55 protein-coding genes (1 of these 55 cut by a window edge) are annotated in these 55681 nt (G+C 72.1%); 38 read left to right on the forward strand and 17 right to left on the reverse strand.

Going from position 1 to position 55681, the window contains the following annotated elements:
- Positions 1-296: SDR family NAD(P)-dependent oxidoreductase (locus tag E1J50_RS07850; RefSeq protein ID WP_132252198.1), on the reverse strand; the 296-nt coding region annotated here is incomplete at its 3' end.
- A gap of 210 nt (positions 297-506) precedes the next feature.
- Here E1J50_RS07850 and E1J50_RS07855 point away from each other — a divergent pair.
- From E1J50_RS07855 to E1J50_RS07870, 4 genes are all read left to right on the forward strand, one after another.
- Positions 507-995, forward strand: a complete 489-nt coding sequence (locus tag E1J50_RS07855) for a YciE/YciF ferroxidase family protein (RefSeq protein WP_132252200.1) — start codon at positions 507-509, stop codon at positions 993-995.
- Between the two features lie 7 nt (positions 996-1002).
- Positions 1003-4338: a helicase-related protein gene (locus E1J50_RS07860; protein WP_425374917.1), complete on the forward strand. Its 3336-nt coding sequence runs from the start codon at positions 1003-1005 to the stop codon at positions 4336-4338.
- Positions 4339-4850: 512 nt separating this feature from the next.
- A complete protein-coding gene (locus E1J50_RS07865; RefSeq protein ID WP_245516475.1) occupies positions 4851-7124 on the forward strand; it encodes a TonB-dependent siderophore receptor in 2274 nt (757 codons plus the stop codon).
- A gap of 10 nt (positions 7125-7134) precedes the next feature.
- Positions 7135-8724 (forward strand): PepSY-associated TM helix domain-containing protein, encoded by a 1590-nt coding sequence (locus E1J50_RS07870; protein WP_132252204.1) that lies wholly within the window; start codon positions 7135-7137, stop codon positions 8722-8724.
- Between the two features lie 10 nt (positions 8725-8734).
- Here the strand turns inward: E1J50_RS07870 and E1J50_RS07875 are convergent, their stop codons facing one another.
- On the reverse strand, positions 8735-9586 hold the full coding sequence (locus E1J50_RS07875) for a trypsin-like peptidase domain-containing protein (protein ID WP_132252206.1): 852 nt from the start codon (positions 9584-9586) through the stop codon (positions 8735-8737).
- A gap of 359 nt (positions 9587-9945) precedes the next feature.
- Between E1J50_RS07875 and E1J50_RS07880 the strand changes: the two genes are divergently transcribed.
- From E1J50_RS07880 to E1J50_RS07945, 14 genes are all read left to right on the forward strand, one after another.
- Positions 9946-11829 (forward strand): methanol/ethanol family PQQ-dependent dehydrogenase, encoded by a 1884-nt coding sequence (locus tag E1J50_RS07880; RefSeq protein ID WP_132252208.1) that lies wholly within the window; start codon positions 9946-9948, stop codon positions 11827-11829.
- 139 nt (positions 11830-11968) lie between these two features.
- Entirely contained in the window at positions 11969-12880 is a 912-nt protein-coding gene (gene moxJ / locus E1J50_RS07885) for a methanol oxidation system protein MoxJ (protein ID WP_132252210.1), read from the forward strand.
- Positions 12881-12945: 65 nt separating this feature from the next.
- Positions 12946-13536 (forward strand): cytochrome c(L), periplasmic, encoded by a 591-nt coding sequence (moxG, locus tag E1J50_RS07890; RefSeq protein WP_132252212.1) that lies wholly within the window; start codon positions 12946-12948, stop codon positions 13534-13536.
- A gap of 84 nt (positions 13537-13620) precedes the next feature.
- A complete protein-coding gene (locus E1J50_RS07895; RefSeq protein ID WP_132252214.1) occupies positions 13621-13911 on the forward strand; it encodes a methanol dehydrogenase [cytochrome c] subunit in 291 nt (96 codons plus the stop codon).
- Positions 13912-13973: 62 nt separating this feature from the next.
- Positions 13974-15008: an AAA family ATPase gene (locus E1J50_RS07900; RefSeq protein ID WP_132252216.1), complete on the forward strand. Its 1035-nt coding sequence runs from the start codon at positions 13974-13976 to the stop codon at positions 15006-15008.
- 10 nt (positions 15009-15018) lie between these two features.
- The gene (locus E1J50_RS07905; RefSeq protein ID WP_132252218.1) at positions 15019-15861 is read left to right on the forward strand and encodes a DUF58 domain-containing protein; all 843 of its coding nucleotides are present in this window, start codon (positions 15019-15021) and stop codon (positions 15859-15861) included.
- A 5-nt stretch (positions 15862-15866) separates the two neighbouring features.
- The gene (locus E1J50_RS28425; protein ID WP_342635893.1) at positions 15867-16427 is read left to right on the forward strand and encodes a hypothetical protein; all 561 of its coding nucleotides are present in this window, start codon (positions 15867-15869) and stop codon (positions 16425-16427) included.
- Positions 16428-16768: 341 nt separating this feature from the next.
- The gene (locus E1J50_RS07915) at positions 16769-17821 is read left to right on the forward strand and encodes a vWA domain-containing protein (RefSeq protein ID WP_207919168.1); all 1053 of its coding nucleotides are present in this window, start codon (positions 16769-16771) and stop codon (positions 17819-17821) included.
- On the forward strand, positions 17818-18408 hold the full coding sequence (locus E1J50_RS07920; RefSeq protein ID WP_245516476.1) for an MxaK protein: 591 nt from the start codon (positions 17818-17820) through the stop codon (positions 18406-18408). The genes E1J50_RS07915 and E1J50_RS07920 overlap by 4 nt, the downstream gene beginning before the upstream one ends.
- Positions 18405-19394 (forward strand): vWA domain-containing protein, encoded by a 990-nt coding sequence (locus E1J50_RS07925; RefSeq protein WP_132252220.1) that lies wholly within the window; start codon positions 18405-18407, stop codon positions 19392-19394. Before E1J50_RS07920 ends, E1J50_RS07925 begins: the two co-directional genes overlap by 4 nt.
- A gap of 6 nt (positions 19395-19400) precedes the next feature.
- Positions 19401-19934, forward strand: a complete 534-nt coding sequence (locus tag E1J50_RS07930; protein ID WP_132252222.1) for an SRPBCC family protein — start codon at positions 19401-19403, stop codon at positions 19932-19934.
- The gene (locus E1J50_RS07935) at positions 19931-20875 is read left to right on the forward strand and encodes a YncE family protein (protein WP_132252225.1); all 945 of its coding nucleotides are present in this window, start codon (positions 19931-19933) and stop codon (positions 20873-20875) included. The genes E1J50_RS07930 and E1J50_RS07935 overlap by 4 nt, the downstream gene beginning before the upstream one ends.
- Positions 20872-21384 (forward strand): MxaH protein, encoded by a 513-nt coding sequence (locus tag E1J50_RS07940; protein WP_132252227.1) that lies wholly within the window; start codon positions 20872-20874, stop codon positions 21382-21384. The genes E1J50_RS07935 and E1J50_RS07940 overlap by 4 nt, the downstream gene beginning before the upstream one ends.
- Complete coding sequence (locus tag E1J50_RS07945) at positions 21381-22073, forward strand: response regulator transcription factor (protein ID WP_132252229.1); 693 nt, start codon at positions 21381-21383, stop codon at positions 22071-22073. The genes E1J50_RS07940 and E1J50_RS07945 overlap by 4 nt, the downstream gene beginning before the upstream one ends.
- 13 nt (positions 22074-22086) lie before the next feature.
- Here the strand turns inward: E1J50_RS07945 and E1J50_RS07950 are convergent, their stop codons facing one another.
- The 3 genes from E1J50_RS07950 to E1J50_RS07960 all read right to left on the reverse strand — a co-directional run bounded on the left by E1J50_RS07950 (position 22087) and on the right by E1J50_RS07960 (position 25194).
- Positions 22087-23043 carry an aliphatic sulfonate ABC transporter substrate-binding protein gene (locus tag E1J50_RS07950; protein WP_132252232.1) on the reverse strand — a complete coding sequence of 319 codons (957 nt, stop codon included), beginning with the start codon at positions 23041-23043 and terminating at the stop codon, positions 22087-22089.
- A gap of 49 nt (positions 23044-23092) precedes the next feature.
- Positions 23093-24466, reverse strand: coding sequence for an FAD/NAD(P)-binding protein (locus tag E1J50_RS07955; RefSeq protein WP_132252234.1), 1374 nt, complete (start codon positions 24464-24466; stop codon positions 23093-23095).
- 452 nt (positions 24467-24918) lie between these two features.
- On the reverse strand, positions 24919-25194 hold the full coding sequence (locus E1J50_RS07960) for a DUF2312 domain-containing protein (protein ID WP_132252236.1): 276 nt from the start codon (positions 25192-25194) through the stop codon (positions 24919-24921).
- A 395-nt stretch (positions 25195-25589) separates the two neighbouring features.
- On the opposite strand from E1J50_RS07960, the gene E1J50_RS07965 reads away from it, so the two are divergent.
- The 3 genes from E1J50_RS07965 to E1J50_RS07975 all read left to right on the forward strand — a co-directional run bounded on the left by E1J50_RS07965 (position 25590) and on the right by E1J50_RS07975 (position 28731).
- The gene (locus tag E1J50_RS07965) at positions 25590-26576 is read left to right on the forward strand and encodes a Bug family tripartite tricarboxylate transporter substrate binding protein (RefSeq protein ID WP_132252238.1); all 987 of its coding nucleotides are present in this window, start codon (positions 25590-25592) and stop codon (positions 26574-26576) included.
- A gap of 78 nt (positions 26577-26654) precedes the next feature.
- Entirely contained in the window at positions 26655-27170 is a 516-nt protein-coding gene (locus E1J50_RS07970; RefSeq protein ID WP_132252240.1) for a tripartite tricarboxylate transporter TctB family protein, read from the forward strand.
- A gap of 34 nt (positions 27171-27204) precedes the next feature.
- Complete coding sequence (locus E1J50_RS07975; RefSeq protein WP_132252242.1) at positions 27205-28731, forward strand: tripartite tricarboxylate transporter permease; 1527 nt, start codon at positions 27205-27207, stop codon at positions 28729-28731.
- A 21-nt stretch (positions 28732-28752) separates the two neighbouring features.
- Here the strand turns inward: E1J50_RS07975 and E1J50_RS07980 are convergent, their stop codons facing one another.
- Entirely contained in the window at positions 28753-29505 is a 753-nt protein-coding gene (locus tag E1J50_RS07980) for a TerC family protein (RefSeq protein WP_245516477.1), read from the reverse strand.
- 490 nt (positions 29506-29995) lie between these two features.
- On the opposite strand from E1J50_RS07980, the gene E1J50_RS07985 reads away from it, so the two are divergent.
- Positions 29996-30367, forward strand: a complete 372-nt coding sequence (locus tag E1J50_RS07985) for a hypothetical protein (RefSeq protein WP_245516478.1) — start codon at positions 29996-29998, stop codon at positions 30365-30367.
- Between the two features lie 164 nt (positions 30368-30531).
- Here the strand turns inward: E1J50_RS07985 and E1J50_RS07990 are convergent, their stop codons facing one another.
- Positions 30532-30993 (reverse strand): phospholipase A2 family protein, encoded by a 462-nt coding sequence (locus tag E1J50_RS07990; protein ID WP_245516479.1) that lies wholly within the window; start codon positions 30991-30993, stop codon positions 30532-30534.
- 58 nt (positions 30994-31051) lie between these two features.
- Entirely contained in the window at positions 31052-31852 is an 801-nt protein-coding gene (locus E1J50_RS07995; protein WP_132252246.1) for an SDR family NAD(P)-dependent oxidoreductase, read from the reverse strand.
- Between the two features lie 401 nt (positions 31853-32253).
- On the opposite strand from E1J50_RS07995, the gene E1J50_RS08000 reads away from it, so the two are divergent.
- The 3 genes from E1J50_RS08000 (at position 32254) to E1J50_RS08010 (ending at position 33831) form a co-directional block, all read left to right on the forward strand.
- Positions 32254-32523 carry a catalase family protein gene (locus tag E1J50_RS08000; protein ID WP_132252248.1) on the forward strand — a complete coding sequence of 90 codons (270 nt, stop codon included), beginning with the start codon at positions 32254-32256 and terminating at the stop codon, positions 32521-32523.
- 32 nt (positions 32524-32555) lie between these two features.
- The gene (locus tag E1J50_RS08005) at positions 32556-33377 is read left to right on the forward strand and encodes an alpha/beta fold hydrolase (RefSeq protein WP_132252250.1); all 822 of its coding nucleotides are present in this window, start codon (positions 32556-32558) and stop codon (positions 33375-33377) included.
- 76 nt (positions 33378-33453) lie between these two features.
- Positions 33454-33831, forward strand: coding sequence for a response regulator (locus E1J50_RS08010; protein ID WP_132252252.1), 378 nt, complete (start codon positions 33454-33456; stop codon positions 33829-33831).
- Between the two features lie 105 nt (positions 33832-33936).
- On the opposite strand, the gene E1J50_RS27180 is transcribed toward E1J50_RS08010, so the two are convergent.
- The 3 genes from E1J50_RS27180 to E1J50_RS08020 form a co-directional block, all read right to left on the reverse strand.
- Complete coding sequence (locus E1J50_RS27180; RefSeq protein WP_165937816.1) at positions 33937-34104, reverse strand: hypothetical protein; 168 nt, start codon at positions 34102-34104, stop codon at positions 33937-33939.
- 114 nt (positions 34105-34218) lie between these two features.
- Positions 34219-35115 (reverse strand): NAD(P)H-hydrate dehydratase, encoded by an 897-nt coding sequence (locus E1J50_RS08015; protein ID WP_132252254.1) that lies wholly within the window; start codon positions 35113-35115, stop codon positions 34219-34221.
- Positions 35112-35876, reverse strand: coding sequence for a histidine phosphatase family protein (locus E1J50_RS08020; RefSeq protein WP_132252256.1), 765 nt, complete (start codon positions 35874-35876; stop codon positions 35112-35114). The genes E1J50_RS08015 and E1J50_RS08020 overlap by 4 nt, the downstream gene beginning before the upstream one ends.
- Positions 35877-36116: 240 nt before the next feature.
- Here E1J50_RS08020 and E1J50_RS08025 point away from each other — a divergent pair, with 240 nt between their 5' ends.
- The 6 genes from E1J50_RS08025 (at position 36117) to E1J50_RS27990 (ending at position 40931) form a co-directional block, all read left to right on the forward strand.
- Entirely contained in the window at positions 36117-36407 is a 291-nt protein-coding gene (locus E1J50_RS08025) for a DUF1330 domain-containing protein (RefSeq protein ID WP_132252258.1), read from the forward strand.
- 75 nt (positions 36408-36482) lie between these two features.
- Positions 36483-36965, forward strand: coding sequence for a VOC family protein (locus E1J50_RS08030; RefSeq protein ID WP_132252260.1), 483 nt, complete (start codon positions 36483-36485; stop codon positions 36963-36965).
- Between the two features lie 294 nt (positions 36966-37259).
- Complete coding sequence (locus tag E1J50_RS08035) at positions 37260-38402, forward strand: glycosyltransferase family 2 protein (RefSeq protein WP_245516480.1); 1143 nt, start codon at positions 37260-37262, stop codon at positions 38400-38402.
- 32 nt (positions 38403-38434) lie between these two features.
- Positions 38435-39580 carry an acyl-CoA dehydrogenase family protein gene (locus E1J50_RS08040; protein ID WP_132252265.1) on the forward strand — a complete coding sequence of 382 codons (1146 nt, stop codon included), beginning with the start codon at positions 38435-38437 and terminating at the stop codon, positions 39578-39580.
- Positions 39580-40317, forward strand: a complete 738-nt coding sequence (locus E1J50_RS27985) for a PIG-L deacetylase family protein (RefSeq protein WP_132252267.1) — start codon at positions 39580-39582, stop codon at positions 40315-40317. The genes E1J50_RS08040 and E1J50_RS27985 overlap by 1 nt, the downstream gene beginning before the upstream one ends.
- On the forward strand, positions 40314-40931 hold the full coding sequence (locus E1J50_RS27990; protein WP_245516481.1) for a class I SAM-dependent DNA methyltransferase: 618 nt from the start codon (positions 40314-40316) through the stop codon (positions 40929-40931). The genes E1J50_RS27985 and E1J50_RS27990 overlap by 4 nt, the downstream gene beginning before the upstream one ends.
- 109 nt (positions 40932-41040) lie before the next feature.
- On the opposite strand, the gene E1J50_RS08055 is transcribed toward E1J50_RS27990, so the two are convergent.
- Positions 41041-44052, reverse strand: coding sequence for a PAS domain S-box protein (locus E1J50_RS08055; RefSeq protein ID WP_132252312.1), 3012 nt, complete (start codon positions 44050-44052; stop codon positions 41041-41043).
- 323 nt (positions 44053-44375) lie between these two features.
- Here E1J50_RS08055 and E1J50_RS08060 point away from each other — a divergent pair, with 323 nt between their 5' ends.
- Together E1J50_RS08060 and E1J50_RS08065 are read left to right on the forward strand one after the other, a co-directional pair.
- Entirely contained in the window at positions 44376-44978 is a 603-nt protein-coding gene (locus tag E1J50_RS08060; protein WP_165937817.1) for a PAS domain-containing protein, read from the forward strand.
- 195 nt (positions 44979-45173) lie between these two features.
- The gene (locus E1J50_RS08065) at positions 45174-45485 is read left to right on the forward strand and encodes a hypothetical protein (protein WP_132252273.1); all 312 of its coding nucleotides are present in this window, start codon (positions 45174-45176) and stop codon (positions 45483-45485) included.
- Positions 45486-45546: 61 nt separating this feature from the next.
- On the opposite strand, the gene E1J50_RS08070 is transcribed toward E1J50_RS08065, so the two are convergent.
- Positions 45547-46506, reverse strand: coding sequence for a LysR family transcriptional regulator (locus E1J50_RS08070; protein WP_132252275.1), 960 nt, complete (start codon positions 46504-46506; stop codon positions 45547-45549).
- A gap of 455 nt (positions 46507-46961) precedes the next feature.
- Between E1J50_RS08070 and E1J50_RS08075 the strand changes: the two genes are divergently transcribed.
- Positions 46962-47303: a hypothetical protein gene (locus E1J50_RS08075; RefSeq protein ID WP_132252277.1), complete on the forward strand. Its 342-nt coding sequence runs from the start codon at positions 46962-46964 to the stop codon at positions 47301-47303.
- A 34-nt stretch (positions 47304-47337) separates the two neighbouring features.
- Here the strand turns inward: E1J50_RS08075 and E1J50_RS08080 are convergent, their stop codons facing one another.
- Genes E1J50_RS08080 through E1J50_RS08095 form a run of 4 tightly spaced genes read right to left on the reverse strand, consistent with a single transcriptional unit; the run spans position 47338 to position 51159 of the window.
- Complete coding sequence (locus tag E1J50_RS08080) at positions 47338-47874, reverse strand: cupin domain-containing protein (protein WP_132252279.1); 537 nt, start codon at positions 47872-47874, stop codon at positions 47338-47340.
- 33 nt (positions 47875-47907) lie between these two features.
- Positions 47908-48852, reverse strand: coding sequence for an ABC transporter substrate-binding protein (locus E1J50_RS08085; RefSeq protein ID WP_132252281.1), 945 nt, complete (start codon positions 48850-48852; stop codon positions 47908-47910).
- The gene (locus E1J50_RS08090; RefSeq protein WP_132252283.1) at positions 48852-49970 is read right to left on the reverse strand and encodes an LLM class flavin-dependent oxidoreductase; all 1119 of its coding nucleotides are present in this window, start codon (positions 49968-49970) and stop codon (positions 48852-48854) included. Before E1J50_RS08090 ends, E1J50_RS08085 begins: the two co-directional genes overlap by 1 nt.
- Positions 49971-50013: 43 nt before the next feature.
- Entirely contained in the window at positions 50014-51159 is a 1146-nt protein-coding gene (locus E1J50_RS08095) for an acyl-CoA dehydrogenase family protein (RefSeq protein WP_132252285.1), read from the reverse strand.
- A gap of 488 nt (positions 51160-51647) precedes the next feature.
- Here E1J50_RS08095 and E1J50_RS08100 point away from each other — a divergent pair, with 488 nt between their 5' ends.
- The 4 genes from E1J50_RS08100 to E1J50_RS08115 form a co-directional block, all read left to right on the forward strand.
- Positions 51648-52733 (forward strand): ABC transporter substrate-binding protein, encoded by a 1086-nt coding sequence (locus E1J50_RS08100; RefSeq protein ID WP_132252288.1) that lies wholly within the window; start codon positions 51648-51650, stop codon positions 52731-52733.
- Positions 52734-52742: 9 nt separating this feature from the next.
- Positions 52743-53759, forward strand: coding sequence for an ABC transporter permease (locus tag E1J50_RS08105; protein WP_132252290.1), 1017 nt, complete (start codon positions 52743-52745; stop codon positions 53757-53759).
- Positions 53753-54565 (forward strand): ABC transporter ATP-binding protein, encoded by an 813-nt coding sequence (locus tag E1J50_RS08110; RefSeq protein ID WP_132252292.1) that lies wholly within the window; start codon positions 53753-53755, stop codon positions 54563-54565. Before E1J50_RS08105 ends, E1J50_RS08110 begins: the two co-directional genes overlap by 7 nt.
- A 366-nt stretch (positions 54566-54931) precedes the next feature.
- Positions 54932-55681, forward strand: partial view of a sulfurtransferase gene (locus E1J50_RS08115; RefSeq protein ID WP_425374918.1) — the 5' portion only. Its footprint extends 228 nt past the window's final position; 750 of the gene's 978 nt are visible here — the first part of the coding sequence; its start codon is at positions 54932-54934; the stop codon falls past the right edge of the window.

Here is a 55681-nt window from a genome sequence, read left to right on the forward strand (position 1 = left end):
GCGCGGCGGCCCGCCTTCTCGATCCAGGCGCCGACCGCCTCCGCGTCCTTCTGCTCCTCGGGCAGGTAGGCGATGGCGACGTCCGCGCCCTCGCGGGCATAGGCGATCGCGACCGCGCGGCCGATGCCGCTGTCGCCGCCGGTGATGAGGGCGGCCTTGCCGGCGAGCTTGCCGGAGCCGCGGTAGCTCTCCTCGCCGTGGTCGGGCTCGGGCGCCATCCGGCCGGTCTGGCCGGGGAAGCTCTGCGGCTGGCTCTCGAAGGGCGGGCGGGGATATTTCTTCAGGGGATCGGTCATCGGGGGTCCCGTTCGGTCTCTCGGCTTGAGCCGCGTCAACCGAGGGATGCGTACGGTGTTCCGGCCCCGCGGCGCCTTGCTGCGGCCCCCGCGGCGGCGCGGGCGGGCGGCCCCTGACGGGGCGCGCCGGGGGCCTCGAAGCGCCCGGAACGAACGGGGCGGAGTCCGGTTTGCAGAGCGGTACAAGTTCTGGTTGAGGAAACGCCCACGATGGCCGGCACGGATCTGAACGCTCTCTTCCTGCACCAGCTCAAGGACACGTACTTCGCCGAGAACGCGATCCTCAAGGCGCTCCCGACGATGATGGAGGCGGCCCGGGCCGACGACCTCAAGGTCGCCTTCGGCGTCCACCTGAAGGAGACCGAGCAGCAGGTGAAGCGCCTCGACGCGGTGTTCAGGAGCCTCGGCGAGAAGCCCGAGGGCGTCACCTGCAAGGCCATCCAGGGCATCATCGCCGAGGGCCAGGAGATCATCGAGGAATTCGGCGGCAGCGACGCGGGCGATGCCGGGCTCATCGCCGCCGCGCAGGCGGTGGAGCATTACGAGATCACCCGCTACGGCACCCTGATCGCGTGGGCGAAGCAGCTCGGGCTCGCCGAGGCCGAGCCGCTCCTCAAGGAGACCCTGCTGGAGGAGGAGAACACCGACGGGGTGCTCTCGGACCTCGCCGAGGAGGCCATCAACCCGAAGGCGGCCTGACGCGGCTTTGGCACAGGCAGCTTCGCGCGCCCGGCGCTCCGCCTCCCCGGACGAGGAGGCGGAGGTTCCGCTGCGGCCCATCGGCGCCCTGGCGGTCGCCCTGCTCGGCCTCGCCGAGGGGGTGCGCCCCCTCGTTCACGTCGCCCGCGACGCACGGCGCCTCGAGGCGCTCGCCGCCGCGCTCCGTGCCCTCGCGCCCGGATGCGGCGTCGCCCTCTACCCCGAATGGGATTGCCTGCCCTTCGACCGCGCCTCGCCGTCGCGCGGCGCGATGGGCGCCCGCGCCGGCGTGCTGCGCTGGCTCACGGATGCGGCCCATCTCCCCGACATCGTCCTGACGACGGCGCCGGCGCTGATCCAGCGCGTGCCGCCGCCGCAGACCTGGGCCGGGGCGCGCCTGGAGATCCGGGTCGGGGACGAGGTCGCGCCCGAGCCGACGATCGAGGCCCTTCGGCGGCTCGGCTACATCCTCGACGACCGCGTCGACGAGCCGGGCGAGGTCGCCCTGCGCGGGCGCGTCCTCGACCTCTATCCGGCCGCCGCGCCGATGCCCTGCCGCGTCGAGATCGAGGAGGGTCGCGTCGCCGCCATCCGCTCCTACGATCCCGTCTCGCAGCGCTCCGTCGCGCAGGCCGAGGTGCTGGTGGTCGATCCCGCCACCGAGATCATCCTGGAGCCCGGCGCGGAGGAGACGCTCCGCCCCTTCACCGGCCAGGAGCACGAACTCGCCCGCTTCTACCCCGCCCTCGCGGGCGTGCTGGATTCGGTGCCCGGGGCGCGTCTCGTTCTGGAGGCCGGGGCGGAGGCGCGCGCCGAGGCCTTCTTCGAGCAGATCCGCGACGGGCTGGAGAGCGCGGGCCGGCTCGCCGGGGAGGCTTTCCGCGCCGGCCCGCGCGGGGCCGACCGGCTCTACCTGACGCCGCAGGAATGGTCGGACTGGCTCGCGCGCCGCCAAATCGCGCAGGCCGCCGAGGACGGCGACGCCGCCGGGCCGGCCTTCGTGCGCGAGCGGCGGCCGGGCGCCGCCTTCGCCCGGGCGCTCGGCGAGCGCCGGAAGGCCGGGGACCGCATCCTGCTCACGGGCACGGGACGGGGCCTGCGGCGCCTCGCGCGCGAGGCGGTCGCTGTCCTCGGGCACAAGCTGGCGCGGGCGTCCTCGTGGTCCGACGTGCTCCGGGCCGAGCCCGGCCGGGTGCTCGCCCTCGACGCGGCGATCGATGCGGGCTTTCGCGTGGCGGAGGCGGGCGTCACGGTCTTCGCGGCCGCCGACCTCCTCGGGCAGGCGGCCGGCCGGACCCCTGCGGCGGCCGCGGCGAGCCTGCCGCTCGGCGAGATCGAGCTGCGCGTCGGCGACGTCGCCATCCACGAGGATCACGGCCTGTGCCTCTTCGAGGGCGTGGAGCCCCTCGCCGGCCCCGAGGGCGAGGCGGAGGACGCGGTGCGTCTGCGCTTTGCCGACGAGGCGGTGCTGATGGTGCCGGCCCATCAGGCCGGCCGGATCTGGCGCTACGGGTCCGAGGCGGAGGCCGTCAGCCTGGACCGGCTGGAGGGCGGCACCTGGGAGCGGCGGCGCCGGGGCGTCGAGGAGGCGATCGCGCAGACCGCTCGGACGATGCTGTCGCTCGCCGAGGCGCGGGCCGAGGCCGAGGCGGAGGTGCTGATCCCGCCTCAGCGGCAGATGGAGCGCTTCGCGGCGGGATTCGGCTTCGCGCCCACCGCCGATCAGGCCGGCGCCATCGACGCCCTCCTCGCCGACCTCGCCTCGGGGCAACCGATGGACCGGCTCGTCTGCGGCGATGTCGGCTTCGGGAAGACCGAGGTGGCCCTGCGGGCGGCCGCCGGCGCCCTGTTCTCCGGCCGTCAGGTCGCGCTCGCGGCGCCCACAACCGTTCTGGTGCGCCAGCACGTCCAGACCTTCGCGCGCCGCTTCGCCCGCTTCGGAATCGAGGTGGCGCAGCTCTCGCGCCTCGTGCCCGCGTCCGAGGCGCGGCGCGTGCGGGCGGGCCTCGCCGACGGCTCCGTCCGCCTCGTGATCGGCACGCACGCGCTCGCCGCCCGCGGCGTCCGCTTCGCCGATCTCGGCCTCGTCGTCATCGACGAGGAGCAGCGCTTCGGCGCCGCGCAGAAGCGGCGCCTGCGCGACCTTGCCCCCGCGGCGCACGTCCTGACGCTCACCGCCACGCCGATCCCGCGGACGCTGCAGGCGGCCCTCGTCGGGATGCAGGATCTCAGCGTCATCGCGACGCCTCCCGCCGTGCGCCAGCCGATCCGCACCCTGATCGCGCCCTTCGCCCCCGATACGGTACGGGCGGCCCTGATGCGCGAGCGCCGCCGCGGCGGCCAGAGCTTCGTCGTCTGCCCGCGCATCGCCGATATCGGGCCGATGGAGGCGCGCCTGCGCGAGATCGCGCCCGAGCTCGAGATCCTCGTGGCGCATGGCGAGCTCGACCCGGCCGAGATGGACGCGGTGATGGTCCGCTTCGCGGATGGCGAGGGCGACGTCCTGCTCGCCACCAACATCATCGAGAGCGGCCTCGACGTGCCGAGGGCGAACACGATGCTGGTCTTCCGGCCCGACCGGTTCGGCCTCAGCCAACTCCACCAGCTGCGCGGGCGCGTCGGCCGCGGCCAGCGCCGGGCCGTGACCTACATGCTGAGCGACCCCGAGCGGCCGCTCACGGCGGCGAGCGAGAAGCGCCTGCGCACGCTGGAGGCCCTCGACCGGCTCGGCGCCGGCTTCGCGGTGAGCGCCCGCGACCTCGACTGGCGCGGGGCGGGCGACCTCGTCGGCGAGGACCAGGCCGGGCATGTCCGGCTGATCGGCCTCGGCCTGTACCAGCATCTCCTCGACGAGGCCCTGCGCGCGGCGCGCGGGGAGCCGCCCCTCGGGGAGCGGCCCGAGATCCGCCTCGGCCTCGCCGGGCATGTGCCGGAGGGCTACGTGCCGGAGCCGGAACTGCGCCTGAGCCTGCACACCCGGCTCGCCCGCTTGCGCACCCGCGAGGAGGCCGATTCCCTGCGCGACGAGATCGAGGACCGGTTCGGGCCGCTGCCGGAGCCCGTCGAGGCGCTGATCGCGCTCGCGAAGCTCCGGGTCTCCTGCGCGGATCTCGGGATCCTGCGCCTGACGGGCGGCCCGCAGGGACTGGCGGCGGATTTCCGGCCCGGCCTGGCGCAGGCCCTGGCCTCCGCCTGCGGGGACCTCGACCGGCGCGAGGACCGCCTCGTCGCGGGCGGCGGCGCCTCCGAGCCGGCGGAGCGTGCCGAGCGCGCCGCCCGGCTCCTCGAACGCCTTCAGGACGCGCGGGACGCGGCCGGACCCGCGCGCCGCCCCGCCGGCTGAGGCGCGGCCCCAGGCGGGGGCGCTACCTGAGACCGCAACCGCGGGTTGCTGAAGCCGCGGGGCCTCGGCGCAACACCCCGCGTCGAAATCGGCGCGGCGGCACCGGCCGCCAGCAGCCCGGCTTCCGGAGCGGGGCAGGCCCGCGGGGGCGGCATGAGGCGGCGCCTGCGCGACGCCCTCGCCCGCCCCTGCGCAGCGGAACAGGGGCGGCCGCTTTCACCCGCGCGCGAGGGGCGAGGACCTGCCGGTAGGGTTCGCGGCCTGCACGGACGAGCGGTGGTTTTAGTTCATCGTGGAACAACTCCAAAGTAACTTATAACAATTCCATAACATAGTTGTTGGAACTGGCCGGAACGACGCTATCAACGCAGTCATGCCGCCGACAAACATGACAAGAAGCGGCACGATCGTGCGATATTTCGTGGCGTTGAGGGTCTTGGGCAATGCGTCGGTGCCGGAATAACAGGGTCTCTTCGCCATTCGGCAGGGCGTTGTCCGGCCCGATCTGCACAATGTTGCTTTCGACGACGTGTGGGCTGCTCGCGTCGAGTGCGGCCTCGGCCCAGGCCGCGCCGACGACCGACATCGAATTGTCCGAGCTGAACGTCACCGGCGAGGGCGCGGGCCGCAGCCTCGGCGCCGGCCTCTACGGACCCGGCGGCCCGACCGGCCCGGTCCCCGGCTACGTGGCGAGCCGCAGCACGGTCGGCACCAAGACCGACACCCCGATCCTGGAGACGGCGCAATCGGTCTCGGTCATCGGGCGCAAGCAGATCGAGGATCAGAACGCCCTCAGCGTCAACCAGGCGTTGCGCTACACGCCGAGCGTCACCACGGAGCAGCGCGGCGGCGCCGGCTCGACCCGGCTGGAGCAGTTCTACATCCGCGGCTTCCAGGCCCCGCTCTTCCTCGACGGCCTCCTCCTGCCCGGAAACCGCGACGCCTTTCCCACCGTCGACCCGTTCCGCCTGGAGCGCGTCGACATCATCAAGGGGCCGGCCTCGGTCCTCTACGGCCAGTCCGGTCCGGGCGGCATCGTCAACCTCGTCTCCAAGGTCCCGCACTTCGTCCGCCACGGCGAGATCTTCATCCAGGGCGGCGGCTTCAACGAGGTGCGCGGCGGCTTCGACGTCGGCGGGCCGATCCCCGCGGAGGCCGGCCCGCTCGCCGACCAGTTCGCCTACCGGCTGATCGGCCTCGGCTGGAACGGCGACGGCCCGGCGCAGACGACCCGCGTGGAGCGCGCCTTCATCAACCCGAGCCTGACGTGGCGGCCTTCGACCGACACCTCGCTCACCGTCATCGGCAATTACCAGCGCGATCCGTTCTCGGGCTTCTACGGGGGCTTCCCCGCGGTCGGCACCGTGTTCCCGCGCAATTTCGGGAGCGGCGTCACCGGCCGCCTGCCGGTCGATTTCTACGACGGCGACCGCAACTTCGAGCGCTCGGACCGGACGCAGGGCTCGATCGGCTACCTGCTCGACCACCGCATCAGCGAAAACCTGCGCTTCCACTCGGCGGGCCGCTACCTCTATTCCGAGGGCGATTACCGCAGCGTCTTCACCGCCTTCAGCGACCTCAACGGCCCGTTCACGAGCGGCCCGGTGATCAGCCGCTCGCGGGGCGGCACCAAGGTCGAGATCGACGCCTTCACGATCGACAACAATGTCGTCGCGAATTTCGACACCGGCCCCTTCGCGCACACCGCGCTCCTCGGCGTCGACCACCGCACGATCAAGACGCGGACGCTCGCCGGCCCCTTCCCGGCGGCGCCCGCCCTCGACGCGCTGGCGCCGAACTACGACATGGCCATCCCGTTCCCGGCCTTCACCACGCAATCCCGGATCTCCGCCGAGCAGACCGGCGTCTATGTTCAGGATCAGGTGAAGTTCGACCGGCTCGTCCTCACCCTCGGCGGCCGCTACGACATCGCCCGGCAGAGCGGCCCGACGCGGACGCTCGCCACCGGCGTGACGGCGAACCAGGACGTGCCCGCGGACGCCTTCACCGGCCGGGCGAGCCTGCTCTACCTGTTCGACAGCGGCGTCGCGCCTTACGTCTCCTACAGCGAGGCGTTCGAGCCGATCACGGCCGGACGCATCTTCGATCCCGCCTTCGGCGCGACCGGGCGCATCCCGGACCCGATCTCCAGCAACCAGTACGAGGCGGGCATCAAGTACCAGCCGCCGGGCACCGACATCCTGCTCACCACCGCCTTCTTCGACATCCGCCGCTCGAACGCGACGAACACCGACCCCGCGAACCCGGGCTTCGTGCTGCAGACCGGCGAGGTCGGCGTGCAGGGCGTCGAGTTCGAGGCGCGGGCGAACCTCGCCGAGGGCCTGACCCTGATCGGCGGCTTCTCGCTGCTCGACATCCGCAACACGCAGGACATCGGCTTCACGCTGAATGACCTGACGCGCCAGCAGGTGCCCCTCGTCGGGCGCCGCCCCGTTCAGGTGCCCGACCAGACGGCGTCCCTCTTCGTCGACTACCGCTTCACCGAGGGGCCGCTTCTCGGGCTCGGCATCGGCGGCGGCGTGCGCTATCTCGGCCCCTCCTGGGGCGACCCGGCCAACACCTTCCAGGTGCCCGAGAGCGTCCTCGTCGACGCGGTCGTCTCCTACGACCTGAAGCACCTCAACGCGACGCTGCAGGGATTCACCATGCAGATCAATGCCCAGAACCTGCTCGACGAGCGCTACGTGACCGGCTGCTTCGCCTATTCGGGCTGCTATTACGGCCTGCCGCGGACGGTCTACGCCACGCTGCGCTACCGCTGGTAGGCGCCCGGGCATGCGCAAGGGGGTTCGCCAGTCGATGGCGTGGCTGCACGCGTGGTCGGGCCTCGTGGTCGGCTGGGTGCTGTTCGCCGTCTTCGTCACGGGCACCGCGAGCTACTACCGGGCCGAAATCTCCCACTGGATGCGGCCGGAACTCCGCCGCGAGGCGGCGCCGGGGCCGGAGGCGATGGCGGCGGCGGCCGAGCGCGCCGTCCTCCATCTCCAGGCCCATGCAGGCGGGGCGCGGACGTGGTTCATCGGCCTGCCGAGTGCCGAGAAGCCGCTGCTCGATCTGTTCTGGCGCACCGGCCCCGGCCGGCCGCCGGGGCACGTGCTCCTCGATCCCGAGACCGGCGCGCCGGCCGCCGTGCGCGACACGCGCGGCGGCGACTTCCTCTACCGGTTCCATTTCGAGCTCAACATGCCCCCGCTCTGGGGGCGCTGGATCGTCGGGATCTGCGCCCTGATCATGCTGGTGGCCCTCGTCTCCGGCATCGTCACGCACCGGCGCATCTTCGCGGATGCCTTCACCTTCCGCCGGGACAAGTCGGCCCAGCGCGGCTGGCTCGACGCGCACAACGTCACCGGGGTGCTCGCGCTGCCCTTCCACCTGATGATCACCTATACGGGCCTCGCCACCCTGATGCTGATGTACGTGCCCTGGGGCGTGAACACGGCCTACCGGGGCGACGCGCAGGCCTTCTTCGCCGAGTCGGGCCAGATCACCGCGCCGCGCCCGCCCGCAGGCCGGCCCGGGACCCTCGCCCCCCTCGGCCCGATGGTGCGGGAGGCGATGGCGACGATCCCCGAGCCCCTGGAGCGCCTCTCGATCGTCAACCCGCGGGACGCGAACGCCACGGTGGTGGCCGTCTTCGAGGAGCCGCACGGCCTCTCGCACGAGCATCCGCAGGTCGCCTTCGACGGGGCGACGGGGCGCGTGCTGGAGGTGCGGGCCGGGGGGCTGCAGCCGGCCTCGAAGACCGTCACCACGATGGTCGGCCTGCACGAGGCGCATTTCGCGGGAGCCGCCCTGCGGCTGCTGTTCTTCCTCTGCGGGTTCGCGGGCTCCGCCATGGTGGCGACCGGCCTCGTGCTCTGGTCGGTCGCGCGGCTGCCGAGGGGCGAGGCGCCGGGCGGCTTCGGGCTGCGGCTCGTCCAGACGCTCAACATCGCCACGGTGGCGGGGCTGCCGGCCGCGATCGCCGCCTATGTCCTGGCGAACCGCCTCCTGCCCCTCGGCCTGCCCGACAGGGCCGGCTGGGAAGTCGGCGCGTTCTTCGGGGCCTGGCTTCTCGTCGCGGCGCTCGCTCCGCTCCGGCCGCAGCGGCGCGCCTGGGCCGAGATGCTGGCGGCCGCCGCCGGGCTCTACGCGGCCGTCGCCGCCGCGGACGGCGTCCGCCTCCTGCGGGAGGCGATCACGGGCGGCGCCGCGCCCGAGGCGCTCTTCCTCGTCTTCGACGGGGCGATGCTCGGCCTCGCCGCCCTCCTGCTGCTGGCCGCCCGCAAGGCCGCCCGCACCGGCGCCTCGGCCCGCCGGGCGCCTCGGCCTGTCCGCCCGCCGCTGGAGCGGGCGCGAGCGGCCTATCCGGAAGCGGCGGAGTGAGCGGGCGGCCTCACGGCCCCGTGCGGCGCGCGCCGCTCTCCGGCTCGGTCGCGGCCCGGATCGCGGCGAGCAGGTCGCCCTCGAACAGGAGCGCCGAGCCGTAGTGGAACTCGGCGTCGAAGGCGCGGCGCGAGTTCATCGACAGCGAGGCGCTCTGGAGCGCGATGAGGCGCCCGGACGCGTCGAATAGGCCCGAGCCCGAGCCGCCGTAGCCGTTGTTGCAATCGTGCCGGACCCGGCGGATCGCGTCCTCCTCCGGCGGGTCGACCTGCCGGATCACGCAATCCTCGAGGCTGCTGCCGCCCCGGAAGTTCTCGTGCCCGGCGGGTGAGACCATGGTCACGGGCAGGCTCGCCGGGCCGACGGGCAGGTCCGGCACCTGCGGCACCGGCTGGGCGGGCGCCCCTAGGACGGGCTCCGCGAGGCGCAGGAGCGCCCAATCGTCGGTGATGTGGAGGCGCGTCGCGCCGGGCGCGGTGCCGAGCTTGAGCGAGCCGGCCACGAAGGCGTAGTTGCGCCCGGCGATCTGGAAGTGGCAATCGGCGACCTGCCGCGTCACGTCGAGGCGCCGGTCGCGGAAATTGTGCGCGTTGAGCACCACGAGGTCGGGCGCCCCGACGAGCCAGGCCGCCGCGGCCGTCTGGGGCACGCCGTCCGGCCGGCGGCAATACAGGATGCCGGCGCCGGGAAAGCGCGCGTGATCGGCCCCGCCCATCTCCCGGCGCGCGTCCTGCGGGTAGAGGGCCGCCTGCCGGGTCCGTTCCGCCGCGGCTGCGGGCGCCAGGGCGAGGAGGCCGAGGAGAAGCCCGGCCCCCTTTCGCCCGCTCCCGCCCATGCCCCGTCGCCCGCGACCCGTCCGCATCGGCCGATCCCCCTGGAGGCGCCGCCTCCGTCTTCGGGCGGGGCGGCATCCTGCGACGAGTTGTGGCGCGGGCGGACGGCCGGTCAAGTATCGACTTCGCCGCTGCTCAAATATCTCCGGGCGATTGCCGAATGGTCCCAGCCAGAAATGACCGACCGTCTAAAGACAAGGACCGCATTCCCTGCCTAGAAACGAAGGTGGCTGAAGCAGTAATAAGTCATTCATAAGAGATTATCTTTCATATTTTCTTATGAATGCTTTCGGGTCGGATCGAGACCGAGACCTGCTTCACGCCCCGAACGAGGTTCCGCGAGGCCGCAGGGCCGAGAGACGGAATGGCAAGGCTAGGAGACGCGAGGATGAGCAGGCTTCTGGGTTCGGTCTCGGTGCTCGCCGTGATGGCGCTGGCACCGATCGGTTTGGCGGGCGGCGCCGCCGCCAACGACAAGCTCGTCGACATGGCGAAGAGCGAAGACAACTGGGTGATGCCCGGGAAGAACTACGACTCGAACAATTACAGCGAGCTGACGCAGGTCAACAAGGAGAACGTCAAGAACCTCAAGCCGGCCTGGAGCTTCTCGACGGGGCTGCTCAACGGGCACGAGGGTGCGCCGCTGATCGTCGGCGGCAAGATGTACGTCCACACCTCCTTCCCGAACAACACCTTCGCCCTCGACCTCGACGATCCGGTCAAGATCCTCTGGCAGGACAAGCCGAAGCAGAACCCGGCCGCCCGCGCGGTCGCCTGCTGCGACCTCGTCAATCGCGGCCTCGCCTATTGGCCGGGTGACGGCAAGAGCCCGGCGCTCATCCTCAAGACGCAGCTCGACGGCAACGTCGCGGCCCTCAACGCCGAGACCGGCGAGACGGTCTGGAAGGTCGAGAATTCCGACATCAAGGTCGGCTCGACGCTCACGATCGCCCCCTACGTCGTGAAGGACAAGGTGATCATCGGCTCCTCGGGCGCCGAGCTCGGCGTGCGCGGCTACCTGACCGCCTACGACGTGAAGACCGGCGAGCAGAAGTGGCGCGCCTACGCCACGGGCCCGGATGCCGACCTGCTGCTGGCCTCCGACTTCAACATCAGGAACGCCCATTACGGCCAGAAGGGCCTCGGCACCTCCACCTGGGAGGGCGATGCCTGGAAGATCGGCGGCGGCACGAACTGGGGCTGGTACGCCTACGATCCGGGCACGAACCTGATCTACTTCGGCACCGGCAACCCGGCGCCGTGGAACGAGACCATGCGGCCCGGCGACAACAAGTGGACGATGACGATCTTCGGCCGCGACGTCGACACGGGCGAGGCCAAGTTCGGCTACCAGAAGACCCCCCACGACGAGTGGGACTATGCCGGCGTCAACGTGATGATGCTGTCCGAGCAGAAGGACAAGGACGGGAAGCTGAGGAAGCTCCTCACCCACCCCGACCGCAACGGTATCGTCTACACCCTCGACCGGACGGACGGCTCGCTCGTCTCGGCCAACAAGATCGACGACACCGTGAACGTCTTCAAGTCGGTCGATCTCAAGAGCGGCCAGCCGGTGCGCGACCCCGAATACGGCACCCGCATGGACCATCTCGCCAAGGACATCTGCCCCTCGGCGATGGGCTACCACAACCAGGGCCACGATTCGTACGACCCGAAGCGTCAGGCCTTCTTCATGGGCATCAACCACATCTGCATGGATTGGGAGCCCTTCATGCTGCCCTACCGTGCGGGTCAGTTCTTCGTGGGCGCCACGCTGAACATGTATCCGGGCCCGAAGGGTGACCGGCAGAACTACGAGGGACTTGGCCAGATCAAGAGCTACAACGCGATCACGGGCAAGTTCAACTGGGAGAAGATGGAGCGCTTCGCCGTGTGGGGCGGGACGACGGCGACCGCCGGCAACATCGTCCTCTACGGAACGCTCGACGGCTTCATCAAGGCCCGCGACTCGGACAACGGCGACCTGCTCTGGAAGCACAAGCTGCCGTCGGGCGCGATCGGCTACCCGATCACCTACACCCACAAGGGCACGCAATACGTCGCCATCTATTACGGCGTCGGCGGCTGGCCGGGCGTGGGCCTCGTCTTCGATCTCGCCGACCCGACCGCCGGCCTCGGCGCGGTGGGCGCGTTCAAGAAGCTCGCCAACTACACCCAGATGGGCGGCGGCGTGGTCGTGTTCTCCCTCGACGGCAAGGGTCCCTACGACGACCCGAATGTCGGCGAGTACGAGCGCCAAGCCTCGAAGTAAGGCCGCAAGGCCGTCAGGGGCGCTCCGCCGGTCGAACCGGCGGGGCGCCCGTCCCACCCCGCGCGAGACGAAGCCGCCAGACGGGCACGCCATGCCCCGGCCGCCGCGCCGCGACGAACCTCAGAGGAAACGAAGTCCCATGGCGCGCGTCACCCGACGTCTCCGCGCGGCCGCCCCGGCCGCTCTCCTCCTCGCCCTCGGTCTCGCGGGGCCGGCCGCCGCGCAGGAGCCCCAGGCCAAGGAACAGCAGGCGAAAGAGCAGCCGCAGCGGGACGGCGCCGCGCCGGCCGCGGATGCGGGCACCCTGCGCATCTGCGCGGCCGAGCAGCCGCCGCTCTCGATCAAGGACGGGTCGGGCCTGGAGAACCGCATCGCGACCGCCGTCGCCGAGGCGATGGGGCGCAAGGCCGTCTTCGTCTGGTCCGGCAAGCCGGCGATCTACCTCGTGCGCGACGGGCTCGACAAGAACACCTGCGACGTCGTCGTCGGCCTCGATGCCGACGATCCGCGGGTGCTGACCACCAAGCCCTATTACCGCTCGGGCTACGTCTTCCTGACCAAGGCCGAGGGCGGCCTCGACGTGACATCCTGGGCCGACCCGCGCCTCAGGGAGGTGGGCCACATGGTGGTCGGGTTCGGCACGCCCGGCGAGGCGATGCTCAAGGATATCGGCCGCTACGAGGAGGACATGGCCTATCTCTACTCGCTCGTGAACTTCCGCGCGCCGCGCAACCAGTACACCCAGATCGACCCGGCCCGGATGGTGGGCGAGGTGGCGAGCGGCAAGGCCGATGTGGGCGTCGCCTTCGCCCCCGACGTCGCCCGCTACGTGCGGGATTCCCAGACGCCGCTGCGGATGGTCCCCGTGCCCGACGACACCGTGCGCAGCGACGGCCAGCGCGTGCCCCAGAGCTTCGACCAGGCGATGGGCGTGCGCCGCGGCGACGAGGGCTTGCGCGACGCGCTCAACGCCGCGCTCGCCAAGGCCAAGCCCCGGATCGACGCCATCCTGAAGCAGGAGGGCGTGCCCGTGATGGCCGCCTCGAACTGACGCGCCCGCAGGCCGACCGCAGAGTTCCCGCACAGGACGAGTTCCCGCAGAGTTCGATGAGCATCATGACCAGCACACGGGGCGCCGCCGCCCTTCTCGGGCTCGCCCTCGCCACGGGCGGCCTCGCAGCCCTGGCGCAGCCGAGCGCCGGCCCGCAGACCGGCATCGTCTTCCGCAACACCGTCACCGGGGAGACCCTCGACATCGGCCAGGGCAAGGAGGGCGGGCGCGACACGGACGCCGTGAAGACCTTCCTGCAGACGGGCCGGAACCCCTACATCGACGACAAGTCGTGCCTGCGCAACGGCGAGAGCCTGTTCGCCACCTCCTGCTCGGGCTGCCACGGGCATCTTGCCGAGGGCAAGCTCGGTCCCGGCCTCAACGACAATTACTGGACCTATCCGGCCAACACCGAGGATACGGGCCTGTTCTCGACGATCTTCGGCGGCGCCAACGGAATGATGGGGCCGCACAACGAGAACCTCAATCCGGACGAGATCCTGCAAGTCGTCACCTGGATCCGGCACCTCTACACCGGGCCTGTGCGCGATGCCGCGTGGCTGAACGACGAGCAGAAGAAGGCTTACAAGCCCTACAAGGAAGGAGAGACCTTCCCCAAGGACGTGAAAGGCCAGTGCAAGCCGCTGGACAACTAGTCCGAGGGGGAGTTCGCGCCGCGCTCAACGGAACAGGGCGGCGCCAGCGCGGCGCGGGAGCGCCGCAAGACCGGAGGAAACATCATGCGGACATTCGTTTACGCGGCCCTTCTCGGCGCGGGTGCCCTCGTCGCCCTGCCGGCGCTGGCCTACGACGGCACCAAGTGCAAGGCGCCGGGCAATTGCTGGGAGCCCAAGCCCGGCTTCCCGGAGAAGATCGCCGGCTCGAAATACGATCCGAAGCACGACCCGAAGGAGCTGAGCAAGCAGGCCGAGGCGATCAAGGGCATGGAGGAGCGCAACAAGAAGCGCATCGAGAACGCCAGGAAGACCGGCAAGTTCGAGTACGACGTCACCAAGATCTCCGCGAACTGAGCGCGCCGCCCGGCGGCCCCCTCCCACCAGGGGAGGGGGCACGCGACACGAGTTCCCGAGCCATGAACGACATCCGCCGCGGCGACGCGATGCTCACCGACTGGCGCGCGGCGGCCACCCGCTTCGAGCGGGCCGTGGCCGGCGCGGTCCTCGGCCAGGACCGGGCGATCCGCCTCGTCACCATCGCGATCTTCGCCCGCGGGCACGTGCTGCTGGAGGGCGATGTCGGCGTCGGCAAGACGACGCTCCTGCGCGCGGTCGCCCGCGCCATGGGCGGCGCCTACGAGCGGATCGAGGGCACCGTCGACCTGATGCCGACGGACCTCGTCTACCACACCTACCTCGCCGAGGACGGGCGCCCGCGGGTCGAGCCGGGGCCTGTGCTGCGCGCCTCCGAAGACCTCGCGATCTTCTTCTTCAACGAGATCAACCGGGCGCGGCCCCAGGTCCACGCCCTGCTGCTCCGCCTGATGGCCGAGCGCAGCCTCACCGCCTTCACCCGGGAATACCGGTTCCCGCATCTCCAGGTCTTCGCCGACCGCAACCGGGTCGAGCGCGAGGAGACCTTCGAATTGCCGGCCGCCGCCCGCGACCGCTTCCTGATGGAGATCCCGGTCGAGGCGCCGCGCGATCCGCAGAGCCGCCGCGCCCTCGTCTTCGACCCGCGCTTCCACGACACCGACGCGCTGATCGCGGAGGTGGAGCCGAACCTGCTCGACCCCACCGCGCTCGCCGGCATCGCCTCCGCGATCCAGCACGGGGTGCGGGCGAGCGCGGCGATCGAGGCCTACGTCGTCGCCCTGTGGGAGGCGCTGCTGCGCCCGCAGGCGGCCGGGATCCGGCTCCCCGGCATCGACGACATGGCAGGCCTCGTCCAGGGCGGCGCCTCGCCGCGCGGCGTCGCCGCGCTCGTGCGCGCCGCCCGCGTCCGCGCGTGGCTCGAGGGGCGCGACTGGCTGGTGCCGGAGGACGTGCGCGCAATCTTCCCCGAGGTGATGGCCCACCGCGTCTTCCTGGAGCCGGTCCACGAGTTGCGCCGCTCCGCGATCGTCCCGGACCTCTGCCGGGCGGTGTTCGCGACGGTGCCGGCGCCGTGAGGCGGGACCCATGAGCGCCGACATCGTCTACCTGCCGCGCTGGCGCGCCCGCGGGCCCCGGGCCGGGGCGCACCGGGCCCGCGAGACCGGAGGGCTCGGCTCCTTCAAGGACCAGGTGTCCTTCCTGCGCCTGCCGGACGCCCGCCGCATCGACCTGCGCGCGACGCTGCGCGACCCCTTCGAGGGCGTGCACGTGCGCCGGTTCGAGGCGCGGATGGCCGTGGAGGTCTGGGCGCTCGTCGATCTCTCGGCCTCGATGCGCTTCTCCGGTGCGGCCGACCGGATGGCGCTCGTCGGAGCCCTCTGCCAGGGGCTCGCGGCCTCCGCCACCCGCATCGGAGACGGGTTCGGACTGATCGCCTGCGATGCCGGGATCCGCGAGGATCTGTCGCTCATCGCGACGCGGCGCCGGGCGAGCGCCGCGGAGGCTGCCGTGCGCATCGGGCAGGCGCGCCCTACGGGGCGCAGCGCCGCCGGGCTCCTCGCGGCGGCGGCCCGCATCGCCGGCCGGCCGAAGCTCGTCTTCCTGATCTCGGATTTCCGCTGGCCCGAGGCGCTCTTGGAGCAGGTCTTCGCGAGCCTCAGCTTCCACGACGTGGTGCCCGTGCTCCTCGCCGACAGCCGCGAGACCGAGGCCCTGCCGGAATGGGGCCTCTTGGAGCTCGAGGATCTCGAAGGGGCGGGAAGCCGCCTCGTCCTCATGCGCCCCGCGCTGCGCCGCCGCTGGCTGGCGCAGGAGGGCGAGCGCATGGCCCGCCTCGCCCGGCTCGCCCGCCGAAACGGGCGCGAGCCCTTCCGCCTCGCCGACCGGTTCGATCCGGAGGCGCTGAGCCGGCACCTCCTCGGAGCCTGAAGCGCGTGCGCCGCGTCCTCTGCCTGATCGCCTGCCTCGCCGCCGCCCCGGCCATCGCCCAGGTGCGGAGCGTCGAGGTGCGCACGCCGCGCCCCTTCGGCCACTTCCTCGGCGACCTCGTGCCCGTCACCGTGGAGATCGAGGCGGAGCCGGGCTTCGCCCTGCAGGCCGCCTCCCTGCCGAGCCCCGGCCCGGTGACCTACTGGCTCGACCTGCGGGCGGTCGAGGAGGAGACGGCGGGCACGCGCCACCGCCTGCGCCTGACCTACCAGACCTTCTACGCCGCCCTCGACGCCCGCAGCCTCGAGGTGCCGGGCTTCGCCCTGGTGCTCGCGAGCGAGCGCCCGCACGGCGCCACCACAGCGCGCGTCGAGGTGCCGGGCTGGAGCCTCGGCGTCTCGCCCCTGCGGGAAGTCCAGCCGCCGCGCCGCGCCGACCCGGCCGATGACCTGCGGCCGGACGGGCGCGGGCCGCGCCTCCGGCCCGAGCCGATGCGGGATGCGAGCCTCGCGCTCGCTTCCCTGGCGCTCGCGGCCCTCGGCCTGCTCGCCCGCGACCGGGCCTGATGGCCCTTCCGGGCCCGGCCCGCCCGCGCCTTCGCGCGGCCCGCGCGGCGCCTCGCGGCCCTGGCGCGGGGGCCGCAGACCGACGAGACCTACCGTGAGGGCCTCACCGCGCTGCATCGCGGCCTCGACGCGGCGGCCGGGCAGCGGCTGCTCGCCGACGACCTGCCGGCCTTCCTCGCCCGCCACGAAGCCTTCCGGGGGCAGGAAGAGGGGCTCGACCGCTTCTTCGCGGCGTCGCGCCTCGCCTTCTTCGGCGGCGCGACCGAGGCCGCCCGGGCGCGCCTGCCGCTCGCCGAGGTCTCGGCGACGGCGCGGCGCCTCGCGGCGGCGGAGCGGGCGGCGTGAGCGCGGTCCTCGACCTGATCGCGCGCTGCGGCGCGGAGCGGCCGGCGCTCCTCTGGCTGCTGCCGCTGGCGCTCCTGCCCCTCGTCGCGGCGCCCCGGCGGCGCACGCCCCTGCCGAGCCTTTCCGCCGTGCCCGCCGACCCGCTCTCGCGCGCGCTCGACGGGGCGTTGCGGGCGGCGGCCTGCCTCGCCCTCGCCGGCCTCGTCGTCGGCCTCGCCGGCCCCTACCGGAACGGTGCCGAAGTGACGCGCACCGGCATCGGCGCCGAGATCTCGATGCTGATCGACCGCTCGGGCAGCATGAACGAGACCTTCGCCGGGCGCCAACCCTCGGGCGCGGAGGAATCGAAGGCCGCCGCCTCCCGCCGGATCCTCGGCGATTTCGTGGGCAGCCGGGCGCACGACCTCTTCGCGGTGACGGGCTTCTCGACCGCGCCGATGCTCGTCCTGCCGATGACCGACCGCCACGAGGCGGTGCGCGCCGCGATCCGCGCCATCGACCGGCCCGGCCTCGACTACACGAATGTCGGCCGCGGCCTCGCCCTGGCGCTCGCGCAGTTCGGGAGCGGTCCGGGCACCGCTTCGAGGGTGCTGCTCCTCGTCTCGGACGGTGCGGCGGTGATCGATCCGCGGGTGCAGGACGCGCTGCGCGCCGCCTTCGCCAAGGTCCGCCCGAACCTCTACTGGCTGTTCCTGCGCACGAAGGGCTCGCCCGGCATCGCCGACCGGCCGGCGGGCGAGGACACGCCGCAGGCCGCGCCCGAGCGCCACCTCGACCTGTTCTTCAAGAGCCTCGGCGCGCCCTACCGCGCCTTCGAGGCGGAGGGGCCGGAGGCGGTCGCCGCCGCGATCCGCCAGATCGAGGGGCTGGAGCGCGACCCGATCCCCTACATCGAGCGTCGCCCGCGCCGCGACCTGACCGGCGCCGCCTACGCCGCCGCGCTCCTCGGCCTGGTTCTCCTGATCCTGGGCAAACTCGCGGAAGCGGATCTCGGCCGCGCCCCGGCTCCCGCCGCGACGCGCGCACCGGAGCGGAGGATCGCCGCATGACCCGACGCCTCGCCCCGGTGCTCGCGGCCGCAATGGCCCGCGCCAAATCCCCGATCCTCGCCGCCCTGCCGGTCCTGCTCCTCGCCGGCGCGCTCGCGGCCGGAATCGCGGCGTGGCGGATGGAGCGGGCGAATGCCGGCATTACCGCGATCGAGGCCGGGCGCGACCTGCCCGTCGCCGCCGACGCGCCCGCGCCGCTCCTCCTCGCCCGCATCCTGCTCCTCGCCCGCCGCGGCGGGACGGAGGAAGCCGAGGGCCTGATCGACGCGCTCGCGAGCGAGGCCGAGCCGGCCCTCGTCGCCCGGGCCCGCTACGCCCTCGCCAATGCCCGGCTGCGGCGCGCCTTCGCGCATATCGAGCGCGGCGAGCTCGACCCGGCAGGCCCCCTGATCAACCTCGCCCGCCAGGATTACCGGCGCGCCCTGCAAGTGCGGCCGGATTTCTGGGACGCGAAGTTCAACCTCGACGTGGCCTCGCGCCTGATCCGCGACTTCCCCGAATTCGACCGCCAGATCGGCGACGAGATGAAGGCGGAGCCGAAGAAGCTCTGGACCGACATTCCCGGCCAGCCGCGGGGGGCGCCATGAGGCTCGGCCTGCCCTGGCGCAGGAATCTCGGCGGGTGGCGCTTCCGGGCTCTCGCGGCCGCCGGCCTCCTCGTGCTCGCCACCTTCCTCGTGCCGCCGCTGCGGCTCTCCCGCGACGGGGTCCGGCTGCTCGCCGTCGTCGACATCACGGGCAGCATGAACGTGCGCGACTACGCGGCGGAGCGGCGGCCCCAGAGCCGGCTCGAGGCGGCGAAGGCCGCGCTTCGCCGCCTCGTCGCCGGGCTGCCCTGCGGCTCGCAGGTGGCGCTCGGCCTCTTCACGGAGAGGCGCCCCTTCCTCCTGTTCGAGCCCGTCGAGGTCTGCGCCGAGTTCGCGCCCCTCGACGGCGCGATCGCCGCCCTCGACTGGCGCATGGCCTGGGAGGCGGACAGCCGGGTGTCCGCCGGCCTCTACCGCGCCGTCGCGATGGCGGCCGAGCTCGACGCCGACCTCGTCTTCGTGACGGACGGGCAGGAGGCGCCGCCTCTCCCCGCCACGGGCACGCCGCCCTTCGACGGGCGCGTCGGTGCCGTGCGCGGCCTCATCGTCGGGGCCGGCGGCTACGCCCTCTCGCCGATCCCGAAATTCAACGATCGCGGCCGCGAGGTCGGCTTCTACGCCGAGACCGACGTGCAGCAGGAGAACCGGTTCGGCCCGGCCCCTGCCGACGCGGAATCGCGCGAGGGCTACAACCCGCGCAACGCGCCCTTCGGCAGCTCGGCGGCGCGGGGTACCGAGCACCTCTCCGCCCTGCGCGAGGCGCACCTGAAGGACCTCGCCGCGCGCACGGGCCTCGCCTACGCGCATCTTGACGGGCCGGATTCTCTCGCCGCGCCGCTCTCCGCCGCCGCAACGCCGCGCCCCGTACCCGGGCGGCTCGACCTGCGGCCCGTCCTCGGCGCGGCGGCCCTCCTCCTCGTGCTCGCGGCCCATGCGGCCGGACCGCTGCGCGCCCGCGGCGGGCGCCTCACCCTCCGAAAGGCTTGATCCCGCATGCGGATGTTCCTCGCCACGTTCCTCCTCGCCCTCGCCGCGAACGCGGCCCTCGCCCACGGCCCGACGCCCCAGAAGATCCAGCAATCCATCGCCGTCGCGGCGAGTCCCGCGGCCGTCTGGGCGGTGCTCGGCGATTTCGCCGGCATCGGCACCTGGCACCCGGACGTGGCCAGGGGCGAGGGCAGCGGCGGCAACGGGGAGGGCGCGACCCGCACGCTCACCCTCCGGAGCGGCGGCACGCTGCAGGAGAGCCTCGACGAGTGGAAGGCGGATGGGATGACCTATTCCTACCGCATGGGCGAGCCGGACCTGAAGGCGCTCCCCGTCTCGTCCTACTCAGCCACCGTGACGGTGGTACCGGACGGAGCGGGCGCGACGGTCTCGTGGATTGGCCGGTTCTACCGCGGCGATACCGGCAACGAGCCGCCGGATGCGCTGAGCGACGAGGCCGGCCGCACCGCGATGAACCGCTATTTCGCGGACGGGCTCAAGGGCCTGAAGGCGAAGGTCGAGGGGAAACCTGCTCCGTGATCAGAGCCCTCGCAGCGGCGGCGATCCTCGCGCTCGGCCTCGGGCAGGGGGGCCGCGCCGAGCCCGCGATCTACGTGGCGAGCCAGGAGGCGGGCGCCCTGACGCGGCTCGACGGACCGGCAGTGGTGGGGCTGCGCCTCGGCTCCGGCCCCGCCGGGCTCGCGGCGACGGCGGACGGCACGCTCTTCCTCACGCATCCGGAGGCGGGCAGGATCACCGTCGTGGTGCCGGGCGGAGGGGACCGGCGCGCCCTGCCGTTCCGCGGCCAGCCCTTCGGCATCGCGGCCTCCGCCGATGGGCGCCGCCTCTTCGTGGGCGACTGGCAGGCGGGCACGGTGAGCCGGATCGACGCCCGCACCGGCAGCGTCGAGGCCGCCGCCCCCGTCGGGCGCGAGCCCGCGGGGATCGTGCTCGACGGCGAGGCCCGCGTCTTCGTGGCCGAGCGCGGCGGCGATTCGGTCTCCATCCTCGACGCCGACACGATGGCGCTGCGGGCGCGCCTGCCCGTCGGCCGCGCGCCCTTCGCCCTCGCGCTGTCGCCGGACGGGGACCGGCTCTATGTCGGCAACGTCCGCAGCAACGACCTCACGGTGATCGATGCGCGCGGGCTCCTCGTGCTCGCCACGGTGCCGTCCGGCCGCAGCCCCTACGGCGTCGCGACGAGCCGCGACGGCGGCCTGATCCTCGTCACGAACCAGGAATCGGGCAGCGTCTCCGTGCTCGGCCGCGATCTCGTCCCGCGTGCGCAGATCCCGGTCGGGCGCTATCCCGAAGGCGTGGCGCTGGCGGGGGACCGCGCCTACGTGGCAAACTGGTTCTCGAACGACGTCTCGATCATCGACCTCGCAGGGCTCCGGGAGATCGAGCGCCGCCCGGTGCCGGACGGGCCGCGCGCCGTCGTCGCCGTGCCCCTCCGGGGCCGCGGGGAGGCGGACCGTTGAGGCGGCGCGCCGCAGGGCTTATCGGGGTTGTCGCGCTGCTGGCCGCCTGCGGCAGGGGCGAGGATCCCGAGCGGGAGCCCGATGCCGTGGTGGCGACGCCGGAGGAGTCCGGCCGGCCGGAGACGGCGTGGCTCGCGCCGACCGACCGGACCGAGCCGGCCCTCTGGCTCGCCCGGCGCGCCGCGGGGGGCGAGGGACGGCCCGACGCGTCCGAGCTGGCGGGCCTGCGGAAGGCCCTCGACGAGGCGAAGCCGCATTTCGTGGAGGACCGCCGCATGATCGCCAACCGCACGGCGCAGCTCGAGACGATGCTCGCCGAGATCGGCGAGACCGAGGAGCCCGCGAGCCTCGTCGCCGGGCTCACCGGTGTCGCGGCGGCGAGCGGCCGGCGGCGGCTCTACGGCGAGATGTGCCAGCACTACGTCACCGTGCGGCGGGCCGGGCTCGGCCGGGAGGCGGCGCTGGCGCGGCTCGCCGAGCGCTACGCCGCGCAGGACGGGACCCGATGACCGGGGTCCTGATCGTCGACGACCACCCGATCGTGCTCCAGGGCTTCCGGCGCATGGTCGAGGATGCCGGCGTCGAGATGATCTTCGAGGCGAGCGACCCCGTCTCCGGATACCGGCTGTTCCACCGGATCCGGCCGCAGGTCTCGGTGGTGGATCTCGCCTTCCGCGGCAGCGGGCTCGCCGGCCTCTCGCTCATCCGCCGGATGCGGGCGCTGGAGCCGCAGGCCCGCATCCTCGCCTTCAGCGCGAGCCGCGACCCCGTCATCGTCTCGCGGACCCTGCAGAGCGGCGCCACCGGCTACGCCCTCAAGGACATGCCGGCCCCCGCCTTCATCGAGGCGTTCGAGGCGGTTCTCGGCGGCCGCAACTACCTGCCCCACGCGCTCGCGCGGGACCTCGCGCTGCTCGACGCCTCCCGCTGCCGGGCGCCCCTGTCCGACCTCACGGCGCGCGAGATCCAGATCCTGATCCTGCTCGGCGAGGGCAAGACCTACCAGGGCATCGCCGACATCCTGACCATCGGCTACCGCAGCGTCGTCAGTGCCTGCGCGACCCTGCGGGGCAAGTTCCGGGTCTCGAGCCAGGCCGAGCTGATCGGGATCGCCCTCGAGACCATCCTCGATCTGAGGCGGGTCGGCGCCCAGATGATGGGCGACGAGGGGCGCCGGACGGCACGATCGCTCCGCTGAGCGACGCTCGGCCTCAGCGGGCCGGCGGCTCCCACAACCCGAGCGCCGAGGTGTCGACGGCGCGCGGCAGAAGCCCTTCCGCCCGGAAGGCGTCGGCGATCTTCTGCTGCTCGGCCAATCCCTCGCGGGTCACGCGCTCCACCCGGTAGGAGCGCCGGTCGTTGGCCTGCCGCACGATCTCGGGCTCGATCTTCCAGAGCTTCGAGAGCTCGGCAGCGGCCGCATCCGGGTTCGCCTTCACCCAGGCTCCGGTCTCGCGCAGCTTCTCGAAGACGACGGACAGCACGTCCGGATGTGCGCCCGCATAGGCGTCGGAGGCGAGGTAGTAGCGCTTGTAGAGGGACAGGCCGGTCCCGTCGCGCAGGATCCGGGCTCCGGTCTGCGCCTGCGCCGCCGAGAGGAAGGGGTCCCAGGCCACCCAGGCATCGACGCTGCCGGAGGCGAGCGCGCTGCGCCCGTCCGCGGGCGTGAGGTAGGCCGGCGCGATGCTCTTGAAGGGCAGGCTCTCGCTGCCGAGGGCCGCCAGCAGGAGGTAGTGGCTGCCCGCCCCCTTGGTGACGGCCACCTTCCGACCCTTCAGGTCGGCGACGCTGCGCAGCGGCGAATCCGCGGGCACGAGGATCGCCTGGGCGGTGGGCGAGGGCGTCTCCTCGGCGAGATAGGTGATGCGGGCCTGCGCCGCCTGCGCGAAGACGGGGACCGTGTCGGCCACGTCCGCCGAGACGTCGATGCTGCCGGCGTTCAGCGCCTCCATGATCGGCAGGCCGCTCGTGAATTCGTGCCACGAGACGGTGACCTTGAGCGGCTCCAGCGCCTTCTCGAGGTCGCCGTTCCGGCGCAGCAGGGCGATCAGCGTGGACGATTTCTGATAGCCGATCCGGAGGGCGGAGGGCTCCGCCGCGGCGGCCGCCCCGGCGAGGCTGAGGCAGCCGAGGAGGCAGGCGAGGAATCGGGTGATGCGGTGGCTCATCGTGTCGTTGTCTCGTCGTTGGCCGAGCGGCCGGCTCGGTGGAGGGGGTTCAGGCGGCTTCGGCCCGCTCGAGGTCCATGGCCACGAGGTCCGCGACCTCGGCGGCTTGGTTGCGGATGTCGGGCACCGCGATGCACTCCCACAACACGCCGCGGAGCAGCGGCCCGAGCGTCCAGAGGCGCCCGCCGCCCCGCGTGCCGAGGGCGCGGTAATCGGGCCCGGCATCGAGCCCGAGACCGAACGGGCCCGGCCGGACGAGGCCACGGGCCATCAGACGGCGCAGCAACGGGTCCTGGGTCTCGGAGACGCGGCCGATGCCGGTCGCGTCGAGGATGCACTGGACCTCGAGGTCGCGCGGCTGCTCCTCGCCGCGGGGCAGCAGCGTCACGACGGCGTGCGCCTCCTCGTCGGCGATCGCGCGGATCCGCCCGGCGAGCACCGTGAGGCTGCCCCGGGCGATCTCCTCGTCGATCGCCTGCGCGGCGGGGGGCGCCGTGCGGTGCCGGTGCACGTCCCAGAAAGGCCGCAGGTGGCGCAGGAAGCGGTCGCGCTCCGGCGCCGGCAGGCTGCGCCAGATGAAGTCGGTGACGGGGCGCAGCCCGTCGACGACGCCGCGCCAGTCAACGCCCGCCGCGCGGGCAGAGGCGACCTCGCGCCGGATCCGGCCGACGAGCGCCGAGAGGGAGGCGAGGTCCCCGGTCGTCAGGTTCGGTGCCGGCCACGCCTCGGCCGGCTCGTGCACGTTCGGCAGGAGGCCCCGGCGCGAGACCGCCACGATGTGCCCCGAGAATCCCTGGCCGCGCAGCGTCGCCACGGTATCGACCATGGTGAGGCCCGTCCCGACGATGAGGACGGGCAGGTGCGGATGCAGCCGGCCGAAGCGCTCCGGCTGCCAGGGATCGACCCGGTGGCGGCTTGCCGGCTCGCCGGGGCCCGCGAGGTTGCCGGCAGCGAGCACGGCTCCGGCGACGGGGTGCGCCTGCCCGCCCTCGGTGCGCAGGACGAAGCCGCCACCCGACGGCTCGAGATCGGTGACCGCGTCGTTGACGAGGCGCAGGCGCGGCAGACCGTCGGCCGTCAACGCTTGGCGCAGCAACTCGGAGAGATAGCGCCCGTAGACCCCGCGCGGCGCGAAGGTGCCGGCCGGCGTGCGCCGCACGCCCTCGGCTCCTTCTTCGGCGAGCCAAGCCTCGAAATGGTGCGGCCTGTCGGAGAAGGCGCTCATGTTGGCGGCGCGCAGGTTGAGGAGGTGGGCCGGCGCCCGCGTCGCGTAGGCGAGACCGCGCCCGAACGCGTCCGCTCGCTCGCAGAGCAGCACCGGCCGGCTCCTCGGCAGCGTGGCGAGAAGCTGGATCGCCGCCATCGTGCCGCTGAATCCGGCACCGATCACGGCGATGGGAAGGGCGTGGTCGATCGCGGTCATCGTGGCTCGTCCCTCGCGGGCCGGCCCACAGGCGCGATGGTTCGGGGAGAGCGGGCCTCGACCCGCCCGCGGCCCCGGGCCACCACGAGAGCCGTGGCCGGCAAACTCGTGGCGGCACGCTAACGACGTTCGTTTAAAAGAACAAGGCTCGGTGGTTTCGGGGGAGGGCGTGCGCGCCAACCACTCGTGTCGTCGCGAGAGCGGAGCAATGGTTTATGAGACCGCTACGGCCGCGCACCCGAAGCTGCCGCGAAGGAAATTCTCTTCGGCAGCCGTTCGTTGAAAAGAACATCTTGGCCTGATAGGGCTGGCGCGGAGGAGCCACCCGCTCCGCGCGCGCCGGGCGCTGATGCGCAGGCGGCGCACGCGGAGGTCTCACGTCGATCGTTCATGCATCCCGAGCGAGCAGCGCCGCCCGGCGCGCGGACGGGGCCGCCGATCCGGCCCCCGCCTCAGGCCGCCTGCGCCACCGGGGCGGGGGAGGGCGCATCCATCGCGCGGAGGTAGACCTCGAGCAGGGTCTCGTGCTCGTCGCGCTCGTCCTTGTCCTGCTTGCGCAGCTTGATGATCTCCTTGAGGATCTTCACGTCGAGACCCTCGCTCTTGGCCTCCAGGAAGATCTCCTTCTTGGCCTCCATGAGATCCTTGATCTCCTCCTCGACCTTCTCGATCCGCTCCACGATGGAGCGGATGCGGTCGCCCGCGATGCCGATCGTGTCGTCCGCCATGGTGGCTCCTTCCTCGGTTCAGGACGGGCAACCTCGGCCAAGAGGGTAAGCGCGGGGTTAAGGCGGCGCGATGTCGGCCCGCCGGCTTCCCCTCGGTCCGCGACCGTGCCCTGGCTGCGCTCTCGGGGCGGGAAAAGCGCCCGCCCGCGGCGCGGGAGCGTGACGGGGCGCTTGCGTGTCTACTGCATATAATTCAGAGTTCAGAAGTCCGGCGGGCAAACGCCTCGGCAGCACCCGATGAAGGTCTGACGATTGCCTGTTCACGCGACGGGATGGCCGCTCGAAGTGCCGTCTGCGCAGACAGCTCGATTGAAGGGGCGCTGGGTGGGCCGGGACGATCGTCGAGCATCCAGGACGGTTACGGTGCCGCCAAGAGCACTTCGAGAGGAAATGCCATGAGACTCGCCGTGAAGGTCGCGATCGCGGCCGCGATGCTGCCTGTTGCCTCGGCCCATGCCTGGGAGCCGACCAAGCCGATCGAGATCATCGTGCCCTTCCCGCCCGGCGGCTCGTCCGACCAGATGGCGCGGACGATCCAGGGCGCGATCCAGAAGAACAACCTCGTCAAGCAGCCGATCATCATCGTGAACAAGCCCGCCGCGGCCGGCGGCGAGGCGATGCTCGACATCCAGAAATCGGCCGGCGACCCGCACAAGCTCATCACCACGTCGAGCGGCATCTACATGACGCCGCTGGCCACCAAGCTTCCCGTGAGCTGGAAGGACTTCACCCCCGTCGCGATGATGGCGCAGGACGAGTTCGTGCTCTGGGTCAATTCGGCGAAGCCCTACAAGACCGCCAAGGACTTCCTCGACGCCGCCAAGGCGGCGGCCCCGCCCCTCAAGACGGGGGGCAACGGCTCCAAGCGCGAGGACCATCTCATCTCCGTGACGATGGAGCAGACGGCGGGGGTCAAGATCACCTACGTGCCCTACCAGGGGGGCGGCCCGGCCTCGGTGCAGCTCGCCGGCGGCCACATCGACGCGAACGTGAACAACCCGGCCGAGGAGGTCGCCAACTGGCGCTCCGGCGCCGTGAAGCCCCTCTGCGCCTTCTCGCCGAAGCCGATGGAGTACACCCAGAAGGTGACGGCCGACATGGCGTGGTCCGATATCCCGACCTGTCCGTCCCAGGGCCTCAACGTCACCTACCAGATGCTGCGCGGCATGTTCATGCCGGGCAAGGTCACGCCCGAGCAGCAGGCCTACTACGTCGACCTGTTCCGCAAGGTCGCCGAGACGCCCGACTGGAAGGCGTATCTTGAGCGCAACGCCCTGGTGCCCGATTTCCGCTCGGGCCAGGCCTTCGTCGACTTCCTCACGGAGGACGAGCGCAAGCACAAGGAGCTGATGACCAAGGCGGGCTTCATCGCGACGAACTAGCGACGCTCCCGGCGGGGCCTGTCCGGCGACGGGCCCGCCGCTCCCTTGCGCGGACGATCGATCAGCGGAAGAGCTCTCATGGCGGACGTTTCCCACCCGGCGGACGATTCTCCTCCGGCCTCCGAGCGCGGCATCTCGCGACGGCTCGTCGAGACCCTGGTCTCCCTCCTCCTGCTCGGCGTGTCGGCGCTCGCCCTCTGGGATTCCTACGGCCGCGGCGCCGGCTGGGACAACGGCCCGGAGAACGGCTTCTTCCCCGCCCGCGTGGCCTGGATCCTGGCGATCGCCGCCGTCGCGACCCTGTGGAGCGCCCTGCGCCGCGAGGAGAGCGTCTTCGTCACCTACGGGCAGCTGCGCCTCGTGGCGCAGGTCTTCGTGCCGCTCTTCCTCTACGTGCTCGCGATCGCCTTCGTCGGCATCTACGTCGCCTCGGCCCTGTTCCTGGTGCTGTTCATGGTGATGCTGGGCTCGTTCCGGTGGTGGCAGACGGTGCTCGCGGCCGTGCTCACGCCGCTCATCATCTTCTGGGTGTTCGAGCTGCAATTCCGGGTCCCCCTGCCGAAGGGGCCGATCGAGGCCATGCTCGGCTACTGAGCGCCACGTCGGCGGCATCCACGAAGGATCAGCGATGGACGACCTCAACCAGCTCCTCCTGGGCTTCCAGGTCGCACTGACGTGGCAGAACGTGCTGTTCATGGTGGTCGGCGTGCTGCTCGGCATCGTGGTCGGCGTGCTGCCCGGCCTCGGCGGACCGAACGGCGTCGCCATCCTCCTGCCGCTCACCTTCGGGATGGACCCGACCTCGGCGATCATCCTGCTCTCGTCGATCTACTGGGGCGCGCTGTTCGGCGGCGCCATCACGTCGATCCTGTTCAACATCCCCGGGGAGGCGTGGTCGGTGGCCACGACCTTCGACGGCTATCCGATGGCCCAGCAGGGCCGGGCCGGAGAGGCGCTGACGGCGGCCTTCACCGCCTCCTTCATCGGCGCGCTCTCGGGCGTGGTGCTCATCACCTTCGTGGCGCCGCTCGTCGCCAAGTTCGCCCTGCGCTTCGGGCCGGCCGAGTTCTTCGGCGTGTTCTTCCTCACCTTCTGCTCGTTCATCGGGATGGGGCGGGAGAACAAGGCCAAGATCGTCGCCTCCCTCGCCCTCGGATTCCTCCTCGCGGCGGTGGGGCTCGACACCATCTCGGGCGACCTGCGCCTGACCTTCGGCTCGCCCGAACTGATGAAGGGCTTCGACTTCCTCGTCGTGGTGATCGGCCTGTTCGGCGTGTCGGAGATCCTGCTCACCATCGAGGAGGGGCTGCATTTCAAGGGCAAGCGCGCCGCCATCGATCTCGCCGTCGTCCTGCGGACCTGGGCCACGCTGCCGCGCTACTGGGCGACGCTGATCCGCTCCTCGGTCGTGGGCATGTGGATGGGGGTGACGCCGGGCGGGGCGATCGCGGCCTCGTTCATGGGCTACGGGCTCGCCAAGCGCTTCTCGCGCAGGCCCGACGCCTTCGGTCGCGGCGAGGTCGAGGGCGTCCTCGCCCCCGAGACCGCCGCCCACGCGGCCGGCACCTCCGCCCTCCTGCCGATGCTGGCGCTCGGGATACCGGGCTCGGCCACCGCAGCGGTCCTGCTCGGGGGCCTGATGATCTGGGGCCTCCAGCCCGGACCCCTGCTGTTCGTCGAGAAGAAGGAGTTCGTCTGGGGTCTGATCGCCTCGATGTATCTCGGCAACGTCGCGGGCCTGCTGATCGTGCTCGCCACGGTGCCCGTCTTCGCCGCGATCATGCGCATCCCGTTCGCCCTCGTCGCGCCGATCATCCTCGTCGTCTGCGCCATCGGCGCCTTCACGGTCGAGTCGTCACGCTTCGACATCTGGCTGATGCTGGCCTTCGGCATCGTCGGCTACGTGTTCAAGAAGCTCGACTATCCGCTCGCGCCGCTCGTCCTCGCGCTCGTGCTCGGGGACCGCGCCGAGGATGCCTTCCGTCAGGCCCTGCTCGGGTCCGGCGGCGACCTGTCGGTGTTCTTCTCGAACGGCCTCGTCTCGACGCTGATGATCCTCGCCCTGCTGCTCCTGTTCTGGGGGCCGCTGGGCGATATCCGCAGGCTCGTCGCGCGCAAGATCGGCCTGGGACGGGAGGCGCCGCTGGCGCCCTGAGGGTGGGGCGCCGACGGCCCCTCAACCCCCCAGCACGTCGGCCTCGGCCTTGCCGACCGCCTCGGCCTGCTCCTGCGCGATCTCCCGGTCGCTCCGGCTCTTGAGGAGCGCACCGACACAGACGACGAAGGCGGCCCCGAGCGCGGCGACCGCGTAATGGACCCCGCCCTGCAGCGAGGCGGGCAGCGCCTCGACGAGGTGCTCCTGGACGAGCCGGTCCGAGGCGATCATCTCGCCGGCCACCCAGCCGAGCAGGCCGCCGCCGAACCAGATCAGGACCGGGAAACGGTCGATCAGCCGGGTGATCAGGCTCGCGCCGACGACGAGGAGGGGGACCGAGAGGGCGAGGCCGATGATGAAGAGTTCGTCGTGGCCCTTCGCGGCGCCCGCGACGGCGACGACGTTGTCGAAGCTCATCACGGCGTCGGCCACGACGATGGTCCAGATCGCCTTCGGCAGGCTCGAATGCTCCTTGATCGCACCCTCGCCCTCCTCCTCGCCGCGCACGAGCTTGACCGCGATGTGCAGGAGGATGAGCGCGCCGACGACCTTGAGGAGCGGGACGGCGAGCAGGTACGAGATGATCACGGCGAAGACGATGCGCAGCAGCGCCGCCGCCAGCGCGCCCAGGAACACGCCGATCCGCCGCTGCCGCTCCGGCAGGCCGCGGCAGGCGAGGGCGATCACCACCGCGTTGTCGCCGGACAGGATGATGTCGATCCAGACGATCTGGAGCAGGGACAGCAGGAAGGAGGATGACAGGTAGTGATCCACGATGGACGTCCCTCGGGTCCGCGCCTGGCTGACGCAACGGCGTGATCGGCGCGCGGCGCCGCTCCGGTTCTGTATGCCAAGAGACCGAGCTGCGAAATCGCGCATGACGCCGCTCGCGCGACACTCCCGCCCTTCGGTCACGGGCGACAGCGGCCCGATCGGCGATAGGCGCGGGGTTCCCGACGCGCCGCGCTCGCCCATGTGCGATGGTGCACCGCACGCACAGGTGTCGCCTCGCGGCAGGAAACCCACTGACGCACAAGAGAGAAATCGCCTCGCGCAGGTGTCGCGGCATGAAAGTGCTGCCAATTCGGCAAAATCTGGCATTATTATTATACTGCACTGCGACAAAGGCGGTATTGTCGATGCCGAGATCCTCACCAGATCGATACCCATCGCAGTCGAGCGGCCGACCTACAAGGCGACGACACGGGCAGCACGGTGCTGCCGGGATCGTCCGAGGCCCGCTCACACAGAATGAGGATCGATCATGACCCATCGCATCAAGATCGCCGCTGCCGCCCTGGCTCTCGGCCTCGCCGCGTCGCCGAGCTTCGCCCAGACCTTCAACCCGGACAGCGCCAGCTACAACCGTGACGGCACGCTGAACGTGTGGGGCGCCCATATCGACCCGGTCGGCCCGCGCGGCGGCCTCATCGGCGGCGTCGGCAACGTAGTCGGCGGCGTGACCGGCGCCGTGGGTGGCGTCGTCGGCGGCACCGTGGGCGCGGCCGGCGACATCGTGACGGGCTCGGTCGCTCCGCGCCGTGTCGACACCTCCGCCCGCTACGGCGCCGCCGACGCGTTCGACCGTCCGGCGCAGTACGGCCGCAACGGCACCCCGGCCTACACCGCCTATTGAGACGGACCGCAGCACCGGTTCGATGAAGCGGCGGGGCGCGAGCCCCGCCGTTTTTGTGTGTGCCGTCTGCGGAGCGGCGATCCGGATCGTTCATGCGAAAGGCCCGGAGCGGGATGTCCGCTCCGGGCCTTCCTGCAGAGCCGGCTTGCCGGAACCGGCCGAGCCTACTCGTCGTCCGCCTCGTCCTGATCGTCGGTCGCGTCGGGCACCGGCACGAGCCGGCGCGGAGCGAGCGTGTCCTGCTCGATCCCGCCCGTCACGGGCGTGACGGCCGGCCCGGCCGCGAGCCGTTGCTCCGCCGGCATGAGACCGGCGCCGAGGGCCGCGAGGCCGGCCAGGGTGCGGAGATCCTCGGGCTCGCGCGGGTCGCGCGAGATCGCCTCGGCCTCGTGCTGGAGCCGCGCGTTGCAGGCGCGCGACGGCAGTCCCTGATCGGGCGTGCAGGCGTCGTGGCGCGCGCAGGCCGCGTCGAGGGCGTCGATCGGCGGGAGCGGCCCGTTATTGCCGGGGCCGCAGTAATTCCCGTGCAGGAGGAGAGCCGGTGCCCGGCCCGCCGGCGCGGCTTGGGCCAGGGTCGGCGCCGCAGCGCCGAGGGCCAGCAGGAGGGAGATCGCGTATCGGTTCATGGGGCCTCGCGTCAGGTGCGTTGCGGGAGTCGTTCGATCGGGCTCGGGCGCCCGCGGCTCAGCCGGCGGAGCCCGGCTCGGCCATCTTGCGGTGGAGCCGCGCCGCCACCGTGTCGGGCAGCGCGCCGGTCACGGCGCTGAGCACCCTGTTCGTCAGGGTGGGCACGACCTTGTCCCGGCCGGCCTGGAGCGCCGCGAAGGCCGCCCTGGCGACCTCGGCCGGGTCGTCCTTGCTCCGCGAGGCGCCGACCTTCGTGTCGAGCATCTCGGCCCGGTTGAAGAAGTTCGTCTCGGTCGGGCCGGGCATCAGGACGGTCACGTCGATGCCGGTGTCCCGCAATTCGTCGCGCAGCGCCTCGCCGAACCAGCGCAGGAAGACCTTGGTGGCGCCGTAGACCGCCTCGTACGGGTCCGGCATCGCCGCCGAGATCGAGGAGGTGAAGAGCAGCTTGCCGCTGTCGCGCGCGACCATATCCGCGAGCACGAGCTTGGTGAGCTGGACGGCGCCGCGGACGTTGAGATCGATCATTCGCAATTCGCGCCGCAGGTCGGTCTCGGAGAAGGGGCCGCCGAGGCCGGTGCCCGCATTCACGCAGAGCACGTCGACGGGCCGGCCGCTCTCGCGGATCGCCCGATAGAGCTCGTCGACACCCTCCTCGCGCGAGAGGTCGGCGGCGTGCGTGAGCACGGCGGCCCCTCCGCGCGACAGGCGACCCGCGGCTTCGGCGAGGTGGCCGGCCGTCTCGGCGGCGATGAGCACGTCGTAGCCGTTCTCGACGAAGGTGCGGGCGAGCTCGAAGCCGATGCCGTTCGAACCGCCGGTGACGACGGAGAACGGGCGGGCGGAATTCTCGGGCATCACGGTCTCCGGTTGCTGCGGCCAACCGATCGCACCCCCCGAGGTTCCCGCTCCCAGGGGCTGGTGGGTGCAGGGGAGCGCGCCGCTGCACGCAGGGCTAGCGATCCAGCGGGCAGTCCCGGCCGGTCGCAGGGGAACGCAACCGGCCTCGGAGAATTGCCCGGAGCGCGCTTCGCGACCGATCCCGGGCGGCCGCCCGACGACCGCCCGGGATCCGCCCGGCCTTCGGGCCAAACCCTCGGCAACCCGGTTCCGAATTCCATTCCCCTCGAGAAGCCTGTGGGCCGAGGCTGCCTGTTCAGGGAAGTGCCCGATGACCGGCGCCCGAAGCTCGAAGACCCATCCGGCATTACGGCGGCACCGAGACGGCCGCACCCGACGAGGCCGAGACCATCGAGGAGATGATCGCGTCGATGACGCGGGAGAGGGTGACGCCCGCGAACCGCGATCACCACGCTGTCCGGGCCTTGCGCGCCAGGGTCAGCGGTGTCGCCGTGGGGCAAGGGCAGGTCCTTCCGGATCTGCGCCAGGGGCTGATTGCCGCGCCGGGCAACCATCCGGTGGTCGTCCGCTTTGCGCAGGGGCCGGGCGAGTCCCTCAAGGACAGCGTGTCCCCGTATCGCGGGATGGCGATCAGGTCCCGGCCTGAACCTCTCCCCGCCACCGGCTGATGCCGTCTCAACCTCCAGGACCAGGACCGGACATGCCCTTCATCGAGACCTCGGATGCCACGCGCCTGTTCTACAAGGATTGGGGCAGCGGGCGGCCGGTCGTGTTCCTTCACGGCTGGCCCCTCGATGCGGACATGTGGGAGTACCAGCAGCCCGCCGTGACGCAGGCGGGCTTCCGCACGATCGCCTACGACCGGCGCGGCTTCGGACGCTCCGACCAGCCCTGGACCGGGTACGATTACGACACTTTCGCCGACGACCTGAAGGCGGTCCTCGACGGGCTCGATCTCCGGGATGCGACCCTCGTCGGCTTCTCCATGGGCGGTGGCGAGATCGCCCGCTACCTGTCGCGCCACGGCGGCGCACGGGTCTCGCGGGTGGTGCTCGTCTCCGCCGTGACCCCGATGTTGGCGAGAACCCCCGACCATCCCGACGGCATCGACCCGGGCGTGTTCGAGGGCATGATCGCCGGCCTCGAGAAGGACCGGCCGAACTTCCTGGCGAATTTCGCCAAGACCTTCTTCGGGGTCGGCATGTTCAGCTCGCCCGCCTCCACCGAGTTGATCGCCTGGACCGGCAACCTCGCCATGCTGGCCTCGCCCAAGGCCACGGTCGATTGCGTGCGGGCCTTCGGCTGGACGGATTTCCGCCGCGACCTGGCGGCTTTCCGCGTGCCCACCCTCGTGATTCACGGCGACGCGGATCAGACCGTGCCGTTCGAGGTCAGCGGCAAGGCCGCGGCCGCCGCGATCCCGGGTGCGCAGCTCGTGGTCTACGAGGGCGCACCGCACGCCGTTCCCTTCACCCACAAGGACCGGCTGAACGCGGATCTCCTCGCCTTCCTGAGGGCCTGAACCGGGCTTAAGGGCTGAACCGGACGGCCGGTCGCGCGGTTCACGTCATCTGACACGTGCACGGGAGGCGAACGCGGTGAACGCAGCGGCTGAGCAGGACGGCGCGACGGTGATCCTGGTCGAGGAAGAGCCCGACGAGCGGGCAGCGATGTCGGGATTGCTGCGCGAGGCCGGCTTCTCGGTCGTGGAGGCGGAGACGACCGATCAGGCGTTGCACCTGCTCGAATCCGTCGCGGCGTCGGCGCTCGTCACGGATGCCCATGTTCCGGGTGGGATCGACGGCTGGGAACTGGCGCAGAGGGCACGCGGCCTCCGGCCGGATCTCCCCGTCGTGCTGATGTCGGGACATTCCGATCCGACATCCGGCCCCCTCCCGGAGGGCGCCGAGTTCATCCTCAAGCCGAATGTGGTGGCAAACCTCGTGCCGACGCTGCGGCGCCTCACAGGTCGCTGATCGGGGCCGTCTCGCGCGGGCAGGCCGAGCCGCCGAGGTGCCCCGGACCGGCGGGACCGTGCCGGCTCGGGCCCGAAGCGTCGTCGGGAACGGGGGCGTCGGCGATCAGCCTCCGCCGATGCCGGTGACGACCTTTCCGGTGCCGTTGCAATCCGGGCAGGTCTTCGCCTCGAACTGGCCCGACCCCGCGCAGCGCGGGCACAGATTCTCGCCCGTGCCCGGTGTTCCGGGTTGAGCCTCGTCTCCGGGTTTCGTGGGCTCTGCGCTCGTCATGCTGCGCTCCCTCGTTCAGGGTTGGGAGAACCGCCCACATCCTGGCGATGTTCCCCGGCGCCTACCGAGAACGCGCGCCGCGGCTCTCCTCCGCAGGCCGCGCCGGGATCGGGTTCAGGGCAAGGAACCCTGTGTCGCGTCCCGCAGGAGGGCTGGAACCTCCTCCGCGATCTCGCGGGCCAGGAAGCCGATCGGCCCGACGCGGGCAGCCAGCCGACGCCCCGCCTCGCCATGCAGGCAGACACCCCAGAGCGCGGCCGTCATCGCGTCGACGCCCCGCGCCAGGAGGCCCGCGAGGATGCCGGACAGCGCGTCACCGGAACCCGACGTCGCCAGCCCGACGCCGCCGCCCTCGTAGAGCCATCGCTCGCCGGCCGGGTTCACGATCCAGCTCTTCGCGCCCTTCATGATCACGACGCATCCGAGCAGATCGACCGCCTTCAGCGCTGCCGCGAGCGGATCCGCCTCGACCGCGTCCCGGTCGATCCGCAGGAGTTTCGCCATCTCGCCCGCATGGGGCGTGATCACCACGCGGCTGCCGCAGGGCCGAACCGAATCGGCGGCGGCACCGAGACCGCAGACGGCCCCCGCATCGAGCACGAAAGATGGCGAAGGCCGTCCCTGCAGGAGCGAGAGGGTGAGCGCGTCCGTGGCCTCGCCGGCGCTCAGGCCGGGGCCGATCAGAACCGCATCGCAAGCCTCCGCCAGCGCCGGAACGCGCCGTCCCGCCTCGGCCGGGTCCACCTCTCCGTTCTCGGTCTCGGCGAGCCCGATGAGCCGGGCCTCGGGCACCGCGAGGGCCATGGCCATCGCCACGCTTCGGACGGTCGCGATCCGCAATCGTCCGGCTCCCGCCCGCAGGGCCGCGACGCCGGCGAGGAGCGCGGCTCCGGGAACTTCGACGGATCCGCCGAGCACGAGGACGGTGCCGCGCTGCTCCTTGCTGCCGTCCTGCGGCATCGGGAGCGGCCGGGCCCGGAGCCCGTCGAGGGTCAGGTGCTGCTCCGTCATCGCACGGCGGCCTCCGCGTCCGGCTCGACCGTCACGGGGGCACCGCCCCGCGCGACCGGCGCGACGAAATTGTAGCGCACGAGGCTCAACCCGCCGGTGGTGCCCTCCCGCGGCGTGAACGCGTATTCCGTCACGGAGCAATTCGCGACTTCGGCCTGCGCGTCGATGCCCAGGATCTCCGCCTCGGTCATGGTCTCGAGGAGGTAGCGCAGGCACAGCACCACGACCTGATGGGCGACCACCAGCACCCGCTGCCCGCCATGATGCAGGGAGACGGTGTCGAGGGCGCTCCTGAGGCGCAGGATGACGTCGCACCAACTCTCGCCGGAGGGCGGGCGGTGATAGAACTTGCCGAGGCGGGCGCGCATCTCGGCCTGATCGGGATGCAGTTCCGCCACGCCCGCATGCGTGAGGCGGTCGAGGATCCCCAGTTCCTTCTCGCGAAGGCGCTCGTCGATGATGGGTTCGCCCGCGCCGTCGGCGAGGCCGCCCGCCCGCCGGATGAGAGCCGCCGTGCCCTGTGCGCGCCGGTAGGGCGAGGTCAGCACGACCTCAGGGCGCTCGCCGGAGGGCATGGCGGCGAACCAGCGCCCGAGCGCCAGGGCCTGCTGCTCGCCGCGCGAACTGAGAGCGACGTCGACATCGCGTTCGGCGATCTCGATCCGCGAGAGGCCCGCCCCGTGCGCCGCGTTGCGGGCGACGTTGCCGGCACTCTCGCCGTGGCGGACGATCCAGATCCGGCTCGGCCAGCGTTGCTGCATCCAAGGTGTCCTCTCCCGGTGCAGGCGCTAACGTTCGCGGCGCGCGCGGGTTCGCCGCCGTCGACGAAGTCGGCGCGGCGGAGGTGATCGAGGTTCCCCCTTGCCGCAGGGCGGCCACGCGGAGACCTTGCGTGATCGCGCCCGGAAGCCGAGGTTGGCCCCCGCGCCGAGCGGCGCGAGGCCGAACCCTCCGGTTCGCCCTGCCTGCGACGTCGGATCCGACACGAGGAGACAGTCACGTTGGCCAAAGCCTATTGGGTCGCCACCTACCGGTCCGTCAGCAACCCCGATGCCTTGGCCGCCTACGCCCAGCGGAGCGGCCCGGCGATCGCCGCTGCCGGTGGCCGCATCCTCGCGCGCGGGTTGCCGGCCCAGGTCTACGAATCCGGCCAGCAGCAGCGCGTCGTCCTCATCGAGTTCGACAGCGTGGAGCAGGCGCGCGCCGCGCACGATAGTCCGGCCTATCAGGATGCGCTGGCCTTGCTCGCCGGCGGAGCCGAGCGCGACATCCGCATCGTCGAGGCCGCGTGAGACGGCGCGCGAGGCTGCGGAAGAGCCCGCGCCTCGCGCGGCTTCCGTTTCGGCCGATCAGGATGGAGACCTTCGATGCCGAATGTGAGCACCTGCCTCTGGTTCGCGCGTGATGCTGAGGCGGCCGTTCAGTTCTACGTCTCGCTCGTGCCCGATTCTCGTCTCGAACGGACGCTGCACGCGCCGGGACCCTGGCCGGGCGGAGAGCCGGGCGACGCGATCCTGCTCACCTTCACGCTCGGTGGGCAGAGCTTCCAGGCGCTGAACGGCGGCGTGCCGGCGGATTACGGCACGGCAGCCTCGATCGCCGTCTCGTGCTCGGATCAGGCGGAGATCGACCGCCTCTGGGCGGCGCTGACCTCGGACGGCGGCGCGGAGATCATGTGCGGCTGGTTGCGTGACCGCTGGGGCGTGCCCTGGCAGATCTTTCCCGAAGCCCTGCCGCGTCTTCTGGCCGACCCGGATCCCGCCGTTGCCGCCCGGGTCTTCGAGGCCATGCAGGGGATGGTGAAGCTCGACCTCGCAGCCCTGGAGCGCGCGGCCGCCGGCGCGTCCTGATCCCTCGACGTGCGGCGCCCGGGAAGCCGCCACGCGGCGCGAAGGAAGCGTCGCCGCCGAAGATCCCGCGATCGGATCCGGGCCGTCCGACACGGCGAGGCCATGGCGCGTCCCATCCGCTGCGCCACGTTGGCGCATCAACTAGCAATTGCAGAACTTAATTGTCGGCAACTTGTTGTCGCCGCGCTTGCCGGCAATCGCCTTCCGGCTCGTGCGGGGGGGCTGATGTCGCTGGGAGTAGACCGAACCGCATCCTGGTGCGAGGCCGACGCGGAACGCCGTAGGCTCCGGGCCGTGGTGGCCATCCCGGTGCGCAACGAGGCCGAGCGGATCGGAGCCTGCCTCGGGGCGCTCGCCGCCCAGGAGGGGATCGGGGCGGGCGGCCTCGGCGTGGTGCTGTGCCTCAACAATTGCAGCGACGGCACGGCTTGGGTGGTCGCCTCCCTGCGGCCCTCCCTGCGCATGCCCGTCCGCGTGGTCGAGCGCGCATTCGCGCAGGCGAATGCAGGCTGGGCCCGGCGCGAGGCGATGGAGGCCGCGGCATTGTGGCTCGAGGAGGGCGACGCACCGGACGGGGTGATCCTGACCACCGACGCGGACAGCCGGGTGCCCGCCGACTGGGTCGCCAGGAACCTCGCCGCCATCACCGACGGGGTCGACGCCGTGGCGGGCCGGATCGCCCTCGACGCGGACGAGGCGGCGCGGCTGCCGGCGGCGCTGCACGCACGGGGACGGCTGGAGGGCACCTATGAGGCCCTCCTCACCGAGATCGAGGCGCGGATCGACCCTCTCCCGCACGATCCCTGGCCGCGGCACTGGACCACCTCGGGCGCCTCGCTCGCCGTTCGCCTCGCGGCCTACCGGCAGGTCGGGGGCATGCCGCCCCTGGCGATCGGCGAGGACCGGGCCTTCGTCTCCTCGCTCCTGACGAGCGACGCGCGGGTCCGCCACGATCCGCAGGTGACCGTCGTCACCTCCGGCCGGCTCGACGGGCGCGCGCCGGGCGGGGCCGCCGACACGATGAAGCTGCGGTGCGAGGTGCCGGAGAGCCCGTGCGATGTCCGCCTGGAGCCGTTGCCACGAGCCCTTTTCCGCTTCGCCTGGCGACGCCGCCTGCGGCGGCTGAACGCGGCCGGGCGCTTCGACCGCACCCGTCTGTGGGCACCGTGGCTGGGCATCCCGGACGATCTCGCGCACAGCATCGCCTGCCTGCCCGGCCCCGGCGCCCGGCTCGCGGCCGTCGAGGCGGCAAGTCCCTCCCTGGCCTACAGGCCGCTGCTGCCGGCCGAGCTTCCCGCGCAGATCCGGTCGGCGCGCGCGGCGCTGAGCCTGCTTCGCGCCCTTGCCCGTCGCCGCGTCCGTCCCAGGGTGCCTCGGCTCGCCGCACCGGTGGCAGCACACGGCCAGCCGCCGATGGAGCGTCCCGGCAATGCCTGACACGGCGCAGGCGGCCTGACGGAGGCAGGGAAATGGACCGGAGGACACCCCTCGACCTCGCCTACGACGCGCTCGCGGCCGCGCGAGCGGTCGCGGAGACGGCCGCGGCGCGCGCGGATGCCGAGGATCGCGACGACGGCTTCCCGGCCGCCGACGTCTCGGACCTCGCGCGTCTCGGGCTGCTGGCAGCGCCGGTTCCCGCCGCGGAGGGCGGCGCCGGCCTCGGCGAGGAGCCGGGCTCGTCCAAGCTCGCGCAGGTGCTGCGGCTCGTCGGCTACGGCAGCCTCGCGCTCGGGCGGCTCTACGAGGGCCACGTCAACGCGATCCAGCTCGTCGCCCGGTACGGCCATGCAAGCCAGCGCGCGCGCCTGTTCGCCGATGCGAGCGGCGGCCACCTGTTCGGCGTCTGGAACACCGAGCCGCCGGAAGGCGGTCTCACCCTCGACGAGGCGGCCGGTCCCACCCTTCGCGGTGTGAAGACCTTCGCCTCCGGCGCCGGCTTCGTCACGCGTGCGCTGGTGACGGCGCGGCGGGCCGGGCAGGGCGATCCCCTGATGCTCGTCCTCCCGCTCGCACCGGGCGAGCGGGCGGATCTGTCGGCATGGCGGGCGCAGGGCATGCGGGCCTCGGCCACGGGCACCGTCGACTTCACCGGCCTCCCGGTCGCGGGCGACGATCTCCTCGGCGGCCCCGACGATTATCACCGGCAACCCGCCTTCTCGGGCGGTGCGTGGCGGTTCGCGGCGGTGCAATCGGGTGGCATCGAGGCGGTGTTCGACGCTTGGCGCGCGCATCTCGCGGCGTCGGGGCGCGGGAGCGACCCGCATCAGCTCGCGCGGCTCGGCGACGGCGCCATCGCCGTCGAGAGCGCGCGGCTATGGGTCATGCGGGCGGCGGAAATCGCCACCGGCGCGACGCTCGAGCCGGAGCGCGTCGTCGCCTACGTGAATCTCGCCCGGCTCGCCGTCGAACGGGCCGGTCTCGATGTGCTGCAGCTCGCCCAGCGATCGGTCGGCCTGCAGGGCTTCCTCCGCGGCCACCCACTGGAGCGGCTCTCCCGCGACCTCGCCACCTACCTGCGCCAGCCCGCGCCGGACCGCGCGCTCACCACGGCCGCCAGCGAGATCCTCGCGGCAGGCGGACGGGCCGGCGACCTCTGGGAGAGGAGCGCCGAGTGATGCGGGCCGACGCGCTCCTCTCCGCGGCGGAGGCGCTTCCCTATGCCGAATTGAGCGAGATCACCGCGGGACGCGGCCTCGTCGTGGTCGCCCCCCACCCGGACGACGAGAGCCTCGGCTGCGGCGGCTTGATCGCGCAATCGCGTGCCCGAGGATGGCCGGTGCGGCTGGTCGTCGTGAGCGACGGGGTCGGCTCGCACCCGAATTCGGCGAGCTATCCGCCCGCGCGCTTGCGTGCCCTGCGCGAGGCGGAGACGCTCGCTGCGGCGCGCGCCCTGGGGCTCGGCGCGGAACACGTTCGCTTCCTGCGCCTTCCGGACCGGTCCGTGCCGTCGACGGGTCCGGAGGCGGAGGCTGCCGCAGGTGCGATCGCCGCGGCCGCGCGCGAATGCGGGGCTGGGGCGCTGTTCGTGACCTGGGCGCACGACCCGCACTGCGACCATCAAGCCTGCGCCGCCCTGGCGGGCCTCGCCCTGCGGCACCTCGAAGGCGTCCGCCTGTTCGCCTACCCGGTCTGGGGTTGGTCGTTGCCGGCGGAGACCGAGGTCGGCCCCGGCCCGGACGGCGTCCGCCTCGACGTGACCGGGCAGCTCGCGGCGAAGGCTGCCGCCATCGCGGCCCACCGCTCGCAGACCACCGACCTGATCGTCGACGATCCCAACGGCTTCCGCCTCGACGCGGCCATGCTGGCGCGCTTCGCCCGTCCCTTCGAGATCTTCCTGAAAGTGCATCCGTGACCCGGCACGAAGCCTCTCTGCCGCCGAGCTATTTCGACGAGCGATACGCGCGCGATCCCGACCCCTGGCAATTCGCCACGAGCGCGTATGAGCGGGCGAAGTACGCGGCCACGCTCGATGCCCTGCCGCGGCAGCGCTACGGGTCCGCTCTGGAAGTGGGCTGCTCGATCGGCGTGCTCACCGAGGCGCTGGCCGGGCGATGCGACGCGCTCGTCGGCATCGACGTGGCAGAGCGTGCCCTGGCGCAGGCCCGGGAGCGGTGCCGCGCGCTCCCGCATGTCCGCTTCGCGTGTGTTCAGGTGCCCGGACGCTGGCCCGAGGGCCGGTTCGATCTGATCCTCCTGTCCGAGGTCGTCTACTATCTCGATGCGGACGACGTGGCGCGCTTGGCCGGCCGGATCGCGGACTGCCTCCGGCCGGGCGGCGACGTCCTCCTGGTGCATTGGACGGGTCGGACGCATTACCCGCTCACGGGGGACGAGGCAGCCGAGACCTTCATCCGGAATGCGGCCGGATTCCTCGGCGTCTCACGGCACGCGCGGACGCCCGAGTACCGGCTCGACGTCCTTCGCGACCGCCGCACGCCGGCTCGTCCTGATCCGGCCTGTCGGTAGAAGGCTCCCGATCCACCGCGCAGCCGCCGCGCACCTGTCGGCGCCCGCGCCTCCGACCGGCTGCCAGAACAGCGTTCGCGGGACGAGAAACGATCAATGGACGCCCCTCTCAGGCGGCCTTGTCGTTCTGATGCTCCTGCATGGAGGCGAGGGGAGCCTCGAGGCGACAGACGAGGCCGGTCGGCGCGTAGGTCAGCTTGACCTCGCCCCCGACCTCGGCCGCGAAGCTGCGTTCGATCAGGCGAGATCCGAACCCCTTCCGGGTCGGCTTCGCGAGAATGGGCGGTCCGCCCTGCTCGGCCCAGGTCAGGCAGAACCGCGGCGCCTCGCCTTCGTGCACCACGTGCCAGCGCAGATCCACGACCCCGCTCTCGTTCGCGAGCGCGCCGTACTTGGCCGCGTTGGTGGCGAGCTCGTGCAGGGCGAGAGCCAGGGTGAGGGCGGCCTTGGCGGAAAGGTGCACGTTCGGGCCGCTCATGCGGATTCGGTTCGCGGCGGATCCGCGATGCACCGCGAGCGCCCCCTCGATGACGTCCGCGATCGGCGCCGCGGTCCAGCTCGACTGGGTCAGGATGTCGTGCGCACGGCCGAGAGAGATGAGGCGTGCGGCGAAGGCCTCGCGCGCCTGCTCCTGGTCGGGCGCGTTGCGGAAGGTCTGGCTCGCGATCGCCTGGACGAGGGCGAGCGTGTTCTTGACCCGGTGCTGCAACTCGCCGGTGAGCAGGCGCTGGTGCTCCTCGGCGCGCTTGCGCTCCGTGATGTCGAGCATGGCGCCGATCATCCGGATCGCGCGGCCGATCTCGTCGCGGATGACGTAGCCGCGGTCGAGGATGTGGGCGTAGGAGCCGTCCGCGCGCAGGAACCGGTACTCGTCGGCCCAGGCCGCCCCGGTTCCGTCGATGACGGCGTGGATGCCGGCGTCGATCCGGGCCCGGTCGTCGGGATGAATGTGGGAGATCCACCAGTCGCCGGTCGGCTCCACGGCGTCCGTGGCGTGGCCGTGGGCGGTCAGCAGCGCCTCGTTCCAGAGGAGGTGGTTCGTGGCGAGGTCCCAGTCCCAGACCGCATCGTTGGTGGCGCGGGCCGCCAGCCGGTAGCGCTCCTCGGTCTCGCGCAGCGCCTCCTCCGCCTGCCGGCTCTCGGTGACGTCACGCACCGTGCCGATGAAGCGCACGGTGCGGCCGTCCCGGACGAAGGATTGCCCCTTGGCCGCGACCCAGCGCTCGACGCCGTCCTCCAGCCCGACGGTGCGGTAGGTGATGTCGTAGGTGCCGCTCCCGGTCGGGTCGAGGGCGGCCCTCACGGCGTCGTCGACCCAGCCTCTGTCCTCGGGATGCAGTCCGGCCAGGAAGATCTCGTAGGAGACGGCCGCGTCGGGCGGCAGCCCGAACAGGGCGCGGGTGCGCCCGTCCCAGCCCAGATCGCCGGTGACGAGGTCGTAGTCGAAGATGCCGGTATTCGCGGCCTCGACGGCGAGCCGCGCTTGCTCCTGCGCCCGTCGCAGTGCCGCCTCGGCTTCCTTGCGGTCGTGTATGTCGCTGTTGCTGCCGAGCCAGCCGATCGCTGCGCCGCTCGCGTCCCGCAGCGGCTCGGCCCGGATCAGGAACCAGCGATAGGTCCCGTCGACGCGCCGCAGGCGGGCCTCGGTGTCGTAGACGGCCTCACGCGTGCGAGCATTCTCCCAGGCCCGCATCAGGCCCGGCAGGTCGTCCGGGTGGATGACCTCGCCCCAGCCGAGCGGCAGCGCCTGCTCCGGCGTCTGGCCGGTATAGGCGTACCAGCGATTGTTCAGGTAGCTGAGGCTGCCATCGGGGTTGCCGAACCAGATGATCGCCGGGGCCAGCTCGGTCAGCGCCTCGAAGCGCTCCTCGGCCACCTTGCGCTCGTGGATGTCGAGGGTGGTGCCGATCCAGCTCGTCAGAACCCCCGCTGCATCGCGGACCGGTCGTGCGCGCGAGAGAAACCAGCGGTATTGTCCATCCGCCCGGCGCAGCGGGAACTCGACCTCGTAGACACGCTCGCCCTTCGCCGCCGCGAGCCACGCGTCGCGGACGCGCTCGCGGTGGCCCGGGTGGATCGCGCCCATCCAACTCGCCTCCCCGGTCTCGCCGGGGGGCAGGCCGGTGTAATCGTACCAGTAGGCGTTGCAGTAGGTGATGGTGCCGTCGGCGTCGCCGAACCAGACCACCTGCGGGCTGACCTCGACGAGGGAGCGGTAGCGCAACTCGCTCTCCTGCAGCGCGGCCTCGGAGGCGCGGTGCTCGGTGCGGTCGCGCAGGATCTTGAGAAATCCCAGGTGTTCGCCGTCCTCCGACGTCAGCGGCATCATCTCGCCGGCCGCCCAGAAGCGGCTGCCGTCCTTGCGCAGGTGCCAGCGCTCGTCGGGTGCGCTCCCGGTCCCCAGTGCGAGATTCATCTCCGCCGGCGGCCTGCCTTCGGCGCGGTCCTCGGGCGTGAAGAGGGTAGCGACCGGCCGGCCGAGCATTTCCGCCTCGGTCCAGCCCAGGATGCGCTCGGCGCCGGCGTTCCAGCGGGTGACGCGCCCCTGCGGATCGGCGGCCACGATGGCGTAATCGGTAGCGCTGTCGAGAATGCGTTCGTGAAGCCGGCGCTGCTCCGCCTGCTCGCGCAGGGATCGACGCAGCTCCATCTGCGCCATGGTCTGCCGGGCGAGCCGCGCCAGTCCTCGGCGCTGACGCTCCGAGAGTTCCCGCGGCTGGGTGTCGAGCACGCAGACGGTGCCGATGGGCTGCCCCTCGGCGGTCTTCAGAAGGGCGCCGGCGTAGAAGCGCAGGCCGGGCTCGCCGGTGACGAGCGGGTTGTTCTCGAAGCGCGGATCGCGGGCGGCGTCCGGTACGTAGAGAAACTCCTCCTGCAGGATCGCCTGCCGGCAGAAGGAGGTCTCGAGCGGGGTCTCGCGAACGCCGAGCCCGACCTCGGCCTTGAAGAACTGCCTCCCCTCACCGACGAGATTGACCACCGCGATCGGCGTCTCGCACAGTTCCGCGGCGGCTTCCGCGATCTCGTCGAAATCCTGCTCCCGCGGCGTGTCGAGCAGCCGATAGCGGTCGAGCGCCCGAAGGCGCACGGCTTCACTCTCACTCGTCGTGGCGCAATCCATGATTGGCAGGCTTGGAAGCTCGGGTGGTCCCATCAGATGTGAACGCCGGGTGGGATTGAAAGGCCGAGCACGACCTTTGCGCGAATTCCGGTGCCGTGAGGTCACGGCGGCCCGCCACCTCGACCGCCAGACGATTTTTTCGGTCCCTCTTCCCCTCCATCGGAGAACGGAAGCGAGTACAACCGGCGATACCGACAGGGGCCGTGACCCGGCACCCTCGCTCGGTCCGGATCCGGCACCGCACAGAGCACTCGGCGGCCGCGGCCCGACGAGCGACACCGGTTCCCTGAGTTGCCTGGTAACGACGCGACGGAAAGATGCCCGTGCCGAAGCGGAAGACGGATGCCACCCCGACGGCCAAGAGCCCGCTCCAGGAGATCGTCCAGACGCTGGACGCGGTCGGGAGCTGGGACTGGGATATCGGCAGCGACGTTCTGGTCGCGGACGCTCTGGTCGCCGCCTTCTTCGGCGTGGACGCGGAGCAAGCCGAGGCCGGCGCGCCGCTGCGCGATTTCATGGCCGGCATCCATCCGGAGGACCGCGAGCGGGTCGTGCGGGCGATCGGCCGGTGCGCGCGAGCGGGCGGCGCCTACGTCGCCGAGTACCGCGTCTGCGCCGCGGATGGGCAGATTCGGTGGCTCCTGGCGCGCGGGCGCTTCGACCTCGACCGGTCCGGTCAGCGCGGGCGCGGCATCGTCATCGACATCACGCCCGCACGGATGAGTGACGAAGCCTATGTCTCCACCGAGATGTTCTCGTCGCACGATCCCCTCGACGCGGCGGCCGACCGCTGCATCGCCGCCCAGAAGGCAGTCGAGAAGGTCGGAGACCGGGATTTGCAGTTCCTCGCCGACATGCTGCTCTTCGAGGTCGGCCGCAGGCTGGCGGGGCGGGAGGATCAATCGCGCCGCAGGCACCTCAACTAGGCCCAATCCTCGGCCCGGCCGCAATGCGCGGCCCGCGCGGAGCGGCGGGTCGGGCGACCCAAAATTTTCCGGGATGGGGCACAACAAGCTTGCGCACAATCTGAATTTCGCACATTGTATGCATTTAGCCCAACCGCCCTGCCAGAGATGGCGCCCGTGCCTGCGCGCGGCCGCACGGCGTCGCAAGGAACGCACATGACCAGTCTCGATCCCCACGGTTCGCGCGAGAAGGCAGGCGTGGAGGGCGCCGGCAAGGAACGCGCGGCCGTGCGTCTGCCGGCGGCCGCCCAGCACTCGCTCGACCAGATCGCGGAAGCGCTCGGCGTGACGAACGCGTTGCTGAGCCAGGACCCCTCGGCCGTGACGGACGGGAGCGGACGCGTCAGGCTGGCGGAGGCCACCGAGTTGTTGCAGGCCTTCATCAGGATCGACGATGCAGAGGCACGCCGGCGCTGCCTCGACTTCGTGCGGGACACCGCCCTCCGACGGCGCCCGGACCGCGCCTGAGGCGCGAAGCGTCCGCCGGCGGTGGGGTCGGGTCCCTGAACCGCCCTGCCTCCGGCGAGCGTCAGAGCGCGCGTGACCCGACGGGATGCCGGTCCGCATCGCGCCGGGCCGTCACCCCGGCGTCGAGGAGGACGCCGCTCAGGCGCTTGGAGATGAAGTCGATGTAGCTTCTGGCCTTGGCCGGCACCAGCCGCGATGTGGTCACGATGTAGACCGGCGTGGCCGGCAGCTGCCAGTCCGGCAGGACCGGCTCCAGCCGGCCCCTGTGCACATCGCGCTGCACATTGATGTCGCTGGACATCGTGATGCCACGCCCCGTGATCGCGAGACGCCGTGCGAGACTGCGGCTGTTGCAGGAGAGGCGCCCGGACACCGTCGTGTTGACGACCTCGTCCCGGCGGGTGAACTGCCACGTCGCCGTGGACGATGCGACGGGCAGGACGATGTCGTGCTCCGACAACTCGTGCGGGTGCCCGGGGCGACCGCGGGATCGGAGATAGTCGGGTGCCGCGAACAGCCCGTTCGCCGTCGCGCCGACGCGGCGGACGATCAGCGAGGCCTGGGTGGGCTCCTCGTTGGTGATGGCAAGGTCGTAATCGTCCTGCACGAGGTCGACCTGGGACGCGTGAAGGTCGAGATACACGTGCACCTGCTCGTGCAGGCCCGAGAATTCCGCGGTCAGGTCGGACAGGTGCTGCACGGCCCAGAAATCGGGCGGTGCCGCAACCTTGAGGAGGCCGGCCGGCCCCCGTGCCTGGGTGATGAGGGCGTCGAAGCTGCGCTGCGCGTCCTCCACGAGCTGCGAGGCCTGAGCGAGGTAGGTCTCCCCGGCGGGCGTCAGGGCGATCTTCCGCGTGGTGCGGTCGAGCAGGCGGATGCCGAGGGCGGCCTCGAACTGCGAGATCCGCCGCGAGAGCGAGGACACAGGCATGTCCAGCGCCTCCGCGGCCCGGCTGAAGCTCATGCGTTTGGCAACTTCAACGAACAGAGCGATGTCCCGAAGGATCTGCGGACTTGGCATCGCCGTGGCTCCCCCCTGCAGCGGAAGCCGGTTGGCTCCGCCCTATCCTTCCGTCCATGTACAACCATAGGTACTAATGCGGAAGTTTAGAACAGGTTACAACGAGCCTATCGAGCTGGTAAACGATACATGAATGCGGTCACCGCAATAGGATGATTGAATTTCCATTGTATTTGATCGGATTTTCCGTCGAAAATTCGCGATCATTCCGATCCCTCGATCTGCCTCGATGGGCGGAGGCACGCTTCCGGCAGGGGAATTTTCCAACCACTGAATAGGTTTATCCATCAGCGGGTCTTCTTTCGTCCTGCGGGCTCTGACAGCATGGTCAGGGATGACAATCGTTCGGCTGACGTTTCGGACGAATGCTTTCCGTCGGCGCTGCATCGACCCCTCGAATGCATCCTTGGCGGCGAAACGGACGGATGCCGGACCGCGATAAGGCCTGTTTGCGCATGTCCAACGAGGTTTTTGCCACGCCCCTGATGGCTCACGTCAATCCGCGGCGGCCGGAACTCGGCAAGCGCCGCATCGCCTCCGTGTCCGAAGGGCTCTCCGCCCTCTACGGCGCGGCGCTGATCGAGGTGCGCGACGGGGCGCGCAGCGACCTCTGGGACGAGGCCGCGGGCGCCCTGTGCACGGCCTACTTGCAGTCGGATCCGGCGAAGACGGAGGCGGCGCGCGCGGCGCTGGAGCGGCTTCTCAAGGCCGTCTCACCCATCGTCAACAAGCGGCGCAGGGCCCTCGTCTCCGACGACCTCGCCCTCTGGTACGCCGCGGGGGCGCTGCCGTCCTAGGGCGCGCTGCTCCGCGCCAAGTCGTTGAAGGGCCTCAAGGATGCTTGTGGATCGGGTCGATCCAGTGGACGGCCTCGGGCCGCTCGACGGGCTCGACATCGGGCAGGTTGACGACCACCGCCTCGTTGTCGGAGCGCACCAGCACGCAGTGCAGGGGCTCGTCGGTGGAGGCGTTGATCTCCTGGTGGGGGACGAAGGGCGGCACGAAGATGAAGTCGCCGGGGCCGGCCTCGGCGACGAATTCGAGCCGGTCGCCCCAGCGCATCCGGGCCCGGCCGGAGACGATGTAGATGACGCTCTCCAGGGCGCCGTGATGGTGGACGCCGGTCTTGGCGTCGGGCTCGATCGCCACCGTCCCGGCCCAGATCTTCTGGGCGCCGACCCGGGCCGCGTTGATGGCAGCCTGGCGGAACATGCCGGGGGTCTGGGCGGTGTTCGGGTCGAGCCGGTCGCCGGGGATGACGCGCACACCGTCGTGCTTCCAGCGATCCTGTTTCGAGGCCTCGGAACGTAGATCGCGATCATCGTCCGCGTTGTCGTGGTGGCCGTGTCCGTCGCCGATGTCGTGCATGTCGTCTCCGCCCCAACTGCGTGCGCCCGCGCATCATCGCACGGCGACGAGCGCCTCGGAAAATCCCGTGTCGACGATGGCCTCGGCGCGCGGTGCGCGGGCCTGCGGGATCAGGCCGGCGCGGACGTAGAGGTCGATGATGCGCTGCTCGTCGGCGATCACCGCCGCATCGATTGGCACCGTGCGGTACTGCGCGCGGCCGAACCAGCGCAGCGGCACGGCCTCCGGCAGGCCGATCAGCTTCGACCACGCGGCGGCGTAGGGCGCGGGATCGCTAAGCGCCCAGGCCCGTGCCCGGGCGAGGCGCGCGGCGTAGTCGGCGAGCAGCGCGCGCTTCGTCCGGAGTGCGGTGTCGCTCGCCACCGCGAAGCTCAGGCCCGGCGTGATGCCGTTGCCGTCGCGCAGGACGCGCACGAGGCCGGCGAGCTCGGCCGCCGAGGTGTAGGGCTCCCAGGTCGACCACGCATCGACCGCGCCGGAGGCGAGCGCCAGCTTGGCGTCGGCGGGCGGCAGGAAGCGGAAGGCGACGCTGTCGGCGGGCAGCCCCGCCTCCTCGAGCGCCGCCAGCACGATCTGGTGGCCGATCGAGCCGCGGTTCGTGGCGATGCGCTTGCCGCGCAGATCCGCGACCGTGCGGATCGGAGAATCCGGGGGGACGAGGATGGCGAGCCCGTCCTGCCGGTTGCGGAAGGCGAGGAAGGCCTTCACCGGCACGCCCGCGGCGGCCGCGAAGGTGAAGGGCGCGTCGCCGACGCAACCCGCATCGATCGCCCCCGCATTCAGCGCCTCGAGGAGGGGGGCGGCGGCCGGGAACTCGCTCCATTCGAGCCGGTAGCCCAACCCGTCGAGGACGCCCGCCGCCTCCATCAGGGCGCGGGCATTGCCGCGCTGGTCGCCGACCCGCAGCACCTCCTCGGCCCGGGCGGGCGCGAGGGCGAGAACGACGAGGGCGACGAGCGCGAGGAGGCGGCCCGGCATCAGGCGGCCTCCGCCGTGCCGGAGGCGGCCTCCGCCGTGCCGGTTCGCCGGGCGAGCAGGCTGCGGAAGGCGGGCAGCAGGCTGCGGCCGTACGCGATCGCGTCCTCCAGCGGGTCGAAGCCGCGGATCAGGAAGGTGCGCACCCCGAGATCGTGATAGTCGAGGAGCGCCTCGGCGACCTGCTCGGGCGTGCCGACGAGGGCGGTGGAATTGCCTGCGGCGCCCGTCTCCGCGGCGATCGCGGTGTAGAGCCGCTTGTCGAGGCGCGTGCCGGCGGCGGCCGCGGCGAGGAGGCGGCGCGAGCCCTCGTTCTGCGGGCTCGCCGCGGGGCCGAGGCCCGTGGCGGCGCGCAGGTCCCGGGTCCGCGCCAGAATCGCGTCCGCCCGCGCCCAGGCCCGTTCCTCGGTCTCGGCGAGGATGGGGCGGACGGAGAGGCTGAAGCGGGGATCGCGCCCGTGGGGGGCGGCCGCCGCCCGCACCCGGCCGATCAGCTCGCGCACCTGCGCCTGGGTCTCGCCCCAGAGGGCGGAGGTGTCGGCGTGGCGCCCGGCCACCGCCAGCGCCGCCGGGGAGGCGCCCCCGAAATAGACCGGGATGGCGCCGACCGGCTTCACCTCGGAGAAGCCGCCCGCGACCCGGTAATAGGTGCCCGCGTAGTCGAAGGGGGATTCGGCGGTCCAGCTCAGGCGGGCGATGTCGAGGAACTCGGCGGTGCGGGCGTAGCGCTCGTCCTTGCTGAGATGGTCGCCGTCCTGCGCGAGTTCCCGGTCGTCGCCGCCGCTGATCGCGTGGATCGCGACGCGCCCGCCCGTGAGCTGGTCCAGCGTCGCGAATTGGCGCGCGGCGACGGTGGGGGCCGTGAAGCCGGTGCGGTGCGCGATCATCAGCCCGAGCCGCGTCGTCGCGGCGCCGATCTCGGCGGCGAGCAGGAGCGCGTCCGGGGCCGTCGCGTAGAAGGCGACGAGGATGCGGTCGAAACCGCCCCATTCATGGGCCTGGGCGAGCAGCCGGAGGTAGTCGCGGTCGATGGCCGAGCCCAGCGGCGCATGCGTCTCGGAGACGTAGCGCGGGGCGGCAAAGCCGATGAACTCGACCGCGTCGGGCGGAAGATGGCTCATGGATGTCTCCTTCGGTATCCGGACCGGGCGGGTGCGGGTCGCTTCAGGCGCCGAGGACGGCGCGGCCGGCCTGCATCCGCACCGCGTCGCCCTGCGGCCAGTGGATGCGCGCGCAGAGAACGTCGCGCAGGTGCCGTTCGAGCGGGTTGGCGCGCGACAGGCCGGCATTGCCGCAGAGTTCGGCCGCGCGCTGGACCGCGGCGATGGCGTTCTCGGTGACGGTGATCTTGACGAAGCCGGATTCCTGCGCGGCCGGCAGGCGCCCGGAATCGGTCTCCGCCGCAAGGCCCGCGACGAGGCGGGCGTTGACGCTGAGGAGGCGCTCGTTCTCGCCGACCGCCTCCTGGAAGCGGGCGAGGCTCGCGAGCGGCGCGCCGAGGCTGCCGGGCCGGCGCCCGCGCAGGAAGCCGACGAGCCAGCCCTGCGCCGCCCGCGCCACGCCGTCGTAGAGGGCGGCGAGCAGCGCGCAGCTCCAGGCCTGCTGCAGCGGGTCCGGGCGCGCCCACGCCTCCGGCGCCCGCAGGTCGACGGCGTGGTCGTCCGGCACGAACACGTCCTCGAGGAGGACGTCGTGGCTGCCGGAGGCCCGCAGGCCGAGATGGTCCCAGGTCTCCTCGATCCGCACGCCCGGGGCGTCGAGGGGCACCAGCAAATTGCCGGTGCGCGGCTCGGCCTCGTCGGTGCGCGCGAAGACGAGGCCGTAGGCGAGGCCCGGCGCCCCCGTGGAGTAGATCTTGCGGCCGGTGACGCGCCAGCCCGCCCCGTCGCGCCGGGCGATCGTGGCGGGCAGGCCGCCCCGTGCCGGCGTGCCGAGTTCCGGCTCGACCCGGAGCGCATTGATCAGGGCGCCCCGCGCCGCGGCGGCGCGGCCGAAGGCGTCGGCGACGGGACCCGGCCAGGGCGAGCCGTCCCGCAGGACGAGGCCCTGCTGGAGGAGCGTCATGGCGAGGACGAGGGCGGTCGCCGGCTCGCCCGCCCCGATGGCGCCGACCGTCTCGACCGCCCGCGCGAGCCCGCCGCCGGCGCCCCCGAGACGGCGCGGCACGCAGAGCGCGAGGAGGCCGGCCTCGCGCAGGGCCGCGATGTTCTCGTGCGGGAACGCGCCCGTCCGGTCGTGCTCCGCCGCGCGTTCGGCGAAGCTCTGGGCAAGGGTTCGGGCAACGTCGAGGGACGGGACGGCGGCGGTCATGTCGGGCTTCGAGGGAGGGGGCCCGGACAGGTCCGTCGGCCATGCGCGCATCGTCCCGCATCGCGCCGCGTCCCGTCAACGAAACGATCTTTCGAAATAGGGAGGCTGCGCAGCCTGTTCTTGTCGCGATCCAGGGGAATATACGTGTGATCTTCTATCGACTGCCCGTCGCAGGACGAATACGCGGTTCTCAGTGCGGGACGACGTGCAATCGTCCGGTCCTGGTTCGCTGCCTGCCGTGCCGGGCCGCGAGCGCGCGTCCCGATGAAGTCCTTCTCGATCTTGAGCCGTTGCTGCGGACTTTCTTGTCCACATGAAGAAATGTTGAGAATAAGCTTCCATTGACTTCGCGCGCAAGCGAACGAAGACTTGTTGCAACATGTGTCGAGCGAGCGGGGCTGCGCCTGCGCGGCCTGGCCGCGGGCGGCTCCCGTCGCGCGCATGTCCGATTCCAACAACCCGCCGCGCACCGCGCACCGGAGACCGCCATGACCGACGAGCCCACGCGCCCCGGCCCCCTGCCGTCGCGCCGGTTCCTGCTGCGCGCGGGAGCCGCCGCCGCTGCGCTGCCGCTGGGCTTCGGCGCGAGCGCCGTCCGGGCCTGGGGGCCCGGCCCGGCGGCGCCGTTCGATCCCGGCCCGCTCTGCGGCCCGGCCGCGGCGGAGGGGCCGGCGGGACCCCTGAAACCGATCCGGCTCGCCTGGAACGCCACGGCGATCTGCACCGCCGCGGCGCCGCTCGCGAAGGAGCGCGGCCTCTTCGCCCGGCACGGGCTCGACGTGGAATTCGTGAATTTCGGCGGCTCGACCGAGGCGCTGCTCGAGGCCATCGCCACCGGCAAGGCCGATGCCGGGATCGGCATGGCGCTGCGCTGGCTGAAGCCCCTGGAGCAGGGCTTCGACGTGAAGATCACCGCGGGGCTGCACGGCGGCTGCCTGCGCCTGCTCGCGGCGAGATCCGCCGGGATCACCGACATTGCCGGGCTCAAGGGCAGGACCATCGCGATCAGCGACCATGCCAGCCCGGCCAAGAACTTCTTCGGGCTGCTGCTCGCCCAGGCCGGCATCGACCCGGAGAGCGGGGTCGAGTGGCGGCAATACCCCGCCGACCTCCTCAACCTCGCGGTGGAGAAGGGTGAGGCCCAGGCGCTCGCCGATTCCGACCCGCGTACCTGGATCTGGCGCAAGGATCCGCGCTTCTCCGAGGTCGCGACCAACCTGTCGGGGAGCTACGCGAGCCGCACCTGCTGCGTGGTCGCGGTGCGGGGCAGCCTGATCCGCAACGACCGCGCCGCCGCGGCCGCGCTCACCCGCGCCGTGCTGGAGGCGGGCCACCGCGTCCACCAGGACCCGGAGGATGCGGCGCGGATCTTCTCCGGCTACGGCGGCAAGGGCTCGGTGGAGGACCTCGCCGCCATGCTGCGCAGCCAGGAGCACGGCGACCGCCCGGTCGGCGGCGACCTCAAGGCGCAGCTCATCCTGTACGGCGAGGAACTGAAGCAGGTGAACGTCCTCAAGCGCACGACGGACACGGCGAAATTCGCCGAGCGCGTCTACGCCGACGTGCTGAACTGAGGGCGCGGCATGCGCAACCTCACGGGCAGCGCCCTCTTCGCGGGCGCGCTTCCCCGCGCCGCCTCCCTGCCCGACTTGCCGCGGGCGCTGCCCTGGAGCGGGCTCGCCGCCGCTGCGGCCTGGCTCGCGCTCGCGGGGGCGACGCTGGCGCTGCCCGAGAGCGGCGACTTCCCCCGCACGGGATCCCTCGCGACGGGGGCGGGCCTCCTCGGGCTCGCGCTCCTGCCCGCGAGCCTGCTCGCCTCCCGCCTCGGCCGGGCCGGGGCGCGGCTGCGCCACGGGAGCCCCTGGGTCGCCGCCCTCGCGCTCGGGCTCCTCGCCTGGGAACTCGTGACCGCGAAGTTCGAGCTCCTGCCGATGCCGTTCTTCCCGCCGCCGCAGGCGATCCTGGAGGTCTTCCTCGACGATTGGCCGAAGCTCGGCGGCAGCATCCTCAACTCGCTGAAGCTGCTGGCGGGGGGCTACGCGATCGGCGCCGCGCTGGGCTTCGCGCTCGGCGTCGCGATCGGCTCGTCGCGGGCGGTGGGATACTGGGCGCACCCGGTGCTGCGCTTCGTCGGGCCGCTCCCGGCCACCGCGTGGCTGCCGCTCGCCTTCTTCGTCTTCCCCTCGTCCTGGTCGGCCAGCACCTTCCTCGTCGCGCTCGCCACGGGATTCCCGGTCACGGTGCTGACCTGGTCGGGGGTGGCGGGCGTCAACAAGGCCTATTTCGACGTCGCCCGGACGCTCGGCGCCTCGCCCGCCTTCCTCGTGCTCCGGGTCGCGATCCCGGCCGCCCTGCCGCACGTCTTCGTCGGCCTGTTCATGGGCCTCGGCGGCTCCTTCGCGGTGCTGGTGGTCGCCGAGATGCTCGGCGTGAAATCGGGCCTCGGCTGGTACCTGCAATGGGCGCAAGGATGGGCCGCCTACGCCAACATGTACGCGGCGCTCATCGTGATGGCGCTGATGTGCTCGGGGCTGATCACCCTGCTGTTCCGCCTGCGCGACCGGGTGCTCTCCTGGCAGAAGGGGCTGGTGCAATGGTGACCGCGACGCAGGAACGCCCCGCCGCCCGGATCGCCAATGCGGCCCCGGCGGGCGCGATCGGAGCCCGGCTGACGATCGAGGCCGTCAGCCACGCCTTCGACATCCGCGGCGCGGCGCTCCCGGTGCTCGACCGGGTCGGGCTCGCGGTGGAGCCCGGCGGCTTCGTGGCCTTGCTCGGCCCTTCGGGCTGCGGCAAGTCCACCCTGCTGCGGCTGATCGCGGGGCTGGAGCCGCCGGACGAGGGCCGCATCGCCGTCGACGGGCGGCGCGTCGACGGGCCGGACCCCTCGCGCCTCCTCGTCTTCCAGGACCCGACCCTCTACCCGTGGCGGACCGTGCGCGGGAACGTGGCGCTCGGCCTCGAGGCGCAGGGCGTCGGGAGCCGGCGGGCCGCGCGGATCGAGGCCGCTCTGCGCCTCGTCGCCCTCGACGGCTTCGCCGACGTCTATCCCCACCAGCTCTCCGGCGGCATGGCCCAGCGGGCGGCGCTCGCGCGGGCGCTCGTCAACGAGCCGCGGCTCCTCCTCCTCGACGAGCCGCTGGGCAAGCTCGACGCCCTGACCCGCCTCGCCATGCAGGCCGAGATCCTGCATCTCTGGCAGGAGAAGCGCTTCACGGCCTTGCTCGTCACGCACGACGTCGAGGAGGCGCTGGTTCTGGCCGAGCGGGTGATCGTGCTCGGCGACCGCCCGGCCGCGATACGGGCCGACATCCGCGTCGACCGGCCCTATCCGCGCCACCGCGACGATCCCGAGCTCGTGCGCCTGCGCCGCGAGATCCTGGGCATCCTCGGCCAGCCGACCTGATCGGGGCGGAGGGCCGACGGCTCGGCCGATGCGCGCCGGAGCGCCACGAAGAATCGGACAAGATAATCCTCCGCATCTTTCCCGTGCGCGGAGGGCTCAGATCTCTCGCTGAACAGTAAAACGAAAGTCCGTTTCGTTGACGCGCCGACGATGTTCCGGCGATGATCATGCCGCGGTCCGCGAAACGTTCGGGAGCCGCGTTCGGTGCACGGGCGAGAGCCCGGTCCCCGATCCGGCCCCGGACACCTCGCGGATCTGCCCAATTCCCGCAGCGGCGCCCTTCGGCGGCGCCCGGTGGCCGCCCGCGGCTGCCGGGGCGCCGACGATGCCCTGCGCCCTCGCAACGACCCTGCCGGAGACCGTCCCGTGCCGCGCCCCATCCCCCACACCCTCGGCCTCGCCGCGCTGATCGCGCTCGCCCTCACCGCACCCGTCGCCGCGCAGGAGCCCGTCGCGGCCCGCGCCTCCGCCGAGGCGAAGGAGCCCGCCCGCGAGAGCGCCCTCGTCTCGACCGAGTGGCTGGAGAAGAACCTCGACGCCCCGAAGCTGCGCATCGTCGAGGTCAGCGTCGAGCCCGGCCAGTACGAGCGCGGCCACATCCCCGGCGCGCAGAACGTGGTCTGGCACACCGATCTCGTCGAGACGGTGAGCCGGGACATCGCCGGGCCCGAGAAGTTCGCCGCCCTCGTTCGCAAGCTCGGCATCGACCGCGACACCACGGTCGTGCTCTACGGCGACAACAACAACTGGTTCGCCGCCTGGGGCGCCTGGGTGCTCGCCCAATACGGCCTCGTCGACAGCGTCAAGCTCCTCGACGGCGGCCGCAAGAAGTGGGAGGCGGAGAAGCGCCCCCTCGACACCCGCACCCCGGAGGTCAAGGCCACGGCCTTCCAGGCGGCCCAGCCCTCGGCCGGCCTGCGGGCGCGCTTCGCCGACGTGCTCGCCGTGGCGCGCAAGGAGCGCGATGAGCAGATCCTCGACATCCGCTCGCCGGACGAGTTCTCCGGCAAGGTGATCGCGCCGGCCGGCGTGCAGGAACTCGCCATCCGGGCCGGCCACATCCCGGGCTCGGTGAACGTGCCCTGGGCCAAGGCCGTGAACCCGGACGGGACCATC

This window comes from Methylobacterium segetis (assembly GCF_004348265.1).
GTDB lineage: Bacteria > Pseudomonadota > Alphaproteobacteria > Rhizobiales > Beijerinckiaceae > Methylobacterium > Methylobacterium segetis.

Coding starts and splice junctions, on each gene's coding strand:
- E1J50_RS08055 (WP_132252312.1), bottom strand. CDS start 44,052: ATGGATTGCGCCACGACGAGTGAGAGTGAAGCCGTGCGCCTTCGGGCG.
- E1J50_RS07985 (WP_245516478.1), top strand. CDS start 29,996: ATGACCCATCGCATCAAGATCGCCGCTGCCGCCCTGGCTCTCGGCCTC.
- E1J50_RS08005 (WP_132252250.1), top strand. CDS start 32,556: ATGCCCTTCATCGAGACCTCGGATGCCACGCGCCTGTTCTACAAGGAT.
- E1J50_RS08085 (WP_132252281.1), bottom strand. CDS start 48,852: ATGCCGGGCCGCCTCCTCGCGCTCGTCGCCCTCGTCGTTCTCGCCCTC.
- E1J50_RS07930 (WP_132252222.1), top strand. CDS start 19,401: ATGCGGATGTTCCTCGCCACGTTCCTCCTCGCCCTCGCCGCGAACGCG.
- E1J50_RS07870 (WP_132252204.1), top strand. CDS start 7,135: ATGCGCAAGGGGGTTCGCCAGTCGATGGCGTGGCTGCACGCGTGGTCG.
- E1J50_RS08065 (WP_132252273.1), top strand. CDS start 45,174: ATGACCAGTCTCGATCCCCACGGTTCGCGCGAGAAGGCAGGCGTGGAG.
- E1J50_RS27180 (WP_165937816.1), bottom strand. CDS start 34,104: ATGACGAGCGCAGAGCCCACGAAACCCGGAGACGAGGCTCAACCCGGA.
- E1J50_RS07875 (WP_132252206.1), bottom strand. CDS start 9,586: ATGCGGACGGGTCGCGGGCGACGGGGCATGGGCGGGAGCGGGCGAAAG.
- E1J50_RS07950 (WP_132252232.1), bottom strand. CDS start 23,043: ATGAGCCACCGCATCACCCGATTCCTCGCCTGCCTCCTCGGCTGCCTC.
- E1J50_RS08095 (WP_132252285.1), bottom strand. CDS start 51,159: ATGACCGCCGCCGTCCCGTCCCTCGACGTTGCCCGAACCCTTGCCCAG.
- E1J50_RS07960 (WP_132252236.1), bottom strand. CDS start 25,194: ATGGCGGACGACACGATCGGCATCGCGGGCGACCGCATCCGCTCCATC.
- E1J50_RS08015 (WP_132252254.1), bottom strand. CDS start 35,115: ATGACGGAGCAGCACCTGACCCTCGACGGGCTCCGGGCCCGGCCGCTC.
- E1J50_RS07965 (WP_132252238.1), top strand. CDS start 25,590: ATGAGACTCGCCGTGAAGGTCGCGATCGCGGCCGCGATGCTGCCTGTT.
- E1J50_RS08080 (WP_132252279.1), bottom strand. CDS start 47,874: ATGCACGACATCGGCGACGGACACGGCCACCACGACAACGCGGACGAT.
- E1J50_RS08075 (WP_132252277.1), top strand. CDS start 46,962: ATGTCCAACGAGGTTTTTGCCACGCCCCTGATGGCTCACGTCAATCCG.
- E1J50_RS07905 (WP_132252218.1), top strand. CDS start 15,019: ATGAGCGCCGACATCGTCTACCTGCCGCGCTGGCGCGCCCGCGGGCCC.
- E1J50_RS08020 (WP_132252256.1), bottom strand. CDS start 35,876: ATGCAGCAACGCTGGCCGAGCCGGATCTGGATCGTCCGCCACGGCGAG.
- E1J50_RS07955 (WP_132252234.1), bottom strand. CDS start 24,466: ATGACCGCGATCGACCACGCCCTTCCCATCGCCGTGATCGGTGCCGGA.
- E1J50_RS07865 (WP_245516475.1), top strand. CDS start 4,851: ATGTTGCTTTCGACGACGTGTGGGCTGCTCGCGTCGAGTGCGGCCTCG.
- E1J50_RS07970 (WP_132252240.1), top strand. CDS start 26,655: ATGGCGGACGTTTCCCACCCGGCGGACGATTCTCCTCCGGCCTCCGAG.
- E1J50_RS07925 (WP_132252220.1), top strand. CDS start 18,405: ATGAGGCTCGGCCTGCCCTGGCGCAGGAATCTCGGCGGGTGGCGCTTC.
- E1J50_RS07975 (WP_132252242.1), top strand. CDS start 27,205: ATGGACGACCTCAACCAGCTCCTCCTGGGCTTCCAGGTCGCACTGACG.
- E1J50_RS07920 (WP_245516476.1), top strand. CDS start 17,818: ATGACCCGACGCCTCGCCCCGGTGCTCGCGGCCGCAATGGCCCGCGCC.
- E1J50_RS07855 (WP_132252200.1), top strand. CDS start 507: ATGGCCGGCACGGATCTGAACGCTCTCTTCCTGCACCAGCTCAAGGAC.
- moxG (WP_132252212.1), top strand. CDS start 12,946: ATGACCAGCACACGGGGCGCCGCCGCCCTTCTCGGGCTCGCCCTCGCC.
- E1J50_RS08030 (WP_132252260.1), top strand. CDS start 36,483: ATGCCGAATGTGAGCACCTGCCTCTGGTTCGCGCGTGATGCTGAGGCG.
- E1J50_RS08110 (WP_132252292.1), top strand. CDS start 53,753: ATGGTGACCGCGACGCAGGAACGCCCCGCCGCCCGGATCGCCAATGCG.
- E1J50_RS08105 (WP_132252290.1), top strand. CDS start 52,743: ATGCGCAACCTCACGGGCAGCGCCCTCTTCGCGGGCGCGCTTCCCCGC.
- moxJ (WP_132252210.1), top strand. CDS start 11,969: ATGGCGCGCGTCACCCGACGTCTCCGCGCGGCCGCCCCGGCCGCTCTC.
- E1J50_RS07900 (WP_132252216.1), top strand. CDS start 13,974: ATGAACGACATCCGCCGCGGCGACGCGATGCTCACCGACTGGCGCGCG.
- E1J50_RS07945 (WP_132252229.1), top strand. CDS start 21,381: ATGACCGGGGTCCTGATCGTCGACGACCACCCGATCGTGCTCCAGGGC.
- E1J50_RS08100 (WP_132252288.1), top strand. CDS start 51,648: ATGACCGACGAGCCCACGCGCCCCGGCCCCCTGCCGTCGCGCCGGTTC.
- E1J50_RS07880 (WP_132252208.1), top strand. CDS start 9,946: ATGAGCAGGCTTCTGGGTTCGGTCTCGGTGCTCGCCGTGATGGCGCTG.
- E1J50_RS08040 (WP_132252265.1), top strand. CDS start 38,435: ATGGACCGGAGGACACCCCTCGACCTCGCCTACGACGCGCTCGCGGCC.
- E1J50_RS07990 (WP_245516479.1), bottom strand. CDS start 30,993: ATGAACCGATACGCGATCTCCCTCCTGCTGGCCCTCGGCGCTGCGGCG.
- E1J50_RS08090 (WP_132252283.1), bottom strand. CDS start 49,970: ATGAGCCATCTTCCGCCCGACGCGGTCGAGTTCATCGGCTTTGCCGCC.
- E1J50_RS27985 (WP_132252267.1), top strand. CDS start 39,580: ATGCGGGCCGACGCGCTCCTCTCCGCGGCGGAGGCGCTTCCCTATGCC.
- E1J50_RS08000 (WP_132252248.1), top strand. CDS start 32,254: ATGATCGCGTCGATGACGCGGGAGAGGGTGACGCCCGCGAACCGCGAT.
- E1J50_RS08070 (WP_132252275.1), bottom strand. CDS start 46,506: ATGCCAAGTCCGCAGATCCTTCGGGACATCGCTCTGTTCGTTGAAGTT.
- E1J50_RS07995 (WP_132252246.1), bottom strand. CDS start 31,852: ATGCCCGAGAATTCCGCCCGCCCGTTCTCCGTCGTCACCGGCGGTTCG.
- E1J50_RS07895 (WP_132252214.1), top strand. CDS start 13,621: ATGCGGACATTCGTTTACGCGGCCCTTCTCGGCGCGGGTGCCCTCGTC.